This window comes from Enterobacter cloacae complex sp. P1B, from assembly GCF_014982345.1.
GTDB classification, from domain to species: Bacteria; Pseudomonadota; Gammaproteobacteria; order Enterobacterales; family Enterobacteriaceae; genus Enterobacter; species Enterobacter bugandensis.
The window spans coordinates 112,934-154,198 of sequence record NZ_JADCLF010000002.1; the positions used below are offsets into that span (position 1 = coordinate 112,934).

The 41,265-nt window shown below is 57.4% G+C and carries 34 protein-coding genes, 1 tRNA gene and 1 pseudogene (1 of these 36 running past the window's edge); 14 read left to right on the forward strand and 22 right to left on the reverse strand.

The genetic code is table 11. The features are described from left to right. From nrdG to INF77_RS01200, 5 genes are all read right to left on the reverse strand, one after another. A protein-coding gene (gene nrdG / locus INF77_RS01180) for an anaerobic ribonucleoside-triphosphate reductase-activating protein (RefSeq protein ID WP_048999490.1) crosses the window boundary here: on the reverse strand, positions 1-144 show its start. Its footprint begins 321 nt before the window's first position; 144 of the gene's 465 nt are visible here — the first part of the coding sequence; it begins with the start codon at positions 142-144; its stop codon lies off the left edge, out of view. Between the two features lie 85 nt (positions 145-229). Beyond that, complete coding sequence (gene nrdD, locus INF77_RS01185; RefSeq protein ID WP_041911452.1) at positions 230-2,368, reverse strand: anaerobic ribonucleoside-triphosphate reductase; 2,139 nt, start codon at positions 2,366-2,368, stop codon at positions 230-232. A 369-nt stretch (positions 2,369-2,737) separates the two neighbouring features. After that, positions 2,738-3,310 carry a fructose PTS transporter subunit IIA gene (locus INF77_RS01190; RefSeq protein WP_088204682.1) on the reverse strand — a complete coding sequence of 191 codons (573 nt, stop codon included), beginning with the start codon at positions 3,308-3,310 and terminating at the stop codon, positions 2,738-2,740. A gap of 1 nt (position 3,311) precedes the next feature. Beyond that, on the reverse strand, positions 3,312-5,909 hold the full coding sequence (locus INF77_RS01195) for a glycoside hydrolase family 38 C-terminal domain-containing protein (protein ID WP_193532133.1): 2,598 nt from the start codon (positions 5,907-5,909) through the stop codon (positions 3,312-3,314). A 10-nt stretch (positions 5,910-5,919) separates the two neighbouring features. Next, on the reverse strand, positions 5,920-7,317 hold the full coding sequence (locus tag INF77_RS01200; RefSeq protein ID WP_072058717.1) for a PTS fructose transporter subunit IIC: 1,398 nt from the start codon (positions 7,315-7,317) through the stop codon (positions 5,920-5,922). A gap of 179 nt (positions 7,318-7,496) precedes the next feature. Here INF77_RS01200 and INF77_RS01205 point away from each other — a divergent pair, with 179 nt between their 5' ends. Continuing rightward, on the forward strand, positions 7,497-8,156 hold the full coding sequence (locus INF77_RS01205; RefSeq protein WP_192979081.1) for a MurR/RpiR family transcriptional regulator: 660 nt from the start codon (positions 7,497-7,499) through the stop codon (positions 8,154-8,156). Positions 8,157-8,164: 8 nt separating this feature from the next. Here INF77_RS01205 and INF77_RS01210 read toward each other — a convergent pair whose 3' ends face one another. The 4 genes from INF77_RS01210 to treR all read right to left on the reverse strand — a co-directional run bounded on the left by INF77_RS01210 (position 8,165) and on the right by treR (position 13,248). Next, on the reverse strand, positions 8,165-8,911 hold the full coding sequence (locus INF77_RS01210; RefSeq protein ID WP_028015309.1) for an oligogalacturonate-specific porin KdgM family protein: 747 nt from the start codon (positions 8,909-8,911) through the stop codon (positions 8,165-8,167). 136 nt (positions 8,912-9,047) lie between these two features. Then, on the reverse strand, positions 9,048-10,703 hold the full coding sequence (treC, locus tag INF77_RS01215) for an alpha,alpha-phosphotrehalase (protein WP_150144672.1): 1,656 nt from the start codon (positions 10,701-10,703) through the stop codon (positions 9,048-9,050). A gap of 51 nt (positions 10,704-10,754) precedes the next feature. After that, positions 10,755-12,173: a PTS trehalose transporter subunit IIBC gene (gene treB / locus INF77_RS01220; RefSeq protein ID WP_045259643.1), complete on the reverse strand. Its 1,419-nt coding sequence runs from the start codon at positions 12,171-12,173 to the stop codon at positions 10,755-10,757. Between the two features lie 127 nt (positions 12,174-12,300). Beyond that, on the reverse strand, positions 12,301-13,248 hold the full coding sequence (gene treR, locus INF77_RS01225; protein WP_028015312.1) for a trehalose operon repressor TreR: 948 nt from the start codon (positions 13,246-13,248) through the stop codon (positions 12,301-12,303). Between the two features lie 390 nt (positions 13,249-13,638). Here treR and mgtA point away from each other — a divergent pair, with 390 nt between their 5' ends. Together mgtA and INF77_RS01235 are read left to right on the forward strand one after the other, a co-directional pair. Continuing rightward, positions 13,639-16,347: a magnesium-translocating P-type ATPase gene (mgtA, locus tag INF77_RS01230; protein WP_193532134.1), complete on the forward strand. Its 2,709-nt coding sequence runs from the start codon at positions 13,639-13,641 to the stop codon at positions 16,345-16,347. A gap of 178 nt (positions 16,348-16,525) precedes the next feature. Beyond that, positions 16,526-18,910: a beta-N-acetylhexosaminidase gene (locus INF77_RS01235; protein WP_193532135.1), complete on the forward strand. Its 2,385-nt coding sequence runs from the start codon at positions 16,526-16,528 to the stop codon at positions 18,908-18,910. Positions 18,911-18,995: 85 nt separating this feature from the next. Here the strand turns inward: INF77_RS01235 and gbpA are convergent, their stop codons facing one another. From gbpA to INF77_RS01260, 5 genes are all read right to left on the reverse strand, one after another. After that, a complete protein-coding gene (gbpA, locus tag INF77_RS01240) occupies positions 18,996-20,447 on the reverse strand; it encodes an N-acetylglucosamine-binding protein GbpA (RefSeq protein ID WP_045259606.1) in 1,452 nt (483 codons plus the stop codon). Between the two features lie 139 nt (positions 20,448-20,586). Then, positions 20,587-20,973 carry a 2-iminobutanoate/2-iminopropanoate deaminase gene (gene ridA, locus INF77_RS01245; RefSeq protein WP_003863373.1) on the reverse strand — a complete coding sequence of 129 codons (387 nt, stop codon included), beginning with the start codon at positions 20,971-20,973 and terminating at the stop codon, positions 20,587-20,589. 73 nt (positions 20,974-21,046) lie between these two features. Then, positions 21,047-21,508, reverse strand: coding sequence for an aspartate carbamoyltransferase regulatory subunit (gene pyrI, locus INF77_RS01250; RefSeq protein WP_010427352.1), 462 nt, complete (start codon positions 21,506-21,508; stop codon positions 21,047-21,049). 12 nt (positions 21,509-21,520) lie between these two features. Then, entirely contained in the window at positions 21,521-22,453 is a 933-nt protein-coding gene (pyrB, locus tag INF77_RS01255) for an aspartate carbamoyltransferase (protein WP_028015316.1), read from the reverse strand. Between the two features lie 34 nt (positions 22,454-22,487). Continuing rightward, entirely contained in the window at positions 22,488-22,592 is a 105-nt protein-coding gene (locus INF77_RS01260) for a pyrBI operon leader peptide (protein WP_022646880.1), read from the reverse strand. Between INF77_RS01260 and INF77_RS01265 the strand changes: the two are divergent. Next, a pseudogene (locus INF77_RS01265) lies at positions 22,572-22,689 on the forward strand (hypothetical protein). The gene INF77_RS01260 and the pseudogene INF77_RS01265 overlap by 21 nt on opposite strands. A gap of 3 nt (positions 22,690-22,692) precedes the next feature. Here INF77_RS01265 and INF77_RS01270 read toward each other — a convergent pair. From INF77_RS01270 to arcA, 5 genes are all read right to left on the reverse strand, one after another. Continuing rightward, positions 22,693-23,172 (reverse strand): arginine repressor, encoded by a 480-nt coding sequence (locus tag INF77_RS01270; protein ID WP_028015317.1) that lies wholly within the window; start codon positions 23,170-23,172, stop codon positions 22,693-22,695. 80 nt (positions 23,173-23,252) lie between these two features. Beyond that, a complete protein-coding gene (locus INF77_RS01275) occupies positions 23,253-24,656 on the reverse strand; it encodes a YfcC family protein (protein ID WP_045259604.1) in 1,404 nt (467 codons plus the stop codon). Positions 24,657-24,703: 47 nt separating this feature from the next. Further along, positions 24,704-25,708, reverse strand: coding sequence for an ornithine carbamoyltransferase (gene argF / locus INF77_RS01280; protein ID WP_041911441.1), 1,005 nt, complete (start codon positions 25,706-25,708; stop codon positions 24,704-24,706). A 26-nt stretch (positions 25,709-25,734) separates the two neighbouring features. Then, entirely contained in the window at positions 25,735-26,646 is a 912-nt protein-coding gene (gene arcC / locus INF77_RS01285; RefSeq protein WP_193532136.1) for a carbamate kinase, read from the reverse strand. Positions 26,647-26,655: 9 nt separating this feature from the next. Next, positions 26,656-27,876, reverse strand: a complete 1,221-nt coding sequence (gene arcA, locus INF77_RS01290; protein ID WP_193066872.1) for an arginine deiminase — start codon at positions 27,874-27,876, stop codon at positions 26,656-26,658. A 675-nt stretch (positions 27,877-28,551) separates the two neighbouring features. On the opposite strand from arcA, the gene INF77_RS01295 reads away from it, so the two are divergent. The 5 genes from INF77_RS01295 (at position 28,552) to INF77_RS01315 (ending at position 35,329) form a co-directional block, all read left to right on the forward strand. Next, complete coding sequence (locus INF77_RS01295) at positions 28,552-29,004, forward strand: YhcH/YjgK/YiaL family protein (RefSeq protein WP_028015322.1); 453 nt, start codon at positions 28,552-28,554, stop codon at positions 29,002-29,004. A gap of 202 nt (positions 29,005-29,206) precedes the next feature. Next, complete coding sequence (gene yagE, locus INF77_RS01300; RefSeq protein WP_193532137.1) at positions 29,207-30,115, forward strand: 2-keto-3-deoxygluconate aldolase; 909 nt, start codon at positions 29,207-29,209, stop codon at positions 30,113-30,115. Between the two features lie 14 nt (positions 30,116-30,129). Beyond that, positions 30,130-32,097, forward strand: a complete 1,968-nt coding sequence (yagF, locus tag INF77_RS01305) for a xylonate dehydratase YagF (RefSeq protein ID WP_193532138.1) — start codon at positions 30,130-30,132, stop codon at positions 32,095-32,097. Positions 32,098-32,324: 227 nt separating this feature from the next. Beyond that, positions 32,325-33,707, forward strand: a complete 1,383-nt coding sequence (locus tag INF77_RS01310) for an MFS transporter (protein WP_193532139.1) — start codon at positions 32,325-32,327, stop codon at positions 33,705-33,707. 11 nt (positions 33,708-33,718) lie between these two features. Continuing rightward, positions 33,719-35,329: a glycoside hydrolase family 43 protein gene (locus INF77_RS01315; RefSeq protein WP_193532140.1), complete on the forward strand. Its 1,611-nt coding sequence runs from the start codon at positions 33,719-33,721 to the stop codon at positions 35,327-35,329. On the opposite strand, the gene xynR is transcribed toward INF77_RS01315, so the two are convergent. The 3 genes from xynR to INF77_RS23160 form a co-directional block, all read right to left on the reverse strand. Then, a complete protein-coding gene (xynR, locus tag INF77_RS01320; RefSeq protein WP_100170992.1) occupies positions 35,314-36,075 on the reverse strand; it encodes a DNA-binding transcriptional repressor XynR in 762 nt (253 codons plus the stop codon). The two genes, INF77_RS01315 and xynR, sit on opposite strands and share 16 nt — an antisense overlap. 180 nt (positions 36,076-36,255) lie before the next feature. Continuing rightward, a complete protein-coding gene (gene argF / locus INF77_RS01325) occupies positions 36,256-37,260 on the reverse strand; it encodes an ornithine carbamoyltransferase (protein WP_023299201.1) in 1,005 nt (334 codons plus the stop codon). Beyond that, complete coding sequence (locus INF77_RS23160) at positions 37,230-37,325, reverse strand: hypothetical protein (protein ID WP_213014347.1); 96 nt, start codon at positions 37,323-37,325, stop codon at positions 37,230-37,232. The genes argF (INF77_RS01325) and INF77_RS23160 overlap by 31 nt, the downstream gene beginning before the upstream one ends. Before the next feature lie 99 nt (positions 37,326-37,424). Between INF77_RS23160 and rraB the strand changes: the two genes are divergently transcribed. The 5 genes from rraB to INF77_RS01350 form a co-directional block, all read left to right on the forward strand. Beyond that, the gene (gene rraB, locus INF77_RS01330) at positions 37,425-37,850 is read left to right on the forward strand and encodes a ribonuclease E inhibitor RraB (RefSeq protein ID WP_003862940.1); all 426 of its coding nucleotides are present in this window, start codon (positions 37,425-37,427) and stop codon (positions 37,848-37,850) included. A 47-nt stretch (positions 37,851-37,897) separates the two neighbouring features. Then, positions 37,898-38,656, forward strand: coding sequence for a tRNA isopentenyl-2-thiomethyl-A-37 hydroxylase MiaE (gene miaE, locus INF77_RS01335; RefSeq protein WP_193532141.1), 759 nt, complete (start codon positions 37,898-37,900; stop codon positions 38,654-38,656). Positions 38,657-38,686: 30 nt separating this feature from the next. Then, on the forward strand, positions 38,687-39,409 hold the full coding sequence (locus tag INF77_RS01340) for a topoisomerase II (RefSeq protein ID WP_193532142.1): 723 nt from the start codon (positions 38,687-38,689) through the stop codon (positions 39,407-39,409). 106 nt (positions 39,410-39,515) lie between these two features. Continuing rightward, positions 39,516-39,600 (forward strand) — tRNA-Leu (locus INF77_RS01345). A gap of 99 nt (positions 39,601-39,699) precedes the next feature. Continuing rightward, a partial coding sequence (locus INF77_RS01350; RefSeq protein WP_227415154.1) for a DUF262 domain-containing protein occupies positions 39,700-41,265 on the forward strand: 1,566 nt, incomplete at its 3' end.

A 41,265-nucleotide genomic window follows, 5' to 3' on the forward strand; every position in this document is an offset into this window, starting at 1 on the left:
GGTAAACGGCATGCCGGAATTTACGCGCCAGGTGCTTTTGTTGTAGCAGCCGGGGCACTCATGTACGCAGCCTGAAACGAACAGGGTGCAGCGGGTGCCGGGGCCGTTGACGATGTCGACGGGGTAGTACTGATGGTAGTTCATAGCGGTTAACCAAGCCGGGTACAGTGTGAGTGCGGATTGTAGGCCCGGTAAGCGTAACGCCACCGGGCATAAATGTGGCAGTGGCTCAACCGATCTGCCCATTCCCCAGATGTTTCACCCGGCGCTTCACCTCTTCCTGCTTGCCAGCGTTAAATGGACGGGCATCCGGGCTGCCGAGATAGCCGCACACGCGGCGGGTCACGGACACGCGGGCTGCATCGTGGTTACCGCATTTCGGGCAGGTAAAGCCTTTACTGGTGCACTCAAACTCACCGGTAAAGCCGCACTCGTAGCACTCGTCGATTGGCGTATTGGTCCCGTAATACGGCACGTGCTGATAGCTATAATCCCACACGTCTTCCAGCGCCTTCAGGTTGTGCTGGATGTTCGGGTACTCGCCGTAGCAGATGAAGCCGCCGCTGGCGATGGGCGGATAGGCCGCTTCGAAGTCGATCTTGTCGTACGGGTTTACCTTTTTCTCCACGTCGAGGTGGAAGCTGTTGGTGTAGTACCCTTTGTCGGTCACGCCTTCCACAATCCCGAACTCGGCGGTGTCCAGACGGCAGAAGCGGTCGCACAGGTTCTCGCTCGGCGTACTGTAAAGGCTAAACCCGTAGCCAGTTTCCTCTTTCCACTGGTCAACCGCGTCGCGCAGGCGCTGGACAATCGCAATGCCTTTTTCGCGCAGGGCCGCGCTGTCGTACATATGCGCGTCGCCAGACAGGGCGTTGATGGTTTCGTGGATGCCGATATAGCCCAGCGAAATCGACGCGCGGCCGTTTTTGAAGATCTCGGACACGTCATCGTCCGCCTTCAGGCGCACGCCGCAGGCCCCTTCCATATAGAGGATGGGCGCCACGCGGGCTTTCACCCCTTCAAGGCGTGCGATACGGGTCATCAGCGCCTTACGCGCCAGCTGCAGGCGTTCATCCAGCAGTTTCCAGAATTCAGCTTCATTGCCTTTGGCCTCCAGCGCGATGCGCGGCAGGTTCAGGCTGATGACGCCCAGGTTGTTACGCCCGTCGTGGATCTGCTCGCCGTTTTCATCCTCGTACACCCCGAGGAAGCTGCGGCAGCCCATAGGCGTTTTAAACGAACCGGTGACTTTTACCACCTGGTCGTAGTTCAGAATGTCCGGGTACATGCGCTTGCTCGCGCACTCCAGCGCCAGCTGTTTGATGTCGTAGTTCGGATCGCCAAACTTGTGGTTCAGGCCGTCGCGGATGGCAAACACCAGTTTCGGGAACACCGCGGTTTTGCGGTTCTTGCCGAGGCCGGAAATACGGTTGCGCAGAATGGACTGCTGGATCAGGCGTGATTCCCAGCTGGTGCCCAGGCCAAAACCGAAGGTTACAAACGGCGTCTGTCCGTTGGCGGTGTGCAGCGTGTTCACTTCATATTCCAGCGACTGGAACGCGTCGTAGCACTCTTTTTCGGTACGGGAGTGCGCATAGCCGTCCGCGTCCGGGATCTGCCACTCTTCGGCAGTTTTCCGATGCTTGTTGAAGCTCGCCGTCACGAACGGGGCCAGCACTTCGTCAATGCGGTTAATGGTGGTCCCGCCATAAATGTGGCTCGCCACCTGAGCGATGATCTGCGCCGTTACCGCTGTCGCCGTGGAGATCGACTTAGGCGGTTCAATCTCGGCGTTACCCATTTTAAAGCCCTGGGTCAGCATGCCTTTAAGGTCGATCAGCATGCAGTTGAACATCGGGAAGAACGGCGAGTAATCGAGGTCGTGATAGTGGATCTCGCCGCGCTCGTGTGCCGAGACCACGTCGCGCGGCAGCAGATGCTGGCGGGCATAGTGTTTGGCGACGATACCGGCCAGCAGATCGCGCTGGGTCGGGATCACTTTGCTGTCTTTGTTGGCGTTTTCATTGAGCAGGGCAGAGTTGGTCTGCTCCACCAGGCCACGGATCTCCTGATTGAGGCGACCGCGCTTCTCACGCTGCACGTCGCGATCGTGGCGATACTCAATGTAGGCGCGGGCTAACTGTTTGTAGGGGCCAGCCATCAGCTGGTTTTCAACCGCGGTCTGGATCTCGTTGATATCGACCTGGCTGCGTTCAGTCATCTGGCTGCTAACGACTTCTGCGACGGTGGCGCAGTAATCTGCGTCATCGACTCCCGCTGCTTTAGCTGCACGCAGAATGGCTTCCTGGATGCGCTCTGATTTAAACGGCACTTTACAGCCATCACGTTTCATCACATGCGGTGTCATGATCACTCCATTTTTAAAAACAGGTTATCCACAGAGGTGGAGAAGTATTCACCGGACGTATTCCCCGTCAGGCCAAAGACTTCCCCCGTTCCCAGCTCGTGTTATCCACAATTCCGGCCAGCGTAAGCGCCGTCTTGTTGTTGGAATAGTAGACGATTAATACAAGATGTTGGGTCGGCGTGCATTTTAAGTTCTACATATAGTGATTTGCATCAAACAAGTTTGCGATTTATTTGATGCAGAACAAAGTAAAAAGACGAGAGTACAAACGGCGGGCGCTTCAGCCTTTGTAAAGACGCGAAGGAAAAATCTGATTAATTATTCAACAAAAACAAGCGCTCAACGTGGTACATGCTGAGCGCCGTTCGGTTAACTCACCGCGCAGGCCCAGCTCAATCCTGCCTGTAAAAAGGCTGCGGTAGCGATACTGCCCAGTATCACCGGAATGAGAAGGGAGCGGTCAGGGGCCGCATCCTGTTTTTGAGGTTCTTCAGCACTCAGGGCGGACATCGCCTCTTCCCGGGTGCGCGCCGCCAGAAGCTGCGCGCGCACTCGATCTTCTGTCAATAAACTGGTCAGCGTCGTCAGCAGCTGCATATGGGTACTGCCTGCTTCCGCGGGCGGAATGGCGAGCAGGAAAACCATTCTGACCTCTTCATCACCGTCCAGCCCCGGCCAGCGTATCGGGTCGTCAAAGAGTGCCACACAAAACGCCGCCTGCTGCACCGCCTCGGTTTTACCGTGCGGAACGGCGAGCGCTTCACCCAGCGCGGTAGGGCCTTCGCTTTCGCGCTGTAACACGCTCTGGATGAATGTTTCTTCATCGCAGATGATTTTTCGCCTGGCGAGCGGTTCGGCGAGCCAGCGGATCAGCGCTTCAGGCGTACGGTGCGGCGGGTTGATAAAAACCAGATCGGGGTGCGTCAATGCAAGCAAGTTCATATTAAGCCTCCATCAAAAAATCGCAGGTTGCGAAAGGGGGGATTGCCGTTACCGGCGGCACAGGCTCTTCCAGATAGTTGATCTGACGTAGCCCCACCAGACTTTCCGGGACGGGAACCGGCTGCGTCCCGGCGTTAAACACCCGGACGACGGTGCCATTCGACCGTTGCGCATGGGGCAGGGCAGAAAGGACTAGCGGCTCCGGCAGGGTCAATAATGAGAATTGTGCCGGAAGCTGATGCTCGGGCAGACGCAACGCAAAGCGCTCAAGACGGTGATCGAGCGTGTGTAACGATTGCCGTTGGTAGGTGAAAGGCTGTCCGGCCGCCTGATTTTCCAGTTGGCGAAGCGTGAGATGATCGGCGCTGTCGGCCAGCGCGACGGTAAATGAAAAGTGCAGCGGTTTCAGTAACTGGGCGTCGGGGGTCTCAACCACCGTATTATTAATGCCGGACGCCCGGCCCGGTCGCCAGTCGAGATCGTTGCGCCCGAGCACGCCCGTCGCTTTAAATAACGACAGGGCAATCGTCGCGGGTTCGCTGCCGATAATCTGAAATTCCTTCATACCGCGACTATTCACCACCAGCGCTTTGCCCGCTTCCGCGACAGCAATAATGCCTTCGGTGGTTTCGATATCCACGGGCATCTCGCGATAGCGCTCCTGCCAGTTTCCACTCTCACACCCCGTATCGCGCTGGATTATCGCGAAGGGCTGGGAGGCGATAGCGTGACGGGTGCGAATATCGCTGCCGATCAGTAAACGTAGCCGGTGATCGCAGTGGCTGTTTTCCAGCGAAGCCTCGACGTACAGGTTCGGATCGTCTTCGCGTAATGTGCACTCCAGACGAATGGATAACGGCGTTCGGGCAGTATCCTGGCGTCCGGCGAGATCTGGCGGAAGAAACAGGATGGCTTCAACGATCAGCTTTTCGACAAGCGGCGTTTTCAGGCAGCCGACGAGTGTGAAATGGTCGCATCGCGTCGGCGTATCGCCCGCAAGCGGTGAGAAATCGTAGCTGTCGCCGGCATCCGCACAGTCTTCAAGGGTAAAGAACGAGGGGATGCATCTGCCGCTGCGTTTGTCGTGCAGGGTTAGCGTTCCGTCGTCCAGCGTTAATCGATACTGTGCATTCTCTATCTCGCTGCCCGTTGTCTGTTCAGGCTGCCGGAAAGGCGCCGGGTCATCTTCAACGTTAACGCTGAGATAGCCGACCGGCGGCAGAACCGGTGTTTTCACAGCAACGTGCCAGCGGTAATAAGGGGGAAGGGGCGTTTCACACTCGCCTTCGGCGTTAAGGGAGATCGCCGTTCCGCCGGGCAACACGTCTCTTTTCAGGACGTCGAAGGGGATGGCCTGCCCCTGATACATCAGGGCGATATTTTCAGCGCGGCTATAGAGAGTGGTTTTCACCACGCGCTGCGTTTGCGTGCCCAGCGGGTTAAAAATCAGCAGATCGCCTTCCCGAGCGCAGGCGGCGGCCAGGGTTTTCACCACCAGATTCCACAGGCTGTGGCACAGCTGTTCGGTTTGCTCCAGTCGATGCAAAATATCACGGTTGGTGGCATCGCTGTTACAGCCGCCGATGGAGTCATGGGCATGGCTTCGCAACAGCTTCTTCCAGAGCGTATCGACCACCGAGAGGTTGACCGGCAGCCCCTGGTGACGCGCCATGGCGATTGTCGGCTCCAGCTGCCGCAGGATGAACTGCTCAACTGCATCATTTTTCTTTTTAATGTCGTAGCGCACGGAGCCGATCGTTTTATGGATGCGGGTGTAGCGCGGCGATTTCAGCTCTCCTTCCCAGAATTCAAACTGCTCACGCTGCGCGCGCAGAATGTCGACGTATCGCTCCAGCGAACTGATGACGTACCGGTCCTCATCCGGGGAGCGTGCGCTGGCGACCTGCAGGATTTTCGGCAGCGCCGGGTCGATGCTGACCTGATCGCCGCCGCAGGGCAGCAGCAGGTCATTTATTCCGGCCCGCGAGCGCAGGAGATTGACCATCGGATAGATTTTTCCCTGCAAATGGCTCGCGTCTGAAGAGATGTTTTTAGCCGCGCCATAACCGAGCGCCATCGCGCAGGCGATAACTGTCTCCCCTGACGGCGCGCGCCAGAGGAACTGGCTGCTTTTCGCCTGTCTGTCGTGATCGATGCCGCGCCAGAAGACGATGTTGTCGATATTGCAGCCCTGCAAAATCGTGGGCATCTGCGCATTGTGGCCGAAGGTATCCGGAAGATACCCAACCTGCATGGCGTGCCCCAGCTTACGGGCAGAGAAGATGCCGTATTTGAGGTTGCGGATAATGGATTCGCCATGCACGTTGTAGGTGTCCGTCTGGGTATACCACGGCCCCACAAAAATCCTTTTCGCTCTGACCAGCGTCTCCAGCCTGGTGCGATACTCGGGATTGATGGCGAGAAAGTCCTCTACCACCGCCATCTGTCCGTCAAGGTGATAGCAGCTGTAAGCCGGGTCCTGCTCCAGCGTGTCGATGACGTCCGCAAAGTTATATGACGCCAGCACCATGCTGTCCTGACGGGTGAAATACCACTCCTGATCCCAGTGCGTATGGGCAATGACGTGGATCTGATTCATGACCTTCCCCTTAGCTGGCGTTCTTTGGGCTGACGTAAAGCACGCCCAGGGCGCAAATCAGTGCGCCAATAAAGACGCTCGCCAGGTAGCCCGCCACGTTGGTTGCCAGCGGCCAGCCCCAGATGGCAGGCAGCGGCAGCGTCTGCTTCACGCCGAGTGCAATGGCGACCAGCGCGCCGGCGACGGCACCGGTCATGAACACCGGGATCAGACGTGGGTTTTTCAGGATGAACGGGATCGCGCCTTCGGAGATCCCAATCACGCCCAACAGCAACGAGGTGCTGCCAACGGTTTTCTCTTCCCGGCTAAAAACATCCGGTAGTCCAAAGCGGCCGTTGAGGAACGCGGCAAAGCCGACACCAATAGAGGGGATCACGATGGAGAGTTCGCGGGCGGTGAGATCAAACGTTTCGCTCATGCCATTCAGGCCGAGCGCGACTGAGCCTGCCGCCTTGTTGACCGGGCCGCCCAGGTCGAACGCGGTGCCTGCGGCGATCATCGCGGAATAGAATCCGCGCCCGGTGTCACCTGCCGAGGTAAAAAAGACCACCATCAGCTGGTTAAGCGAGCCGAAAATCGGGTTAATCAAATATTCCATGACCATCACCAGCGTAATGCCGGTGATAAGCGGGACGACAAGCATGGTCTTGATGGTGGTGAGCTGCTGGCGGACGTGAATGGAATCATTCAGCCAGCGCACCAGATAGCCCACAAAAAAGCCAATGCCGATCGCGCCGAAAAAGCCGGACGGCATAAAGCCTTCGATATCAAAGAAGCGCTTGTAGACCTCGTCTGACATGATGCCGCCGATAAGTCCGGGGATCAGCGCCGGTTTGCCGGCAATGGAAAACGCCAGATACATGGCGAAAACCGGATACATGAACTTAATGGTCATAAAGCCCACTTTATCCAGCACGCTGAACGGCGAATGGTCGATGTTAATAAACTGGCCGGTAATTTTGGCCGTTGCCATCATCAGCCCGCCCATGACCACCACCGGCAGCATATAGCTGATGGCCGCCATGATATGGCCAATAAAAATCTGGTAAGCCGAAGGCTGGAGTTCGTCTTCATGTACGACAGTCGTGACGTTTTTTTCCATGGCAAGCGCCTGACGCAGATAGCGATCGGTATGCTTGATCAGCTCTTGCGTGCGGGTCTGAAGGTGGGGAATGTTTTCAAAGCGCTCGGCATCCTGAATGGGGACGTCGGTTGCCAGAATAATGGCCGTGGCGGAGGCGATATCCTGCTTCGTTAAGCGGTTTTTAACGCCGTCGCTGCCCTGCGTTTCGACCTTAACCTCAATATTGTGCTCTTTAGCCCATGCAATAATTTTATTCGCCGCCATAAAGGTATGTGCAATGCCCGTCGGGCACGCCGTCACCGCGACAACTTTTTGTTTCGTCATTGTCATAATTCCCTGGATGTGAAAACAGGGAAAGTATAAAGAGAACCTAAAACAGTTTTTAACGTTTGCTAATACTAATTACGTATCGTGATACGCGTAAATGCAATGTGTGAAGCGCCTTCCAGAGACTATTTCTCTGTTGTGTTAATATCATGCCGGGATTAAACAGGGTGTAATATATGAATTCATTCCAGGGAAGTGAACGCTTGATATTTGAATACATTCAGCATCACGCGTGTAATATTTCTAATATTTCGGCAAAAGAGATTGCCCGTGATACCTTTACAACGACAACATCCGTTAATCGTGTGTGTAAAAAAATGGGATATAAAAGCTATACCGAGCTTCGGTATCGTTTTTTACGCGATCATTTTACCTCTGCGCCTGCAGTGCCCGACGCGGGTCCGCAGGCGGACGACATTGTGGCGGAGGTGTCCAGACTGCTCATCCATTCCAGCCATATCTATCTGTACGCACGCGGCGCCTCGCTTACCAGCCTCAACTACCTGTCGCGCTTTTTATCGCTGGCGAGCCTGCCGCATCTTATTTTGAATGACATGCACCAGCTGACACGGGTATCGAAGGGGACGCTGGTGCTGATCAGCAAATCCGGGGAGACACAGTCGCTGATAGAAATGGCGCGAAACGCGCTGCGCAAGGGCTTAAAGATTATTGCAATTACCCGTCAGGGGGCGACGCTGGCGTCGATCTCAACGCTATGCTGGCCGTTATCGATCGACATTAACGCGGTATCGCTGTATCAGCGGGAGGGCCAGCTTGAACTGTTAAGCGCCGTGGACCGTATCGGCTGCAGGCTGCTGCAGCACGATACGGTGTAGTCAGGCCGTCAGAGCTGCTTCACTATCCCCAGACGTACGGCATAATCATTTTCATGGTTGCCGTCATTGTTGATATAGGTTTTATCCAGTGACACCAGCTCGACGTAAGGCGTCCAGCCATCGTCGAGCTGGTAGTTGAACGCAACGGTATGCTCCCAGTAGGTATCATCCCCGGTTCCCTGATCGACATTATCCTGCCAGCGGAAGCGCGGGTTGTAGGACATACCGAATTTGCCAATGTTGTACGCGAACCAAATGTCGAACTGGTGTGACTGGCGGCGGGTATAGCCGCTGCCGTCGAGTTCTTTGTCGCTGTGCGCGTCATTGATGGTGTTATAACGGTAACGGGCAGAGAGGTTCAGACCGTTATCAAACGCTTTCCAGCCCTGAATGAAGGGGCGATAGTGGGTATTACTGGGGGTGAAAACCGTCACCATGCCAGGCGCAACGGCAAAGCCATTGCCCAGATTGAAGCGCCAGCGCGTTTCAATCTCCTGTGCCGCCTCCGTTAATCCTTTGTCATCGGGATTATTTCGGTCGGTATCACCAAAAAAGGTGTCGTTATGGTTTTGTGCGGCTTCAACGGAGAAGTAAAAACCGTTATCCGCCTGATGCATAACCTTAATACGAGAATCATTTACGTCAGAGCGCGTATTATGGCCAAAGCGAAGGTCGACGGACGTATTTCCGCACCATCCCTGTGTGCTCAATAATAATGCGCTAATACACGTTACTTTAATAATTGTCTTTTTCATCATGTCCTGCCGAGGTTATTTAATTGGCAAGACTATTTTTATTTTCGGTACGCCGTGATGTAAAAGTTATCGTCGTACATTTAGCGTATCGCTAAACATAAAAAAAGGAGATACAGCATGCTGTATCTCCTGTCGTTTATTCCTGCACCCACCAGATGGCTTCAAACGGACGCAGTTGCAGCGTATCGGGACGAGAGGGGACGTCCTCATAGTTGCTGAGTGAGACCTGCCATGCGCCCTGTACCGGGTCCGGCTGCCACTGCTGGCGCTCTCGGCTCAGGTTTGCCACCACCATCAGCGTCTGGCCCTGCCACTGGCGGCGATAGCACCACAGGGAAGGGTGTTCCGGCAGGAGATCTTCATAATCTCCCCACGTCAGCACCGGGAGGGCTTTGCGCAGACGAATCAGCGACTGATAGGTGTAGAACACTGAATCCGGGTCGTCCAGCGCCGTACGGGCATTCACGGTTTCATAGTTATCGCAGACCCCAATCCACGGCTCGCCCTCGGTAAAGCCCGCATTGTGCGACGCGTCCCACTGCATTGGGGTTCGCCCGTTATCGCGGGATTTACTCGCCAGAATCGCCAGTAATTCATCCGGCTCACGGCCATTGGCCCGCAGTTCAGCGAACATGTTCAGGCTTTCCACGTCGCGGTAGTCGGTGATGCGGCTGAAGTGCGGGTTGGTCATGCCCAGCTCTTCACCCTGATAGATGTACGGCGTGCCCTGCATGCCGTGCAGCACCATGCCGAGCATCTTTGCAGCGTGAACGCGGTGTTCCCCTTCGTCGCCAAAGCGCGACACGATGCGCGGCTGGTCGTGGTTACACCAGAACAGCGCGTTCCAGGCTTTGTTGTGCATCCCCTGCTGCCAGTGGCGGAAGAGGGTTTTCAGCGCCACAAAGTCCGGCTTTGCCTTCGTCCACTTTTCGCCGCCGGGGTAGTCCACCTTCAGGTGGTGGAAGTTAAAGGTCATCGACAGCTCGCGCCCGTCGAGCGACGCGTACTGCTGGCAGTTCTCCAGCGAGGTTGACGACATCTCGCCCACCGTCATCAGGTTGCGCGGGGTGAAGACGTCGCGGCTCATCTCCTGGAGATATTCGTGGATGCGCGGGCCGTCAGTGTAGAAGCGGCGACCGTCGCCAATGGTGTCGTCCGGGAAATCCTGATCTTTAGAGATGAGGTTAATCACGTCCAGACGCAAGCCGTCCACGCCGCGATCGGCCCAGAACTCGCATACCTTTTTCAGCTCGGCGCGCACCGCCGGGTTTTCCCAGTTGAGATCTGCCTGCTCGGGCGCGAAAAGGTGAAGATAATACTGCTCGCTCTCGGCGTGCCAGCGCCAGGCGTTGCCGCCAAACTTGGAGCGCCAGTTGTTGGGGAGCTGCTCCGGCGTGCCGTCGCGCCAGATGTAGAACTGGCGGTACGGGCTCTCTTTGTTCAGCGACTCGCGGAACCATGCGTGCTGCGTGGAAGTATGGTTAAACACCATATCCAGCACGATGCGAATGCCGCGTTCGTGCGCTTCGGCAACCAGCTCGTCAAAGTCATCCAGCGTGCCGAAGGACGGGTCGATGGCGGTGTAATTCGCCACGTCGTAGCCGTTATCCACCTGCGGGGAAATATAAAACGGCGTCAGCCAGATGGCGTCGATGCCGAGGGTTTTCAGGTAATCCAGCCGCTGCGTCACGCCGCGCAGATCGCCGGTGCCGCTGCCGGTGGTGTCCTGAAAACTCTTTGGGTAAATCTGGTAGATGACGCCGTTCTGCCACCAGTGAGGAAGGGTATTCATAGTGCGTTCCTGCAAATGCGAAGGGGCGCAATTGCGCCCCGAAAGATGAAGTTAAACAATCTGCAGCGTGCCCTGACGGAACTTACGCTGGTAAACCACGGTGGTGAGCGCCATGGGGACGATAATCGCCACCGCCATGGCCAGGGCAAACACCTGCCAGAAAGTAGGCTGGATGGAGAGGATCCCCGGCAGGCCGCCGACGCCAATCCCGTTCGCCATCACGCCGTTCAGGCCGCACAGCAGGCCCGCCAGGCCAGAGCCGATCATCGCGCAGAGCATCGGGAAGCGGTACTTCAGGTTGATGCCGTACATCGCCGGTTCGGTGACGCCGAGATAGGCGGAGATGGCCGCCGGAACGGAGATCTCACGCTCGTTGTGCTTACGGCTAACGATAATGATGCCGGTCACCGCAGAGGCCTGTGCGATGTTAGAGAGGGCGATAATCGGCCAGACCGGGGTACCGCCGAGGCTCTGAATCATCTGCATATCGATGGCCAGCGTGGTCTGGTGCACGCCGGTGATCACCAGCGGGGCATACAGGAAGCCAAACAGCGCGGCACCGATTGGCGCGAAGCTGCCGGTCATCAGATGACGCACCGCGAAGGCCACGCCGTCGCCGATCATGCGGCCAAACGGACCGATAAAAGCGTGCGCCAGGAAGACGGCCAGGATCAGCGAGCAGACCGGCACCACCACCAGGTAGAGGTAATCCGGCACGATGCGCTTCAGACGCGTCTCAATAAAGCCCAGCGCCAGACCCGCCAGCAGGGCCGGAATGACCTGCGCCTGATAGCCCACCTTGGCGATGGTAAACAGGCCGAAGTTCCATACCTCAGGCACCTGCTGACCAAGTAAGTAAGCGTTCATTAACTGCGGAGAGACCAGCGTGACGCCCAGTACGATACCGAGAATTGGCGTACCGCCCATCTTGCGCACGGCGGACCAGCAAATCCCCACCGGCAGATAGAAGAAAATCGCTTCGCCAATCAGCCACAGGAAGTCATAGATGCTTTGCAGCGCCGGGTACATCTGCGCCAGGGTTTTACCGTCGCTCATCGGCACATCGCCGATGACGTTACGGAAGCCCAAAATTAAGCCCCCGCTGATCAGCGCCGGCAGCAGCGGGAAGAAGATTTCTGCAAAGTGGGAAATCAGCTGCTCGTGCCACTTCATATTCTGGCGCGCCGCCTTCTTCGCCTGCTCTTTATCGGCAGAAGAGTGTCCGGTGGTCGCCAGCAGAGCCTGATAGTAATCGCCCACTTCGGTACCAATCACCACCTGGAACTGTCCGGCGTTGGTGAAGCAGCCTTTCACCATGGAAAGCTCTTCAATCGCCTTCGGGTTGGCCTTGGCCGGATCGTTCAGCACGAAGCGCAGGCGGGTTATGCAATGGCTGACGGTGGCGATGTTTTCGCGGCCGCCGACCAGGACGATCAGCCGATCGATATCTGCTTGTTTGACTTTACTCATCATGAAACCTCATGACAGATGTTGAGGGGGGTAATGACCTGAGCGCAAGCCTACTCCTTCAGCGTGACGGCGAAAATGGGAACGTTCCCGAAATCGGGCGAAGATCACAATAAACGATTCAGGGGGGTTATGAGAGACGGGCAGGAATAACGATCTGGCGCGGCTCGCTCCGCCCGTTGATCTGCTCGATCAGCTGCGCGGCGGCCTGTCTGCCGGACTCGGCGTAGCCCGGATCGACGGTGATAATTTCAGGGTGCAGGAACTTCATCAGCGGCGTGCTGCCGACGCTCGCCACCTGCAGGTTATCAATGCGCTGCTCCTGCAGATACTTGCTGGCACCCAGCGCAAGGGTGTCCGTGGCGCACACCAGCGCGGTGGTCTGCGGCGTCAGGACGCTGGCGACCTGCTCGTAGCCCTGCTTCATGCCCAGCCCCGGTAGGGAGGCCACGGCAGGAAGATTGTGCTTTTTGCAAAAGGCCAGATAGGCCTCGTGGCGGCGCTTGCCGGTGGTAACGTCCGCGTGCGGCACGCCCAGATAGCTGATGTGGCGGTGGCCTTCTTCGTACAGGCGCTGCATCAGGGTGATAATCGCCCCCTCATCGTCATAACAGACGGAGGCAAAGCCGTGGGCATCGCGCGCCAGCAGCACCAGCGACGGCTGCCAGTGTTTCAGCATCTCCTCGTCAATGCCGGTAAAACCAAACAGCACCACGCCGTCAATGTTACGGCGCTGGAGCATGCCGAGATGTTCTTCCACCAGCTGTGGCGAGAACTGGCTCTCCATCATGATCGGATCATAGCCCTGCTCGTAGAAGGCAGGCAGCATGGTCTGAACGGCGAGGTTTTCGGAGAGGGAATCCAGACGCGAAACGATGATCGCAACCACTTTATCGCTCTGCCCGCGCATGGCGCGCGCGGAGCGGGAAGGGGAAAAACCGTGCTGATTCATGACCGCCTCAACGCGCTCGCGGGTGCGTTCGCTGACGCCGCTTTCGTTGTTCAGCACGCGTGAGACGGTTGATTTCCCCACGCCGCTTAAACGCGCGATGTCTTTAATCGTAAGGCGGTTCTGCATGCTGTATTCCCTGTAACAACGACAAAATGGTCAATTGAGCCTAATGCTATAGCGCGATTTCGCTATGGGCAAAGTCTGGTTTACGTACTGTTTATTTGCAGGCGCGTATAATACCGCCCGAATCGTCACAAAGGGTACGCTTAAATCTTTATACTGCGCGGCGACACCCTGTTTTTTTACTTACCGGAGGCTTTATGGATCCCGATCCCGCACCTCTCCTGAATGGGAGAATTTGTTCTTTCCGGTAAGCCAGCTTTTGCTGTCTCACCGGTAATGTGAGGCAGCAACGTCCCAAACGTTCCTGCTTGAAAAATTGAGTGCCTGACAGGTACGGCTTTGCCACGCCTGAAGGGAATGCTGCGTCCGCCTGGCGGATGCGGAGGAATGTCTATGTTTAAAAATATCACCCGGCAGCTGCAGGCGCTGCTGAGCCGCCATCTGCCACACCGTCTTGTTCAGCGCGACCCGCTGCCCAATGCCAAAAACATGGCAGGAGCGGCGATCCCGGCGTCCCTGACCGAACGCTGCCTGAACGTGGCGGCGATGGATGAAAACGAAGTCTGGCGCGCCTTTGGCGGCCATCCGGAAGGGCTGAACGCGTCTGAAGTGGAAAAAATCCGCGCCATGCACGGCGATAACCAGATCCCGGCGCAGAAGCCCTCTCCGTGGTGGGTGCACCTGTGGCTCTGCTACCGCAACCCGTTCAACCTGCTGCTGACCGTGCTCGGCATCATCTCTTACGCGACGGAAGATCTCTTTGCCGCGGGCGTGATTGCCCTGATGGTGGGTATCTCCACGCTGCTGAACTTCATTCAGGAAGCCCGCTCCACCAAAGCGGCGGACGCCCTGAAGGCGATGGTCAGCAACACCGCGACCGTCTCGCGCGTGATTAACGACCTCGGCGAAAACGCCTGGGTTGAGCTGCCCATTGACCAGCTGGTGCCGGGCGACCTGGTGAAGCTGGCGGCGGGAGACATGATCCCGGCGGATTTACGCATCATCCAGGCGCGCGATTTGTTCGTGGCGCAGGCCTCCCTGACCGGCGAGTCCCTGCCCGTTGAGAAGGTATCGCGCAGCCGCGACCCGCAGCAGATGAACCCGCTCGAGTGCGACACCCTGTGCTTTATGGGCACCACGGTGGTCAGCGGCACGGCGCAGGCGATTGTCACCGCCACCGGCGGCAATACCTGGTTTGGACAGCTTGCCGGGCGCGTCAGCGAGCAGGAGAGCGAGCCGAATGCGTTCCAGAAAGGGATTGGCCGCGTCAGCATGCTGCTGATCCGCTTTATGATGGTTATGACGCCAATCGTGCTGCTGATCAACGGCTACACCAAGGGCGACTGGTGGGAGGCGGCGCTGTTTGCGCTCTCCGTGGCCGTCGGCCTGACGCCGGAAATGCTGCCGATGATTGTTACCTCCACGCTGGCGCGCGGGGCGGTCAAACTCTCTAAACAAAAGGTGATCGTCAAACACCTCGACGCCATCCAGAACTTTGGCGCAATGGACATTCTCTGCACCGATAAAACCGGCACCCTGACGCAGGATAAAATCGTGCTGGAGAACCACACCGACATCGCCGGTAAAACCAGCGAGCGCGTGCTCCACAGCGCGTGGCTGAACAGCCACTACCAGACCGGGCTGAAAAACCTGCTCGACGTGGCGGTGCTGGAAGGCGTGGACGAGGAGGCCGCCCGTACGCTCTCCGGCCGCTGGCAGAAGGTGGACGAAATCCCGTTCGACTTCGAGCGCCGCCGCATGTCGGTGGTGGTCAGCGAGCAGCCGGACGTGCACCAGCTGATCTGCAAAGGCGCGCTGCAGGAGATCCTGAACGTCTCCACGCAGGTGCGCCATAACGGGGAGATCGTGCCGCTGGACGACACCATGCTGCGCCGCATCAAGCGCGTCACCGACAACCTGAATCGTCAGGGGCTGCGCGTGGTGGCGGTGGCGAGCAAATTCCTGCCCGCGCGGGAGGGGGACTATCAGCGTATCGACGAATCCGATTTGATCCTCGAGGGTTACATCGCATTCCTCGATCCGCCGAAAGAGACCACCGCACCGGCGCTGAAGGCGCTGAAGGCGAGCGGCATCACCGTCAAAATTCTCACCGGCGACAGCGAGCTGGTGGCGGCCAAAGTGTGTCACGAAGTGGGGCTGGACGCGGGCGACGTGGTGGTTGGGAGCGACATTGAGCACCTCACCGACGACGAACTGGCGCAGCTTGCCCAGCGCACGACGCTGTTTGCCCGCCTGACGCCGATGCACAAAGAGCGCATTGTGACGCTGCTGCGTCGTGAAGGGCACGTGGTGGGCTTTATGGGCGACGGCATCAACGATGCGCCCGCGCTGCGTGCGGCGGACATTGGCATCTCCGTGGACGGCGCCGTGGATATCGCCCGTGAAGCGGCGGATATCATCCTGCTGGAAAAGAGCCTGATGGTGCTGGAGGAGGGCGTCATCGAAGGGCGTCGCACCTTCGCCAACATGCTCAAATACATCAAAATGACCGCCAGCTCCAACTTCGGTAACGTCTTCAGCGTGCTGGTGGCGAGCGCGTTTCTGCCGTTCCTGCCGATGCTGCCGCTGCACCTGCTGATCCAGAACCTGATGTACGATGTCTCTCAGGTAGCGATCCCGTTTGATAACGTGGATGACGAGCAGATCCAGAAGCCGCAGCGCTGGAACCCGGCCGATTTGGGCCGCTTCATGCTGTTCTTTGGGCCGATCAGCTCCATCTTCGACATTCTGACCTTCTGCCTGATGTGGTTTGTGTTCCACGCCAACACCCCGGAACACCAGACGCTGTTCCAGTCCGGCTGGTTCGTGGTAGGGCTGCTGTCCCAGACGCTGATTGTGCACATGATCCGCACGCGCCGCATTCCGTTTATCCAGAGCCGTGCCGCGTGGCCGCTGATTGTAATGACGGGCATTGTGATGGCGCTGGGTATCGCGCTGCCGTTCTCGCCGCTGGCAAGCTACCTGCAGCTGCAGGCGCTGCCGCTGAGCTACTTCCCGTGGCTGGTGGCGATTCTTGCGGGTTATATGGTGCTGACCCAGATGGTGAAAGGGTTCTATGCGCGTCGATATGGGTGGCAGTAAGCTCATTTTGCCACAATCCAAACGTAGGCCGGGTAAGGCGAAGCCGCCACCCGGCATCTGGCTTTCCTCCCAAATTCAACAACCTGTGATCTCCGTCGGCGCATTCGCTTGACGACAATTTGTACGCATGTTAACAGAATGTTTTGCCTGTATTTGGCCCGTCAGATAAGGAACATTCATGTTACGGTACAGTCTCTTAACCGCCGGGCTTATGCTCGGCGCCTCCGCTTTTGCCGCGCCGGCAGGCGATCTTCCCCTGATGCCCTGGCCTGCGAAGGTTGAACGCCCGACGACGCAGGGCGCGCTGGTGCTTAACAATCAACTCTCCGTGAGCGTCAGCGGCGACGATCTGGGGGACGCGGTCAACCGCCTGCGCCAGCGCATTGCGCTGCAAACCGGCTGGACGCTACAGCCACAGGCCGAAAAACCTGACAAGCCGACCATCCGTATCGCCATCGCTAAAAAGGTGAAGCCGCAGCCGCTGCCGGACAGCGATGAGAGCTACAAACTCATAGTGGATGCCAACGGCGTGAACATCTCCGCTAACACCCGCTTTGGCGCATTGCGCGCAATGGAAACCTTGCTCCAGTTGATGCAGAACGGTGCCGAAAACACCTCGATTCCGTGGGTCACCATCGAAGATTCGCCGCGCTTCCCGTGGCGTGGGCTGCTGCTCGATTCGGCGCGCCATTTCATCCCGTTACCCGATATCAAGCGTCAGATCGACGGCATGGCTGCGGCCAAGCTCAACGTCCTGCACTGGCATCTGACTGACGATCAGGGCTGGCGCTTTACCTCGAAGCGTTATCCAAAATTAACCCAGCTTGCCAGCGACGGGCTGTTCTACACCCCTGAGCAGATGCGCGAGATTGTGCGTTACGCTGCCGAACGCGGCATACGCGTGGTGCCGGAAATCGATATGCCGGGCCACGCCTCAGCGATTGCCGTCGCCTATCCAGAACTGATGAGCGCGCCGGGGCCGTACGCTATGGAGCGCCACTGGGGCGTGCTGAAGCCGGTGCTGGATCCCACCAAAGAGGCGACCTACACCTTTGCCGACGCGATGGTCAGCGAACTGGCGGCGATCTTCCCCGATCCGTATCTGCATATCGGCGGCGATGAGGTGGACGACAGCCAGTGGAAGGCAAACGCGGCGATCCAGAGATTTATGCGCGACAACAAACTGGCGGACAGCCACGCGCTGCAGGCGTATTTCAACCGCAAGCTGGAGTCGATCCTTGAGAAGCACCACCGGCAGATGGTCGGCTGGGATGAGATCTACCATCCCGATCTGCCGAAAAGCATTCTGATCCAGTCCTGGCAGGGACAAGACGCGCTGGGGCAGGTGGCGCAGAACGGCTATAAGGGCATTCTTTCAACCGGCTTCTACCTCGACCAGCCCCAGTCCACCGCCTATCACTACCGCAACGAAATTGTGCCGCAGGGGCTGAATGGCGTGGACGTGATAGCGGACACCGACAGCGTCCAGAGCTGGGCTTTCTCCATGCCGCGCCTGAAGGGCAAGCCTGTGGAAGGCAGCTTTACGCTGGTGAAAGGCGACGCCGGGTGGCGCGGTTTTATTGATTTTGCCGGGAAATCGCGTCGGGCGGTGAATAACATTCAGTGGCGCGACGACAACCAGGTGACCTTTACCGTCGACACCTGGATGGGTGAAACGCGCCCGGTGGTCAACGTTGATAACGACAAACTCACCGGCTATTTCCTGGTGGGAAACACCCGCTACCCGATTAGCGGCGCGCGTCTGGACGACGTGCCGATAGGTACCCCTCCGGTCGTGCCGGACGTGGCGAATCAGGCCAACCTGCTCGGCGGCGAAGCCGCGCTGTGGGCGGAAAACGTGGTCGCGCCGGTGCTGGACATCCGCCTGTGGCCGCGCGCCTTTGCGGTGGCGGAGCGGCTGTGGTCCGCGCAGGACGTCAACGACGTCGATAATATGTATACCCGCCTGCAGGCGATGGACAGCTGGTCGACGGTGTCCGTCGGGCTGCAGCAGCATACCCAGCAGCAGGTGCAGTTCACGCGCCTCGCTAACAATGCCGACACCCTGCCGCTGCAAATCCTCGCCCAGGCGCTCGAGCCGGCCCAGTATTACACCCGCCAGCACCTGAAGTTCCAGGCCGGAAACTACCATCAGTTTGAGCCGCTTAACAGACTTGCAGATGCGTTGAACGCCGAAAGCGCCACCGTGCGCCAGATGCACAAGTGGGCGGACCGCCTGGTGAGCGACGCGGAAGACACGGAGAGCGCCGAGGCGCTGCGCCACGTCTTTAACCGCTGGCAGAACAACACCAGCGACGTGCTGGCCTTGAGCGAAAACAGCTATCAGCTGAAGGCCATTAAGCCGGTCATTCTGGAGGTGGATAAGCTGGCCTCGATTGGCCTGAGGCTGACGGATCTGGTGGCGCGTCAGGGGACGCTGGACGACAAAGAGATCGCGTCGATCCAGAGCGAGCTGGACAGCGCGGCGAAGGTGCAGGATGAGGTGGTGATTGCGGCGGTCTATCCGCTGGAGACGCTGCTACGCGCCACGCGAAATCAGTAACACGCATGCCCGGTGGCGCTGCGCTTGCCGGGCCTGCGTGGTGTGTAGGCCCGGCAAACGAAGTGCCGCCGGGCGTAAAGGCCACTCAGTTCTTCAGAACCCACGCCTCTTTCCAGTGTGCGCCAACGCCTGGCTCATACTGGTTTGCGGTTGGGCTGTACTGCACGCAGAAGCCGCTGTACGGGAAAGGCTTACATTCGTAGGTCTTACCGTCTTTAGGCTGAAGCACCACGGTACCTGCCTTGTACGACGCGATATTGTCCGGGAAGGTAAAGTCGTGGTGGCCGGTGCTATCCGCAGCGGCATCGCCTTCCAGCATCAGGTTCAGGACGTCCTGCGCGAACAGGGTGCCGTCTTTATTGGTCGCGTAGTATTTCAGCATGTGGTGACCGGCGGTCACGTCGGTCAGGGTCATGGTGACGTCCTGATTGCTGTTGTTCATGTCCTGCTTCAGGTAGCCTTTTTCCGCACCGTGGTGGTTCATCACGTGTGCTTCAAAATTCACGTCACCCTGCGTATTCACGTGGAAGGTCACGGTCGCGTTGCCATGTTCGATTTTGCTGTATTGCAGATCGGTAACGGCAATGGTCTCATTCACCTGCGCTTTTTGCTCTTCATAAGAGATAGCAACGGACTGCAGCGTGCTGCCGTCTTTCACGAATACGCTGTTGGCGCCGTGAACCGGGCTGATGTCACCGGCTTCATCCTTCACGCCGACGCGCACGTCGTGCTGCGCGGTGTTGATCTTCTGCGCCAGATCGTAGGACCACTGGTTAGCGTCGCCTTGTTCAGCAGAGCCGATGGTCATCTCGGTGCGCATGGCGGTCACTTCGCCGTGGGCGTCGAAGAAGCGTGCGATAACTTTATCGCCCACGTTCAGGTTATTACCGGCAATCTGGCCGCTCAGGGTTTTGCTCCACTCGGACACAACCGCAGGTGTTTCGTCCGGGGTAACGTTGCCGCCATTCCCGAAATCAACGTCGATAGCCTGATAGAAGCTGTTTGTGGTATCTGCAATTTCCCATACGCCGTAAATTACCTGATAACCTGTGCGTTCAGGAACATTACAGGTCATGGATTTAGTTACGGCTGGCGCCTGGCTATTTCCGTTAATTGTACAGAACGGGGTTAATTCAAACTGATCGCGAGTTAGCGGTTTATTTGGGTCCCAGTTTTGTTTGGTAATGTAATAACGCCAGTTGGTAGTTTTGTGCGGCGCAGTATGGTGCCAGACAAATTCATGCGGGCCCGCGGTCATCGGGTTTTTAGTCCACGCATTCAGGCTCTGCTTATCCAGTTGAGAATATTGAGAGATACCCGCGCTGGCGAGGTGTCCGTCTGCTGGCTCTGCCCCGGTCGGGAAGCCGGAGGTTTTCTCTACGCTCTGCGGTTCATACTGTACGGAGCCGCAATCAATATTTTGACCCAGCTTACACATATAGGCGCGGCTGGCAGGAGATTCAATATATCCGTGAGCAAATGCCGAAGATGCAACGGTCACTGTTGCGAGGGCAAGTGCAATTTTTGAAAGTTTCATTACTCATCCATTATTAGAGAATATTACTAGGCGAGGGAGAGTCTAATAATGGATCTGGCTCTGTGTCATTTTACCCGGAGAGTAAAAATAACCGAAATAAAAAAGGCAGCCCGAGCTGCCTTCTGTTTATTGAAATGTATTAACGACGTACGGCGATCGCTTCAATTTCAATTTTCACGTCTTTTGGCAGACGCGCCACTTCCACGCAGGAGCGCGCCGGGAAGGTGGCGTTGTGCTCGGTGAAGAACGCTTCATACGTAGCGTTAACGGTGGCGAAGTCGTTCAGATCTTTCACGAACACCGTCGTTTTGACGATATCACCCACTTTCAGGCCCGCAGATTCAACGATAGCCTGCACGTTTTCCAGCGACTGACGCGCCTGCGCCGCCACGTCGGCCGGTACTTCACCGGTTTTCGGGTTTACCGGGATCTGGCCAGAGGTGATGATCATGCTGCCCAGATCAACGCCCTGAACGTATGGGCCGATAGCCGCTGGTGCATTTTCCGTCGCGAGTACTTTGCTCATTTTTTCTCCAGAATTACAGCGTTAAGAATGTTCCCGGCCATTATAACAGCCGGGATTTCATTACCAACCTCAATTAGTTGGCTAGCACCACATAATGGGAAAACTCTTTTTCGCAGTATTTGCATTTGAGCGCGATGTCGTTGGCGCGCTTTTTCACTGCAAAGCTGGACGAAACCGGCTCGGCGTGGCTGATGCAGTTGCTGTTCGGGCAGACCAGCACGCTTTCGATGCGCTCCGGCAGGCTCGGGCGGGATTTGCCCACCACGTCGTAATCGTCGATGCGGTTAACCGTGGCGTCCGGCGCGTACAGCGACAGCTGGTTGACCTGCTCGTCGGTCAGGAAGGTGTTCTCGATCTTGATCAGATCTTTACGGCCCATTTCGCCGGACGGCAGGTTCAGGCCGATGGTGATGCGCTGGTCGGTTTCGGTCAGTTTGAACAGCGTCAGCAGCTTAAAGCCCACCTGCGCAGGGATGTGGTCAATCACGGTGCCACGCTTGATGGCTTCAACCTGGAGTTTGTTATCGTGTGTCATGGTCGTCTCCCCTTACAGAGCTAATTCGCGATTCAGAACCAGTGCCAGTAACGCCTGGCGAGCGAAGATGCCATTCCCGGCCTGCTGGAAGTACCAGGCGTGCGGCGTTTTATCCACGTCGGTGGCAATCTCATCGATGCGCGGCAGCGGGTGCAGCACCTTCATGTTGTCGCGCGCGCCGTCGAGGTCGCTGGCGCGCAGCACGAACTGCGCCTTCACGTTGGCGTATTCGGACGGATCCAGACGCTCTTTCTGCACGCGGGTCATATAGAGAATATCCACGTTGCCCACCACCTCTTCGATGCTGGCGTGCAGGCTCCACGTAATGCCTTTCTCGTCCAGCATGTCGAGGATGTACTGCGGCATCGCCAGCGCGTCCGGGGCGATGAAGAAGAAGCGGTTGCCGCTAAATTTCGCCAGCGCCTGGGTCAGGGAGTGGACGGTGCGGCCGTACTTCAGGTCGCCGACCATGGCGATGTTCAGGTTTTCAAGCGTGCCCTGGGTCTCCTGAATGGTGAACAGGTCCAGCAGGGTCTGCGTCGGATGCTGGTTGGCGCCGTCACCGGCGTTCAGCACCGGAATGCCGCCGGAAAACTCGGTCGCCAGACGCGCCGCGCCCTCCTGCGGGTGGCGCATCACAATCGCGTCCACGTAGGTGCTGATCACTGAAATGGTATCCGCCAGGGTTTCGCCTTTTTTGCCCAGCGACGTGTTGCTGCTGTCCGAGAAGCCCACCACGCTCGCGCCCAGGCGGTGCATGGAGGTTTCAAAGGAGAGGCGGGTGCGCGTCGAGGCTTCAAAGAAACAGCTCGCGATCACCTTGTGCTTCAGCAGCTCCGGCTGCGGATTGGCCTTCAGTTTTGCCGCGGTTTCCAGAACCAGTTCCAGCTCTTCGCGGCTGAGGTCGTTTATGGAAATGATGTGTTTTTGATAAAGCGGATTCATGTTTATCTCCTGACGCCGGGCAAAAAAAAGCCCCTCAAATGAGGGGCTCTGGGAATAGGTTTAGCAACGGGAAGAAAAACGGCAGGCCAGCGTCTGATTTCAGACGCGGTAAGACGTTATGTCGTACACGCTTGACCATGCTTCCTCCCGGCAAATTGTCGGGCATTATACGCAGCTCGTTTTTGGGATCAAGCGATTTAATGCACGCTTTACTCAATGCAAACGGTTCTTTATGAATATTAATGCATTCTGAGTAAATAATTAATTTGCTTATGCACCAGCGCGGTACGCTTCACCACCCGGGGCGCGACCCAGACAATACTGCTTCCCGCCACCACGCCTAAAATTTCCGGTAACTGGTGATAATCCAGAATACGCGCCACCGCGCGGCCATATCCGGCAACGGTATGAATAAGGATAAATTCGCTATTGTGCTCCACGCTCACCACCATTTCGGAGACGGTACGCGCGGCGTCGGGGGCAGGGCGCAGCTGGGGATTCAGCGAATAAATCTTTAGCCCTTTGGCATTGCGAATTTTTATGACGCCAAGCAGCTTGAGCAGACGTGAAACGGTGGACTGGCTGATGGTCTCAAAACCCCGCTCCTGCAAGTCGCGGCGGATCTCTTCCTGAGAGAGATAGCTCTTTTCCGCGATCAGACGCTGGCAGACCGTTAGCTGTAGTTGCTCTTTGGGAGAGTACTCTTCGTAATCCATCATAGTTCCCATATCAGTTCCCGAAATAACCGGTGGCACCGCACCGATCCGTAGGCCGGATAAGCGCAGCGCCATCCGGCAAATCACAACAACGCGCCCAGGCTTAACGCCACCATAATCACCACCGTCAAAATCCCCAGCAGCGGCGCGACCCATTTCAGATAACGCACGTAGGGCACGCGGGCGATAGCCAGCCCGCCCATCACGACGGCAGAGGTGGGGGTGATAAGGTTAACGATGCCGGACGCCGACTGGTAAGCCGTAACCACCAGGTCGCGGTTGACGTTAGCGAAATCGGCAAGGGGCGCCATGATCGGCATCGTCAGAACGGCCAGGCCGGACGAAGAAGGCACAAGAAACGACAGCACCACCTCCAGCCAGTACATCACGTTAATGAACGCCACCGTCGACAATCCGGTGACCATCCCCTCGGCGCTGTGCAAAATGGTGTGGGTAATCATGCCCTTATCCATAATCACTACGATACCGCGCGCGATGCCGATAATCAGCGCGACGCCCAGCAAATCTCGCGCGCCGTTGATAAACGTCGACGTCAGCTCCTCTTCGCTCATGCGGGCGATAAGCCCAACGATAATGGCGCTGGCGAGGAACACCGCCGAGATCTCCGCCATCCACCAGCCCAGCACCGCCACGCCGTAGATCATCACCGCGAAAGCGAGGGCGAAAATCACCAGGATGAGTTTGCGCACCGGGGTAAATTCCAGCGACTGCTCGCCCTTGTTGCCGAGGAAGTGGGCGAGGTTCTCCTCCTGTTTATCCGCCACGATCGACAGCGACGGATCTTTGCGCACCTTACGGGCATAGCGCATCACCCACGCCACGCAGATGATCCAGCCGATGACCAGCAGCGCGATGCGCAGCATGATCCCATTGGTGAAGGGGATCCCGGCGGCGTTGGCGGCGATCACCGTCGCGAACGGGTTAATGGTGGACCCGAGCGTGCCGATCCCCGCCCCGAGCAGTACGGTGGACGCGGCAACCACCGGATCGAACCGCGCCGCCAGCATCACCGGCACCAGTAAGGTATAGAAGGGCAGCGACTCTTCGGCCATGCCGTAAATCGTGCCGCCTGCGGCAAACAGCGCCATCAGGATCGGGATCATCCACTCTTCGCGCCCGCGCAGCTTAGTGGTGACGCGCTCGATCCCGGCGTCAATCGCTCCGGTTTTGGTGACGATCCCGAGAAATCCCCCGATGATCAGGATAAACAGCGCGACGTCGATCGCCCCGGCCTGGCCGGACTCCGGATCGTACAGTCCGGCAATCGGGGCCATCAGCACCGACACCAGCCCCTGCGGGTGCGATGCCACGTGCGCATAGGTGCCGGCAACCGGCACCTCTTTGCCGAGCGCCTCGTTCATCGCCATATGGTACTGCCCGGCCGGAACAATCCACGTCAGCACGGCAACCACGGCAATCAGAAAAAAGAGAATGGTGTAAGCGGAGGGAAACTTGAACTTGCCCATGATGTTCTCCTGAAACCCGGCGCACCCCGCGGCGCGCCGGGCGGTGATTAGTCGCCGAGTGTCGCCACCATGACCGCCTTAATGGTGTGCATGCGGTTTTCTGCTTCGTCAAAGACGATGGAGTTCGGTGATTCAAAGACCTCTTCCGTCACCTCCAGCCCCTTCAGGCCGTACGCCATCTCGATCTCGCGGCCCACTTTGGTGTGCTCGTTGTGGAACGCGGGCAGGCAGTGCATGAACTTGACGTTCGGGTTGCCGGTGGCCTTCATCACGTCCGCGTTGATTTGATACGGCTTCATCAGGCTGACGCGCTCGGCCCAGGCCTCCTTCGGCTCTCCCATGGAGACCCACACGTCGGTGTAGAGGAAATCGGTGCCGTGCACGCCTTCTTCCACATCGTCGGTGAGGGTGATGCGCGCGCCCGTTTCTTTGGCGATGGCGCGGCACTGCTCAACCAGCCCGGCTTCCGGCCAGAAGGATTTCGGTGCCACGAGACGGATATCCATCCCCATCTTGGCCGCGCCGACCATCAGGGAGTTGCCCATGTTATTCCGCGCGTCGCCCAGGTAGGCAAAGCTCAGCTCCGGCAGGGTTTTGCCCGGGGAGTGCTCCAGCATGGTCATCAGGTCGGCGAGGATTTGCGTCGGGTGGAACTCGTCGGTCAGGCCGTTCCACACCGGCACGCCCGCGTACTCGCCCAGCTCCTCGACGATGGCCTGGCCGTAGCCACGGTACTCGATGCCGTCATACATGCGGCCCAGCACGCGGGCGGTGTCTTTCATCGACTCTTTATGGCCGATCTGCGACCCGCTTGGGCCGAGGTAGGTGACCTGCGCGCCCTGGTCAAACGCGCCCACTTCGAAGGCGCAGCGGGTGCGGGTGGAGGTTTTTTCAAAGATCAGGGCGATGTTTTTCCCGACCAGCGTCTGCTTTTCGCGCCCGGCCTTTTTGGCCGCCTTGAGCTCGATGGCGAGGTCGATCAGGTACTGAATTTCCGCCGGAGTGTAGTCCAGCAGTTTGAGGAAGTTGCGGTTTTTCAGGTTGATGGTCATGGCTAAATCCTTTTTAAAATGAGTGATCAGTTACGAATCAGCGTGCCTTTCTCGCCCGCCAGGATCTCCGCGCCGTCGGCCAGCGCGCCGATCCCGGCAATGCCGTTGCAGGTCTCAACAAACTCGCGGCAGGCGGCGACCTTCGGCCCCATCGATCCGGCGTCGAACGGCATGTCTTTAAGCAGTTCCGGCGTCACCTGCGCCAGCGGGCGCTGGGTCGGCTTGCCCCAGTCGAGGTACACCGCGTCGGCATCGGTGAGGATCAGCAGGGCGTCGGCCTCGATCTGGCGCGCCAGCAGGGCGGCGGAGAGGTCTTTGTCGATCACCGCCTCAACGCCGCGATAGCCGTTGGCGTTTTCCACTACCGGCACGCCGCCGCCGCCGTTGCAGATGACCAGGTGGTCACGCTGGATCAGCGCCGTGATGGCGTCGCTCTCAACGATGCGTTTGGGCTGCGGAGAGGGCACCACGCGGCGGAAATAGGTGCCGTCGGCCCTGAACGTCCAGCCTTTTTCTGCGGCCAGCGCTTTCGCCTGCGCTTCGCTGTACACCGGACCGATGTACTTGGCCGGGTTGCTAAAGGCCGGATCGGCGGCGTCCACTTCCACCTGGGTGAGCAGGACGCTCACCTCACGCTGAGGCAGGCTGTTTTTCAGCGCCTGCTGGAGCATGTAGCCGATCATCCCCTGGCTTTCCGCGCCGAGAACGTCCAGCGGGTAGGGCGTCACTTTGTCGTAGGCGCTGTTCTGCAGCGCCAGCAGCCCGACCTGCGGCCCGTTGCCGTGCACCAGCACCACGCGCCACTGTTCTGTTAATCCGGCGATGATGCGGGCGGCCTGCTCGATGTTCTGGCGCTGGATATCCGCTTCCAGCGGCTCGCCGCGCTTGAGCAGCGCGTTGCCGCCCAAGGCCACAACCAGAGTGGGTTTTCGTTCCATGATGGCTCCTTAAATTCCGTCGCGTTCCAGTGGGCAGCTCATGCAGCGCGCGCCGCCGCGACCGCGTCCCAGTTCGTCGCCGGGGATCGGCAGCACGGTGATGCCCGCTTTGTCGTACTTCTCGTTGGTCCAGACGTTGCGCTCGTAGCCGATCACTACGCCCGGGCGGATGGTCAGAACGTTGTTGGCGTCGTTCCACTGCTCGCGTTCGGCTTCAAAGGCGTCGCCGCCGGTGGTGATCAGGCGGACCTGGTTAATGCCGAGGGCTTTCTCAATGGCGTGCAGCAGGTCGGTTTCCTGCGTGCGCAGCAGGCCGCCGCGTCCGTCCGGCGTGAGCGTCCAGCACTGGGCGTCTTTGCGCACCACTTCCGGATAGACGGAGAAAGTGTCCACGTCGATGTGGGTCATCACCGTGTCGAGGTGCATGCAGGAGCGATGTTTGGGCAGCTCAACGGCAATCACGCGTTCGGCCTGACGGTGTTTAAACAGGCTGTTGGCGAGGAACTCCACGCCCTGCGGCGTTGTGCGCTCGGACATGCCGATCAATACCGCCCCGCGGCCAATCACCAGTACGTCGCCGCCTTCTAAGGTGGCGTGGTCGTAATTAATATTCTCGTCGCCGAAATACTTAATAAAATCGCCGTCGGCAAATGCCGAGTGCCAGCGATATATCGCGCGCAGATTATTGGTTTCACGCTGGCGGGCGGGTTTCGCCATCGGGTTAATGGACACGCCGTTATAAATCCAGCAGGAGGTATCGCGGGTAAATAAATGGTTCGGCAGCGGCTTCATAATAAAATCATTCGCCGTGTGGGTATCCACTACCATATTTTTAATGGCTGCCGGAATTTCGCCGTAGGTTAATCCCCCGCTTAATCGCCGCGCCAGTTCGCGGTGCGGCATATCCGCCAGCCAGCCGCGCACGTCGCCGGCAAAGGTTGGCCCGAGGCGATAGTCGGAAATTTGTGTTTCAAGAAGCCAGGCTTTCGCTTCTGCGATATCAAGGGTTTGCGTGAGCAGGTCGGTCAACAGCAGGACTTCCACACCCTGCTCGCGCAGCGTGTTTGCGAAGATGTCATGCTCTTCACCCGCCCGTTCAACCGACAGTACATCATCAAATAACAGCTCCTGACAGTTTGAGGGCGTTAACCGCTTCAGGCTTAAATTAGGGCGGTGCAGCATAACGCTACGCAATTGACCAATTTCAGAACCGACGTAATGCTTTTCCATAATTATTCCTTTAACTGTTTTTCAGAATAAAAAGGGCATGCGCCATGTGGTGTGTTTAATTACATGGCGGCTAAGCTCAATTGATTTCGTGATTTATAGTAGGCAGTTAAATAATCCGTAATGTGATATTGCTCACGCGAAAATGGATATTAACGAGTTTTTTTTCATTTGCATGATTCGCATCAGATAATGATTAATTTCATATTATTGGGAGTTGAATAGCTAAGCAGGATCCGGTGGCATTATTTGAGGTTGTTATTATTTTGTAGAATTATACATTTTGTAATTATTAGTTATCCATTTGATTTTAAACGATTAAATAAAATGGAAGGAATGGCTATGCAATAATGACAATTAACTATTTTTGACTTAAGGAAAATCCATAAATAATTATGGGCTTATAACGGAAATTATCAAAGTCGTAAAATGTGATACGGCAGCGGGTTTTGTTATTAAGCTCTTTATTTCAGTGGTTTATGTGAGAGCCTTAGTGTGCGCGAAATGAGGTTATGCATAACCTCTGCATAATTGCCTGGGCAGGGTTAACAGCAAATTAACATCTTTCCCGATAAACATGCGCTCGCGCAAGCCTCGTCCAAAAAGGGCTGGTATGGCAGCCTGGATTCTCGTATAAAAGATAAAAATGAAACATTGTTTTATATTGAGGATTGAAACATGATTATCGGCAACATCCACCATCTGCAGTCCTGGCTGCCTGACGCGCTGCGCCAGGCCATTGAGCACGTTAAAGCCCACGTCACCGACGCCACGCCGCTCGGCAAGCATGACATCAACGGCAACAGCCTGTTTTATCTGGTGTCAGAAGACATGACCCAGCCGTTCGCCGAGCGCCGCGCCGAGTACCACGCGCGCTATCTGGATATCCAGATTGTGCTGAAGGGCCAGGAAGGGATGACGTTCAGCACCCTGCCGCACGGCACGCCGGACACCGATTGGCTGGCGGATAAAGACATCGCGTTCCTGCCGGAAGGCGAGCAGGAGAAAACCGTGGTGCTGAGTGAAGGGGATTTTGTGGTGTTCTGGCCGGGTGAAGTGCATAAGCCGCTGTGCGCGGTGGGGGAGCCTGCTAAGGTCAGAAAAGTGGTTGTTAAAATGCTGGTGGAGTAATTTCCCCTCACCCCAGCCCTCTCCCACAGGGAGAGGGCTGGGGCACCAGACCGCACCCACGCATAATGTGATCCAGCTTAAACTTCCCGCACTCCCTCCTCATCTCCCATTTACCTCCCCTTTTTCTGCGTCATAGTATGATCGTTAAATTAATGAACGATGTTCTATAATGTAGAACAAAATGATTCAACAAGGAGATCTCATGCCGCATTCCGCGTTGTTCACGGGAATCATTCCCCCTGTCTCCACCATTTTTACCGCCGACGGCCAGCTTGATGAGCAGGGCACCGCCGCGCTGATCGACGATCTGATCGCTGCGGGCGTTGACGGCCTGTTCTTCCTGGGCAGCGGCGGCGAGTTCTCCCAGCTCAGCGCCGAAGAGCGTAAAACCATTGCCCGCTTTGCCATCGATCATGTCGATCGTCGTGTGCCGGTGCTGATCGGCACCGGCGGCACCAACGCCCGGGAAACCATTGAACTCAGCCAGCACGCGCAGCAGGCGGGCGCGGACGGCATCGTGGTGATCAACCCCTACTACTGGAAGGTGTCGGAAGCAAACCTGATCCGCTATTTCGAGCAGGTAGCCGACAGCGTCACCCTGCCGGTGATGCTCTATAACTTCCCGGCGCTGACCGGGCAGGATCTGACTCCGGCGCTGGTGAAAACCCTCGCCGATTCGCGCAGCAATATTATCGGCATCAAAGACACCATCGACTCCGTCGCCCACCTGCGCAGCATGATCCTCACCGTTAAAGCTGCTCATCCGCACTTCACCGTGCTGTGCGGCTACGACGATCATCTGTTTAATACCCTGCTGCTCGGCGGCGACGGGGCGATTTCGGCGAGCGGCAACTTTGCTCCGCAGGTATCGGTGAATCTTCTGAAAGCCTGGCGGGATAAAGACGTGGCGAAAGCGGCTGAGTATCATCAGACCCTGCTGCAAATCCCGCAGATGTATCAGCTGGATACGCCGTTTGTGAACGTCATTAAAGAGGCGATCGTGCTTTGTGGTCGTCCTGTCTCCACGCACGTGCTGCCGCCCGCCACGCCGCTGGACGAGCCGCGTAAGGCGCAGCTGAAAACCCTGCTGCAACAGCTCAAGCTCTGCTGAGCCGGACGATAACGATGACCATTGAGAAAATTTTCACCCCACAGGACGATGCGTTTTATGCGGTGATCACCCACGCGGCGGGGCCGCAGGGCGCGCTGCCGCTGACCCCGCAGATGCTGATGGAATCCCCCAGCGGCAACCTGTTCGGCATGACGCAGAACGCCGGGATGGGCTGGGACGCCAACAAGCTGACCGGCAAAGAGGTGCTGATCATCGGCACCCAGGGCGGTATTCGCGCCGGGGACGGACGCCCGGTTGCGCTGGGCTACCACACCGGACACTGGGAAATCGGCATGCAGATGCAGGCGGCGGCGAAGGAGATCACCCGCAACGGCGGGATCCCGTTTGCGGCCTTCGTCAGCGATCCGTGCGACGGGCGCTCGCAGGGCACGTACGGCATGTTCGACTCTCTGCCGTACCGCAACGACGCGGCGATCGTGTTTCGCCGTCTGATCCGCTCCCTGCCCACGCGCCGGGCGGTGATCGGCGTGGCCACCTGCGATAAAGGGCTACCCGCCACCATGATCGCGCTGGCCTCCATGCACGATCTGCCGACCATTCTGGTGCCGGGCGGGGCGACGCTGCCGCCGACCGTGGGGGAAGATGCGGGCAAGGTGCAGACCATCGGCGCGCGCTTTGCCAACCACGAGCTCTCCTTGCAGGAGGCCGCCGAGCTCGGCTGTCGCGCCTGCGCGTCGCCGGGCGGCGGGTGTCAGTTCCTCGGCACGGCGGGCACCTCGCAGGTGGTGGCGGAAGCGCTGGGGCTGGCGCTGCCGCACTCCGCGCTGGCGCCGTCCGGGCAGGCGGTGTGGCTGGAGATCGCCCGCCAGTCGGCGCGGGCGGTGAGCGAGCTGGATAACCGCGGCATCACCACGCGCGATATCCTCACCGATAAAGCCATCGAAAACGCCATGGTGATCCACGCGGCGTTCGGCGGTTCCACGAACTTACTGCTGCACATCCCGGCCATCGCCCACGCGGCGGGCTGCACTATTCCGGACGTAGAGCACTGGACGCGCGTCAACCGTAAGGTGCCGCGCCTGGTGAGCGTGCTGCCCAATGGACCGGACTACCACCCGACCGTACGCGCGTTCCTCGCGGGCGGCGTGCCGGAAGTGATGCTCCACCTGCGCGATCTCGGCCTGCTGCATCTGGACGCCATGACCGTCACCGGCCAGACGGTGGGCGAGAACCTCGACTGGTGGCAGACGTCCGAGCGCCGTAAGCGCTTCCGCCAGTGCCTGCTAGAGCAGGACGGCGTGGAGCCGGATGACGTGATCCTCCCGCCGGAGAAGGCCAGAGCGAAAGGGCTGACCTCGACGGTCTGCTTCCCGACGGGCAACATCGCGCCGGAAGGTTCGGTAATCAAGGCCACGGCGATCGACCCGTCGGTGGTGGATGACGATGGCGTTTACCGCCACACCGGCCGGGTGCGAGTGTTTGTCTCGGAAGCGCAGGCCATCAAGGCCATCAAGCGGGAAGAGATTGCGCAGGGCGATATCATGGTGGTGATCGGCGGCGGGCCGTCCGGCACCGGCATGGAAGAGACCTACCAGCTCACTTCCGCGCTGAAGCATATCTCGTGGGGCAAGACGGTGTCGTTAATCACCGATGCGCGCTTCTCGGGCGTATCGACGGGCGCCTGTTTCGGCCACGTGTCGCCGGAGGCGCTGGCGGGCGGGCCGATTGGCAAGCTGCGCGACAACGACATCATCGAGATTGCCGTCGACCGACTGACCCTCACGGGCAGCGTGAACTTTATCGGCACCGCGGATAACCCGCTGACGCCGGAGGAGGGCGCGTGCGAGCTGGCTCGGCGGCAGACGCACCCGGACCTGCACGCCCACGACTTTTTGCCGGACGATACCCGGCTGTGGGCGGCATTGCAGTCGGTGAGCGGCGGCACCTGGAAAGGCTGTATTTATGACACCGATAAAATTGTTGAGGTAATTAACGCCGGTAAAAAAGCGCTCGGCATTTAATTATTTTTCACGCGATTATCGTCTACGGAATATATTCCGTGGGCGGTTTTTTACGCATCTGTAATTTGTTAATATAAACAATACCTTGTGATATATCGTTGGCGTCACAAAAGCAAAATAACGTAATTCAGAAATAAGATATGACCATTGCTGGTTAATTGAACAGCTCATTACACTCCATTAACACGATGTTGTAATTCAGCACACTAAATAAGGGTGTAATTCTGATGACGCAATTAACCATGAAAGACAAAATTGGCTACGGGCTGGGTGACACCGCCTGCGGCTTTGTCTGGCAGGCTACCATGTTCCTGCTGGCCTATTTCTACACCGACGTGTTTGGTCTCTCCGCGGGCATTATGGGCACGCTGTTTTTAGTCTCCCGCGTGCTCGACGCCGTGACCGACCCGCTGATGGGGCTGCTGGTAGACCGCACCCGCACACGGCACGGTCAGTTCCGCCCGTTCCTGCTGTGGGGCGCCATCCCGTTTGGCATCGTCTGCATGCTGACCTTCTACACGCCGGACTTCTCCGCGCAGGGCAAAATCATCTACGCCTGCGCGACCTACATTCTCCTGACCCTGGTTTACACCTTCGTTAACGTCCCGTACTGCGCCATGCCGGGGGTGATCACCGCCGACCCGAAAGAGCGCCACGCCCTTCAGTCCTGGCGTTTCTTCCTCGCCGCGGCGGGATCGCTCGCCATCAGCGGCATCGCGCTGCCGCTGGTCAGCATCATCGGCAAGGGGGATGAGCAGGTGGGCTATTTCGGCGCCATGTGCGTGCTGGGGCTGACCGGCGTGGTGCTCCTCTACGTCTGCTTCTTCACCACCAAAGAGCGCTACACCTTTGAGGTGCTGCCGGGCTCGTCGGTGGCGAAAGATCTCAGGCTGCTGCTCGGCAACGGCCAGTGGCGCATCATGTGCGCGTTCAAGATGATGGCGACCTGCTCCAACGTGGTGCGCGGCGGGGCGACGCTCTACTTCGTGAAATACGTGATGGATCATCCGGAGATGGCGACCCAGTTCTTACTTTACGGCAGCCTCGCCACCATGTTCGGCTCGCTCTGCTCCTCCCGCCTGCTGGGCCGCTTCGACCGCGTCATCGCCTTTAAGTGGATCATCGTCGCTTACTCGCTCATTAGCCTGCTGATTTTCTTTACGCCAGCAGAGCATATTGCCCTGATTTTCGCCCTCAACATCCTGTTCCTGTTCGTCTTTAACACCACCACGCCGCTACAGTGGCTGATGGCCTCCGACGTGGTGGATTATGAGGAGAGCCGCAGCGGGCGTCGCCTCGACGGGCTGGTGTTCTCCACCTATCTGTTCAGCCTGAAGATTGGCCTGGCGATTGGCGGGGCGGTGGTGGGCTGGATCCTGGCCTGGGTGAACTACTCCGCCAGCAGCAGCGTGCAGCCGGTTGAGGTGCTCACCACCATCAAAATTTTGTTCTGCGTGGTGCCGGTGGTGCTCTACGCGGGCATGTTCATCATGCTGTCGTTCTACAAGCTCACCGACGACCGCGTGGAGGCCATCAGCCAGCAGCTGATCAAACACCGCGCGGCGCAGGGCGAGGCCGTACCCGACGCCGCGACAGCCGCATCCCATTAACCGGAGGCAACATGGAAATTACTAACCCGATCCTGACCGGCTTCAACCCGGACCCGTCTCTCTGCCGTCAGGGCGAGGACTACTACATCGCCACCTCGACCTTTGAGTGGTTCCCGGGCGTGCGCATCTACCACTCCCGCGACCTGAAAAACTGGTCGCTGGTCAGCACGCCGCTGGACCGCGTGTCGATGCTGGACATGAAGGGCAACCCGGACTCCGGCGGTATCTGGGCGCCTTGCCTGAGCTACGCCGACGGCAAGTTCTGGCTGCTCTATACCGACGTGAAGATTGTCGACTCACCGTGGAAAAATGGCCGCAACTTCCTCGTCACCGCGCAGTCCATTGAGGGGCCGTGGAGCGAGCCGATCCCGATGGGCAACGGTGGGTTCGATCCGTCCCTGTTCCACGACGACGATGGCCGCAAATACTACCTCTACCGTCCGTGGGGGCCGCGTCACCACAGCAACCCGCACAACACCATTGTGATGCAGGAGTTTGACCCGCAGACCGGCACGCTCTCGCCCGAGCGCAAAACGCTGTTTACCGGCACGCCGCTCTGCTACACCGAAGGGGCGCATCTTTATCGCCACGCGGGCTGGTACTACCTGATGGTTGCCGAAGGCGGCACCAGCTACGAGCACGCGGTCGTGGTACTGCGTTCCAAAAATATCGACGGGCCGTACGAGCTGCACCCGGACGTAACGATGATGACCAGCTGGCACCTGCCGGAGAACCCGCTGCAAAAGAGCGGCCACGGCTCGCTGCTGCAGACCCACACCGGAGAATGGTATATGGCCTACCTCACCAGCCGCCCGCTGCGCCTGCCCGGCGTGCCGCTGCTGGCCTCCGGCGGGCGCGGCTACTGCCCGCTGGGGCGCGAGACCGGCATCGCCCGCATTGCGTGGCGCGACGGCTGGCCGTACGTGGAAGGCGGCAAACACGCGCAGCTGACCGTGCCCGGCCCACAGGTGGCGGAGCAGCCCGCAGCCGCTCAGGGTAACTGGCGGGAGGATTTCGACGGCAGTACGCTTGACCCGGAGCTGCAGACCCTGCGCATTCCGTTCGACGACACCCTCGGCTCGCTCACCGCCCGCCCGGGTTACTTACGGCTCTACGGCAACGACTCGCTCAACTCGACCTTTACCCAGTCGACCGTGGCGCGCCGCTGGCAGCACTTCACCTTCCGGGCCGAGACGCGGATGCAGTTCTCACCGGTTCACTTCCAGCAGAGCGCGGGGCTGACCTGCTACTACAACAGCAAAAACTGGAGCTACTGCTTTATGGATTACGAGGAGGGTCAGGGGAGAACCATCAAGGTGATCCAGCTCGACCACAACGTGCCGTCGTGGCCGCTGCACGAGCAGCCCATTCCGGTGCCGGAACATGCGGAGAGCGTCTGGCTGCGGGTGGACGTGGATACGCTGGTCTACCGCTACAGCTACTCGTTCGACGGCGAGACGTGGCACGCCGTGCCGGTGACCTATGAAGCGTGGAAGCTGTCGGATGACTACATCGGAGGGCGCGGCTTCTTTACCGGCGCGTTTGTGGGGCTGCACTGCGAGGACATCAGCGGTGACGGCTGTCACGCGGACTTCGACTACTTCACCTACGAGCCGGTATAGCCCAGCGCACGTGAGAGCTCGAGCCCGGCCTGCTGAAGCTCCTCGCGGAAGCGGGCCAGCTCGGCGTCATCCACGCGGGAGGTCAGCGTCGACAGGCTCAGGGCGGCAATCACGCGGGATTCGTGGTTCCACACCGGCACCGCCACGCAGCGCACGCCCTGCTCGTTCTCTTCGCTGTCCAGGGCATAGCCCTGCTCGCGGGTCTGCGCCAGGGCGGTCATTAACGCTTCGCGGGAGGCGAGGGTCGCGGGTGTAAAGGTGGTGTACTGATAGCCCTCCAGCAGGGCGTTCAGCTCGGCCTCGCCCAGCCAGGCAATCAACACCTTGCCGATGGCGGTGGCGTGCACCGGCAGGCGGCGGCCGATACGCGAATAGGCGATGGCGGCCAGCTTGCCTTCAATCTTCTCGATATAGACCCCTTCACGCCCGTCCAGGATCCCCAGATGGGTGGTCTGCCCGGTACGCTGGGACAGCTCCGTCAGCCAGCCTTTCGCCTTCTGGCGAATATCGATGGAGCCCACGACAAAATGACCGCGCTCGACCAGCTTCATGCCGAGGCGATATTTGCCGTTCTCCGGGTTCTGATCGATATAGCCGTGAAGCTGCAGGGTTTTCAGCAGCGAGTGGAGGGTACTCTTGCTCAGCCCCATCAGTTTGCTGATGTCGGTGATCTTAAGCTCGGTGGCCTGCTCGTTGAACAGGTCGAGGATCTGCAACGCACGTTCAACAGACTGAATAATCGGCATAATGCTGGCATGTCCACGCTGGAATGAAGGCGAAAACGTACCTTTTTCGGGGTGAAAAATCAATGAAGGGGAGTCGGTTTGCCCGGCGGCGCTTCGCTTGCACGGGCCTACGGGGTGGGTGTTCTCCCTCTCCCTGTGGGAGAGGGCCGGGGTGAGGGCACCAGACCGCAGAGGACCCAATCACTCCCCAAGCGTCGCCACCATCACCGCCTTAATCGTATGCATCCGGTTTTCAGCCTGATCGAACACGATGCTCGCCGCCGACTCAAACACCTCGTCCGTCACCTCCATCCCGCCGTGCAGGTCGAACTCCTTCGCCATCTGCTTGCCGAGCGTGGTCTGGTCGTCATGGAACGCGGGCAGACAGTGCAGGAACTTCACGTTCGGATTGCCGGTCAGCGCCATCATCTGCGCGTTCACCTGATACCCCCGCAGCAGCGCAATCCGCTCCGCCCACTTCTCTTTGGCTTCGCCCATCGACACCCAGACGTCGGTATAGATAAAGTCCGCGCCCTTCACGCCCGCCGCCACGTCTTCCGTCAGGGTGATTTTGCCGCCGTGCTTCTCCGCCAGCGCGCTGCACTCCGCCACCAGGCTCTCTTCCGGCCAGCAGGCCTTCGGGGCCACCAGGCGCAGATCCAGCCCGGTCAGCGCCGCCGCTTCTAGCATCGAGTTGCCCATGTTGTTGCGCGCGTCGCCCGCGTAGACCAGCGTCATCTCGTTAAACGCCTTGCCCGGCAGGTGTTCCTGCATGGTCAGCAGGTCCGCCAGCAGCTGCGTCGGGTGAAACTCGTTGGTCAGCCCGTTCCACACTGGCACGCCCGCATACTGCGCCAGCGTTTCGACGACTTCCTGGCCGTGGCCGCGATACTGAATGCCGTCGTACATCCGCCCGAGCACGCGCGCGGTGTCCTTAATTGATTCTTTATGCCCAATCTGGCTGCCGCTCGGCCCTAAATACGTGACGCGTGCGCCCTGATCAAATGCGGCAACTTCGAAAGAGCAACGTGTACGGGTCGAGTCTTTTTCGAAGATGAGCGCGATGTTTTTACCTGTAAGCTTCTGTACTTCCTTGCCATTTTTCTTATCGGCTTTGAGCTGTGCGGCAAGGGTCAGCAGAGAAGTGAACTGTGCAGGGGTAAAGTCGAGCAATTTCAGAAAGTGTTTCTTGTACAGATCAGACATTTTATCCTCACATGGCGAACGCCACTTATTGAATTAAAATTCACTTTATATGTGTAATTATTCATTTGCAACCCCGTTTCACAAATCTTTCCAACAAAGGTGGAGGCAAACCCGTCCGTGTGTGAAAATAGAAGTATCTGCCGCACTTTAAAGAGGATTGAGCCATGGCAAACCCGGAATTACTGGAAGAGCAACGCGAAGAGACGCGTCTGATTATTGAAGAACTGCTGGAAGACGGTAGCGATCCGGACGCGCTGTACACCATCGAGCACCATTTCTCTGCGGATGATTTCGACGCGCTGGAAAAAATGGCCGTAGAAGCCTTCAAGCTGGGTTACGAAGTGACCGAGCCGGAAGAGCTGGAAGTGGAAGAGGGCGACACCGTCATTTGCTGCGACATCCTGAGCGAAGGCGCGCTGAAGGCGGAGCTGATCGACGCGCAGGTAGAACAGCTGATGAACCTGGCCGAGAAGTTTGAGGTGGAATACGACGGCTGGGGAACCTACTTCGAAGATCCGAACGGTGAAGACGGCGAAGAAGGCGACGACGAAGATTACGTCGACGAAGACGACGACGGCGTGCGTCACTAAGTGATTCAGGCGGTGGCGCGCGCCACCGCTTTTTTCAAGGCAGAACCATGGATTACCCGCAGATACTCGCCCCCGTACTCAACTTCCTCCTGTGCCCGACCCCGCAAGCATGGATTGATAAAGCCCGCGACCCGGCAAACCTGTCGCTGCTGCTCACCGACCACATGGTGTGCGAGCTCAAGGCCGCCCAGACCGCGCTGCTGCTGGTGCGCAAATACGTCGCCGACGAAAGCGGTGCCGACGCGCTGCTTGATTGGCTCAAGCCCTACGAACAGTTCACCTTCCGCGACGGTCCGGAGCCGGACTTCATCGCCCTGCACAAGCAGATTGGCAAAAGCGTAATGCCCAAAACCGACGACCCGTGGGGCCAGGCGCTCATCGACAGCATGGTGCTGCTGATCAAAGAGGAGCTGCACCACTTCTGGCAGGTGCGCGAGGCGATGCTGGCGCGCGACATTCCGTACGTCAAAATCACCGCCAGCCGCTACGCCAAAGGGATGCTGAAGGAAGTGCGCACTCACGAACCCCTGACGCTGATCGACAAGCTCATCTGCGGTGCCTACATCGAAGCCCGCTCCTGCGAACGCTTCGCCGCGCTGGCCCCGTTCCTCGACGACGATTTGCAGAAGTTTTATCTCTCGCTGCTGCGCTCGGAAGCGCGCCACTACCAGGATTACCTGACGCTGGCCCAGCAGGTAAGCGACGACGATATCTCACCGCGCATACAGCATTTTGGCGAAATTGAAGCCACACTTATCTCGACACCGGACCACGAGTTTCGCTTCCACAGCGGCGTGCCGGTGTAAACCGGCATAACGCAAGGATAAGGATGCGAGATGAAAAAAACGTGGATCAGTACGGTCATTGTTGTTGTCGCGGCTGCCGCCGTGGCGTTCTGGGTCTTCTTCGACAGGCAGCGCGCTCCGGAAGCGCAAATTGATACCGCCCTCAACGCGATGCCCGCCTGGCAGGTGATCAAGGAGCAGGAGCCTGTGCTGCATCAGCGCATCCTCGACCAGATGGCCGCCCTGCAAAAGGCCGGCGAGCCGGAGCAGCACATTATCGACACCATCCAGCCGCAGATTCTGCATCTGCAGATGACGCGCCTGCAAAACGCCCCGGACGCCAACGTGGTGAACTACATGACCATCAACATGGAGCAGACCGCCGCCATCCAGAAGGTGAGCGACGACGCCTGCTTCCGCTTCCTCTACCCGATGGTGAAGGGCGGCATCAACCCGATGCGCATGCTGGATAAAGACCTGATGACCCGGCGCATGCAGGCCGACGCCGACATGATGCGCGCGGCCTACGGCAAAAATCGCCACACCGTGACCCAGGCCGAACGCGAGGCGGCTGTAGAGGATGTCCGACCGATTATGAAGGCGCTTGCCGATAAGTACGGCGAGGACATCCAGCTGTTGCAGATGCCGGAGAAGGCGGCGGGCAAAGAGAAGCTCTCCTGCGATATGGTGCAGGCGATGTGGGCGAAGGTGCTGGCGCTGCCGGAGCAAAAGGCGGCGGGGGTGATTCGTCTGGCGGTGTCTGAGCTGGAGTGACAAAGGGCGCTGTTTTTTTGGGCACTTAGCGCGGGTTTAGCGCGTCGTCGCTTGCATGGCGGCGCGCGACAGGTATAATCCACAACGTTTCCGCATCCCCTTCAGTGCCGAAGTGGCGAAATCGGTAGACGCAGTTGATTCAAAATCAACCGTAGAAATACGTGCCGGTTCGAGTCCGGCCTTCGGCACCAATCTCTCGCATAAAATTGTACAGCTCATTGCATTTGAGTGAACTAACTTATATCTTCTTGTAAAATTCCCCCTGAAATCTGCAAGGACTCTCTGTGACGATGATAAGTCTTGAAACTATGTTCGGTGGTAGGACATATGTAATACCTAAAAATCAACGTGGTTACAGCTGGACATCAAAAGAAATCAACGATCTCTTCAGTGATCTCGAATTGATGGGAGATAAGTCACATTATCTTGGGACTGTAATATGTACACGTGATGTTAGCTTCATTGATGGCATATCAAGAAGACCAACATTTAAGTATATTCTAGAGGATGGTCAGCAGAGACTAACAACTTTCTTAATTTTGATTAATGAAATCAGGAAACAATTTCTTGAGATGGATGGCAAGGAAACATTAGATACAGAGTATTTGATGAATCTAATTAAATATAAGAATGGTGATACTGGTGTTGAAAATATAAGAATCGAGAATGAAAACATTCTTTTACAGGAATGTTTAAGTCATTATATTCTTGGTAAGCCAGCGTTATCCCCTGAAAAAACACCTCCCATGAGATGTATTGAAAATGCACAATTGTTCATACGTGGTAAAATTAAAGACATTGTAATTAGGGAGAAGCTGGTTGAGCTAAAAAATAAAGTTTGTAACCAGGTTCAATTAATTGATGTAGACTTAGCTGATGCTAGAGTTGATAGGTATTTGACTTTCGATGCTATTAATTCAAGAGGTTTGCCTCTTACAGAGTTTGATAAAATTAAAAATTTTTGCATTCTTATATGCGAAAAAAGAGGTCTCGATTGCTCACCTGAGGATAAGTGGTATACTGCAATAAGTAATCTCGAAAAATTTCAAGTTAGTAGCCGTACCAATGAAAATGCATTTATTGCAGAACTCTATTCAATTTATCATTGTGTTAATGTCCCTACCAATGATGTGCATGATCATTTTGTTAAAGAATACCGTTTGTTATTAGAAGGGAACAATCCGCAAATAGAAATACTCTTTAAAGGATTCATTGACTACTGGGTTCAGTATTCTGAAGCATATGGCTTTATCAACTCTCGAAATAAAAATAAATATTATGGTAATCTCTGCTCAACTGAAGCAGGAAGATGGCTAGATTCTTTAGATAATCTTGGCTTACAAGGTGTTACTAAAAGAGTTATCACGGCTTCATATTTACTTAATTATAAATTCTCTGAAGATTTTGAGAAAATTTGTCGTTTATGTGAAATTTATACTTTTAGAATGCATGCTTTATGTCGCTTCCGAGTAGATAAAAACTCTAAAAATATTCTTGAGTTAGCTAATCAAATCCTTAGAAATGGGCGTGGTTATGAATATGTTACGTCTAAAATCGGAGGGTTGCTTGAAGAAAATGGCACCTTAAAAGATAGTATTGAAAAACTTGCTTCTGGAGAACTTAATTATAATTCATGGCGAAATAACTTATATTATTTTTTATATGAATATGAATTAAGTAAATGTTCTAAAAATGTTAAGCCTTTACCATGGGCTAATGCAGATGAAAAGAAAAAAGACTCTATGGAGCATATTTTACCGCAAAATAGTCGTGATGCAGGCTGGTGGCAGCAGCATTGGCCAGATCAACTTATTGCCGATAAGTTTTACAATAGGTTAGGGAATATTGTATTAACT

Excerpts from the sequence above, each read along its gene's own strand:
- xynR (WP_100170992.1), bottom strand. The coding sequence starts at position 36,075 with ATGCCGATTATTCAGTCTGTTGAACGTGCGTTGCAGATCCTCGACCTG.
- INF77_RS01235 (WP_193532135.1), top strand. The coding sequence starts at position 16,526 with ATGTTACGGTACAGTCTCTTAACCGCCGGGCTTATGCTCGGCGCCTCC.
- gbpA (WP_045259606.1), bottom strand. The coding sequence starts at position 20,447 with ATGAAACTTTCAAAAATTGCACTTGCCCTCGCAACAGTGACCGTTGCA.
- INF77_RS01270 (WP_028015317.1), bottom strand. The coding sequence starts at position 23,172 with ATGATGGATTACGAAGAGTACTCTCCCAAAGAGCAACTACAGCTAACG.
- pyrB (WP_028015316.1), bottom strand. The coding sequence starts at position 22,453 with ATGAATCCGCTTTATCAAAAACACATCATTTCCATAAACGACCTCAGC.
- INF77_RS01315 (WP_193532140.1), top strand. The coding sequence starts at position 33,719 with ATGGAAATTACTAACCCGATCCTGACCGGCTTCAACCCGGACCCGTCT.
- INF77_RS01340 (WP_193532142.1), top strand. The coding sequence starts at position 38,687 with ATGAAAAAAACGTGGATCAGTACGGTCATTGTTGTTGTCGCGGCTGCC.
- INF77_RS01200 (WP_072058717.1), bottom strand. The coding sequence starts at position 7,317 with ATGACGAAACAAAAAGTTGTCGCGGTGACGGCGTGCCCGACGGGCATT.
- miaE (WP_193532141.1), top strand. The coding sequence starts at position 37,898 with ATGGATTACCCGCAGATACTCGCCCCCGTACTCAACTTCCTCCTGTGC.
- arcA (WP_193066872.1), bottom strand. The coding sequence starts at position 27,876 with ATGGAAAAGCATTACGTCGGTTCTGAAATTGGTCAATTGCGTAGCGTT.
- INF77_RS01195 (WP_193532133.1), bottom strand. The coding sequence starts at position 5,909 with ATGAATCAGATCCACGTCATTGCCCATACGCACTGGGATCAGGAGTGG.
- treB (WP_045259643.1), bottom strand. The coding sequence starts at position 12,173 with ATGAGTAAAGTCAAACAAGCAGATATCGATCGGCTGATCGTCCTGGTC.
- nrdD (WP_041911452.1), bottom strand. The coding sequence starts at position 2,368 with ATGACACCGCATGTGATGAAACGTGATGGCTGTAAAGTGCCGTTTAAA.
- INF77_RS01260 (WP_022646880.1), bottom strand. The coding sequence starts at position 22,592 with ATGGTCAAGCGTGTACGACATAACGTCTTACCGCGTCTGAAATCAGAC.
- yagE (WP_193532137.1), top strand. The coding sequence starts at position 29,207 with ATGCCGCATTCCGCGTTGTTCACGGGAATCATTCCCCCTGTCTCCACC.
- yagF (WP_193532138.1), top strand. The coding sequence starts at position 30,130 with ATGACCATTGAGAAAATTTTCACCCCACAGGACGATGCGTTTTATGCG.
- INF77_RS01310 (WP_193532139.1), top strand. The coding sequence starts at position 32,325 with ATGACGCAATTAACCATGAAAGACAAAATTGGCTACGGGCTGGGTGAC.
- INF77_RS01205 (WP_192979081.1), top strand. The coding sequence starts at position 7,497 with ATGAATTCATTCCAGGGAAGTGAACGCTTGATATTTGAATACATTCAG.
- INF77_RS01295 (WP_028015322.1), top strand. The coding sequence starts at position 28,552 with ATGATTATCGGCAACATCCACCATCTGCAGTCCTGGCTGCCTGACGCG.
- mgtA (WP_193532134.1), top strand. The coding sequence starts at position 13,639 with ATGTTTAAAAATATCACCCGGCAGCTGCAGGCGCTGCTGAGCCGCCAT.
- INF77_RS01275 (WP_045259604.1), bottom strand. The coding sequence starts at position 24,656 with ATGGGCAAGTTCAAGTTTCCCTCCGCTTACACCATTCTCTTTTTTCTG.
- pyrI (WP_010427352.1), bottom strand. The coding sequence starts at position 21,508 with ATGACACACGATAACAAACTCCAGGTTGAAGCCATCAAGCGTGGCACC.
- argF (WP_041911441.1), bottom strand. The coding sequence starts at position 25,708 with ATGACCATCAACCTGAAAAACCGCAACTTCCTCAAACTGCTGGACTAC.
- INF77_RS01190 (WP_088204682.1), bottom strand. The coding sequence starts at position 3,310 with ATGAACTTGCTTGCATTGACGCACCCCGATCTGGTTTTTATCAACCCG.
- treR (WP_028015312.1), bottom strand. The coding sequence starts at position 13,248 with ATGCAGAACCGCCTTACGATTAAAGACATCGCGCGTTTAAGCGGCGTG.
- rraB (WP_003862940.1), top strand. The coding sequence starts at position 37,425 with ATGGCAAACCCGGAATTACTGGAAGAGCAACGCGAAGAGACGCGTCTG.
- arcC (WP_193532136.1), bottom strand. The coding sequence starts at position 26,646 with ATGGAACGAAAACCCACTCTGGTTGTGGCCTTGGGCGGCAACGCGCTG.
- treC (WP_150144672.1), bottom strand. The coding sequence starts at position 10,703 with ATGAATACCCTTCCTCACTGGTGGCAGAACGGCGTCATCTACCAGATT.
- INF77_RS23160 (WP_213014347.1), bottom strand. The coding sequence starts at position 37,325 with ATGAATAATTACACATATAAAGTGAATTTTAATTCAATAAGTGGCGTT.
- ridA (WP_003863373.1), bottom strand. The coding sequence starts at position 20,973 with ATGAGCAAAGTACTCGCGACGGAAAATGCACCAGCGGCTATCGGCCCA.
- INF77_RS01210 (WP_028015309.1), bottom strand. The coding sequence starts at position 8,911 with ATGAAAAAGACAATTATTAAAGTAACGTGTATTAGCGCATTATTATTG.
- argF (WP_023299201.1), bottom strand. The coding sequence starts at position 37,260 with ATGTCTGATCTGTACAAGAAACACTTTCTGAAATTGCTCGACTTTACC.